Source organism: Rhodovulum visakhapatnamense (assembly GCF_004365965.1).
Lineage (GTDB): Bacteria > Pseudomonadota > Alphaproteobacteria > Rhodobacterales > Rhodobacteraceae > Rhodovulum > Rhodovulum visakhapatnamense.
Map to the genome: position 1 here is coordinate 112006 of NZ_SOEB01000001.1, position 54774 is coordinate 166779.

The 54774-nt window shown below is 66.9% G+C and carries 56 protein-coding genes and 1 pseudogene (1 of these 57 only partly in view); 39 read left to right on the top strand and 18 right to left on the bottom strand.

The genetic code is table 11. The features are described 5' to 3' along the window. Window positions 1–269, bottom strand: the beginning of a protein-coding gene (locus EV657_RS00520; protein ID WP_075786529.1) for a J domain-containing protein. The gene continues 358 nt to the left of window position 1, outside the view; 269 of the gene's 627 nt are visible here — the first part of the coding sequence; its start codon is at window positions 267–269; its stop codon lies beyond the left edge, outside the window. Window positions 270–342: 73 nt separating this feature from the next. Between EV657_RS00520 and EV657_RS00525 the strand changes: the two genes are divergently transcribed. Continuing rightward, a complete protein-coding gene (locus EV657_RS00525) occupies window positions 343–600 on the top strand; it encodes a BolA family protein (protein ID WP_113668328.1) in 258 nt (85 codons plus the stop codon). A 34-nt stretch (window positions 601–634) separates the two neighbouring features. Here EV657_RS00525 and EV657_RS00530 read toward each other — a convergent pair whose 3' ends face one another. Together EV657_RS00530 and gatB are read right to left on the bottom strand one after the other, a co-directional pair. Continuing rightward, the gene (locus EV657_RS00530; protein ID WP_113668329.1) at window positions 635–1066 is read right to left on the bottom strand and encodes a DUF4177 domain-containing protein; all 432 of its coding nucleotides are present in this window, start codon (window positions 1064–1066) and stop codon (window positions 635–637) included. Between the two features lie 3 nt (window positions 1067–1069). After that, the gene (gene gatB, locus EV657_RS00535; RefSeq protein WP_134076816.1) at window positions 1070–2578 is read right to left on the bottom strand and encodes an Asp-tRNA(Asn)/Glu-tRNA(Gln) amidotransferase subunit GatB; all 1509 of its coding nucleotides are present in this window, start codon (window positions 2576–2578) and stop codon (window positions 1070–1072) included. Window positions 2579–2811: 233 nt separating this feature from the next. Between gatB and EV657_RS00540 the strand changes: the two genes are divergently transcribed. From EV657_RS00540 to EV657_RS00550, 3 genes are all read left to right on the top strand, one after another. Next, window positions 2812–3453, top strand: a complete 642-nt coding sequence (locus EV657_RS00540; RefSeq protein WP_134076817.1) for a DJ-1/PfpI family protein — start codon at window positions 2812–2814, stop codon at window positions 3451–3453. 27 nt (window positions 3454–3480) lie between these two features. Next, on the top strand, window positions 3481–4059 hold the full coding sequence (locus tag EV657_RS00545; RefSeq protein ID WP_075786524.1) for a transglycosylase SLT domain-containing protein: 579 nt from the start codon (window positions 3481–3483) through the stop codon (window positions 4057–4059). Window positions 4060–4194: 135 nt separating this feature from the next. Beyond that, window positions 4195–5334 carry an ABC transporter ATP-binding protein gene (locus EV657_RS00550; RefSeq protein WP_243837453.1) on the top strand — a complete coding sequence of 380 codons (1140 nt, stop codon included), beginning with the start codon at window positions 4195–4197 and terminating at the stop codon, window positions 5332–5334. A gap of 45 nt (window positions 5335–5379) precedes the next feature. Here the strand turns inward: EV657_RS00550 and EV657_RS00555 are convergent, their stop codons facing one another. Next, a complete protein-coding gene (locus EV657_RS00555) occupies window positions 5380–5766 on the bottom strand; it encodes a rhodanese-like domain-containing protein (protein ID WP_075786523.1) in 387 nt (128 codons plus the stop codon). 234 nt (window positions 5767–6000) lie between these two features. Here EV657_RS00555 and tatA point away from each other — a divergent pair, with 234 nt between their 5' ends. From tatA to EV657_RS00575, 4 genes are read left to right on the top strand one after another with little or no spacing between them, the layout of a single operon-like run. After that, window positions 6001–6213, top strand: a complete 213-nt coding sequence (gene tatA, locus EV657_RS00560; protein WP_075786522.1) for a twin-arginine translocase TatA/TatE family subunit — start codon at window positions 6001–6003, stop codon at window positions 6211–6213. A 24-nt stretch (window positions 6214–6237) separates the two neighbouring features. Beyond that, window positions 6238–6699, top strand: coding sequence for a Sec-independent protein translocase protein TatB (tatB, locus tag EV657_RS00565; protein WP_134076818.1), 462 nt, complete (start codon window positions 6238–6240; stop codon window positions 6697–6699). Then, window positions 6696–7568, top strand: a complete 873-nt coding sequence (gene tatC, locus EV657_RS00570) for a twin-arginine translocase subunit TatC (RefSeq protein ID WP_134076819.1) — start codon at window positions 6696–6698, stop codon at window positions 7566–7568. Before tatB ends, tatC begins: the two co-directional genes overlap by 4 nt. After that, complete coding sequence (locus EV657_RS00575; protein ID WP_243627621.1) at window positions 7565–8425, top strand: ATP-binding protein; 861 nt, start codon at window positions 7565–7567, stop codon at window positions 8423–8425. Before tatC ends, EV657_RS00575 begins: the two co-directional genes overlap by 4 nt. 127 nt (window positions 8426–8552) lie before the next feature. Here EV657_RS00575 and EV657_RS00580 read toward each other — a convergent pair whose 3' ends face one another. From EV657_RS00580 to radA, 7 genes are all read right to left on the bottom strand, one after another. After that, window positions 8553–9755 carry a LysM peptidoglycan-binding domain-containing M23 family metallopeptidase gene (locus EV657_RS00580; RefSeq protein WP_134076820.1) on the bottom strand — a complete coding sequence of 401 codons (1203 nt, stop codon included), beginning with the start codon at window positions 9753–9755 and terminating at the stop codon, window positions 8553–8555. Between the two features lie 125 nt (window positions 9756–9880). After that, window positions 9881–10531: a protein-L-isoaspartate(D-aspartate) O-methyltransferase gene (locus EV657_RS00585; RefSeq protein WP_075786517.1), complete on the bottom strand. Its 651-nt coding sequence runs from the start codon at window positions 10529–10531 to the stop codon at window positions 9881–9883. Beyond that, window positions 10528–11313 carry a 5'/3'-nucleotidase SurE gene (surE, locus tag EV657_RS00590; RefSeq protein ID WP_075786516.1) on the bottom strand — a complete coding sequence of 262 codons (786 nt, stop codon included), beginning with the start codon at window positions 11311–11313 and terminating at the stop codon, window positions 10528–10530. Before surE ends, EV657_RS00585 begins: the two co-directional genes overlap by 4 nt. A 160-nt stretch (window positions 11314–11473) precedes the next feature. Then, complete coding sequence (locus EV657_RS00595) at window positions 11474–12136, bottom strand: SDR family NAD(P)-dependent oxidoreductase (protein WP_134076821.1); 663 nt, start codon at window positions 12134–12136, stop codon at window positions 11474–11476. A gap of 84 nt (window positions 12137–12220) precedes the next feature. Beyond that, a complete protein-coding gene (gene purF / locus EV657_RS00600; RefSeq protein ID WP_134076953.1) occupies window positions 12221–13678 on the bottom strand; it encodes an amidophosphoribosyltransferase in 1458 nt (485 codons plus the stop codon). Window positions 13679–13849: 171 nt separating this feature from the next. Then, window positions 13850–14410 carry a CvpA family protein gene (locus EV657_RS00605; protein WP_075786514.1) on the bottom strand — a complete coding sequence of 187 codons (561 nt, stop codon included), beginning with the start codon at window positions 14408–14410 and terminating at the stop codon, window positions 13850–13852. Window positions 14411–14430: 20 nt separating this feature from the next. After that, window positions 14431–15798, bottom strand: coding sequence for a DNA repair protein RadA (gene radA, locus EV657_RS00610; protein WP_112315770.1), 1368 nt, complete (start codon window positions 15796–15798; stop codon window positions 14431–14433). Window positions 15799–15913: 115 nt separating this feature from the next. Here radA and EV657_RS00615 point away from each other — a divergent pair, with 115 nt between their 5' ends. The 24 genes and pseudogenes from EV657_RS00615 to EV657_RS00725 all read left to right on the top strand — a co-directional run bounded on the left by EV657_RS00615 (window position 15914) and on the right by EV657_RS00725 (window position 37497). Then, window positions 15914–16708, top strand: a complete 795-nt coding sequence (locus tag EV657_RS00615; protein WP_113668334.1) for a crotonase/enoyl-CoA hydratase family protein — start codon at window positions 15914–15916, stop codon at window positions 16706–16708. 308 nt (window positions 16709–17016) lie between these two features. Next, window positions 17017–17334, top strand: coding sequence for an NADH-quinone oxidoreductase subunit A (locus EV657_RS00620; protein ID WP_237399721.1), 318 nt, complete (start codon window positions 17017–17019; stop codon window positions 17332–17334). Continuing rightward, entirely contained in the window at window positions 17325–17858 is a 534-nt protein-coding gene (locus tag EV657_RS00625) for a NuoB/complex I 20 kDa subunit family protein (protein ID WP_178390727.1), read from the top strand. Before EV657_RS00620 ends, EV657_RS00625 begins: the two co-directional genes overlap by 10 nt. 3 nt (window positions 17859–17861) lie before the next feature. Next, the gene (locus tag EV657_RS00630) at window positions 17862–18464 is read left to right on the top strand and encodes an NADH-quinone oxidoreductase subunit C (RefSeq protein ID WP_075786510.1); all 603 of its coding nucleotides are present in this window, start codon (window positions 17862–17864) and stop codon (window positions 18462–18464) included. Continuing rightward, window positions 18464–18589, top strand: a complete 126-nt coding sequence (locus EV657_RS22455) for a hypothetical protein (protein ID WP_279587375.1) — start codon at window positions 18464–18466, stop codon at window positions 18587–18589. The genes EV657_RS00630 and EV657_RS22455 overlap by 1 nt, the downstream gene beginning before the upstream one ends. A gap of 1 nt (window position 18590) precedes the next feature. Further along, a complete protein-coding gene (locus tag EV657_RS00635) occupies window positions 18591–19802 on the top strand; it encodes an NADH-quinone oxidoreductase subunit D (RefSeq protein ID WP_075786509.1) in 1212 nt (403 codons plus the stop codon). A 43-nt stretch (window positions 19803–19845) separates the two neighbouring features. Next, a pseudogene (nuoE, locus tag EV657_RS00640) lies at window positions 19846–20556 on the top strand (NADH-quinone oxidoreductase subunit NuoE); the annotation flags it as partial. 82 nt (window positions 20557–20638) lie between these two features. Continuing rightward, window positions 20639–21322, top strand: a complete 684-nt coding sequence (locus EV657_RS21825) for a hypothetical protein (RefSeq protein ID WP_208323197.1) — start codon at window positions 20639–20641, stop codon at window positions 21320–21322. Window positions 21323–21477: 155 nt separating this feature from the next. Next, window positions 21478–22773 carry an NADH-quinone oxidoreductase subunit NuoF gene (gene nuoF / locus EV657_RS00650; protein WP_075786507.1) on the top strand — a complete coding sequence of 432 codons (1296 nt, stop codon included), beginning with the start codon at window positions 21478–21480 and terminating at the stop codon, window positions 22771–22773. Window positions 22774–22778: 5 nt separating this feature from the next. Continuing rightward, on the top strand, window positions 22779–23159 hold the full coding sequence (locus EV657_RS00655) for a hypothetical protein (protein ID WP_134076822.1): 381 nt from the start codon (window positions 22779–22781) through the stop codon (window positions 23157–23159). Between the two features lie 113 nt (window positions 23160–23272). Continuing rightward, window positions 23273–23713, top strand: a complete 441-nt coding sequence (locus EV657_RS00660) for a DUF5333 domain-containing protein (protein ID WP_134076823.1) — start codon at window positions 23273–23275, stop codon at window positions 23711–23713. A 162-nt stretch (window positions 23714–23875) separates the two neighbouring features. Further along, the gene (gene nuoG, locus EV657_RS00665; RefSeq protein ID WP_113668337.1) at window positions 23876–25885 is read left to right on the top strand and encodes an NADH-quinone oxidoreductase subunit NuoG; all 2010 of its coding nucleotides are present in this window, start codon (window positions 23876–23878) and stop codon (window positions 25883–25885) included. A gap of 22 nt (window positions 25886–25907) precedes the next feature. After that, window positions 25908–26300 (top strand): hypothetical protein, encoded by a 393-nt coding sequence (locus EV657_RS00670; protein ID WP_134076824.1) that lies wholly within the window; start codon window positions 25908–25910, stop codon window positions 26298–26300. 16 nt (window positions 26301–26316) lie between these two features. Continuing rightward, entirely contained in the window at window positions 26317–27354 is a 1038-nt protein-coding gene (gene nuoH, locus EV657_RS00675) for an NADH-quinone oxidoreductase subunit NuoH (RefSeq protein ID WP_075786503.1), read from the top strand. Window position 27355: 1 nt separating this feature from the next. Next, complete coding sequence (gene nuoI, locus EV657_RS00680; RefSeq protein WP_075786502.1) at window positions 27356–27850, top strand: NADH-quinone oxidoreductase subunit NuoI; 495 nt, start codon at window positions 27356–27358, stop codon at window positions 27848–27850. Beyond that, window positions 27847–28257 (top strand): carboxymuconolactone decarboxylase family protein, encoded by a 411-nt coding sequence (locus tag EV657_RS00685; RefSeq protein WP_075786501.1) that lies wholly within the window; start codon window positions 27847–27849, stop codon window positions 28255–28257. Before nuoI ends, EV657_RS00685 begins: the two co-directional genes overlap by 4 nt. After that, window positions 28254–28868, top strand: coding sequence for an NADH-quinone oxidoreductase subunit J (locus EV657_RS00690; protein WP_075786500.1), 615 nt, complete (start codon window positions 28254–28256; stop codon window positions 28866–28868). Before EV657_RS00685 ends, EV657_RS00690 begins: the two co-directional genes overlap by 4 nt. 58 nt (window positions 28869–28926) lie before the next feature. After that, window positions 28927–29232: an NADH-quinone oxidoreductase subunit NuoK gene (gene nuoK / locus EV657_RS00695; RefSeq protein ID WP_042462923.1), complete on the top strand. Its 306-nt coding sequence runs from the start codon at window positions 28927–28929 to the stop codon at window positions 29230–29232. 6 nt (window positions 29233–29238) lie between these two features. After that, window positions 29239–31287 (top strand): NADH-quinone oxidoreductase subunit L, encoded by a 2049-nt coding sequence (nuoL, locus tag EV657_RS00700; RefSeq protein ID WP_134076825.1) that lies wholly within the window; start codon window positions 29239–29241, stop codon window positions 31285–31287. Then, window positions 31287–32828 carry an NADH-quinone oxidoreductase subunit M gene (locus EV657_RS00705; protein ID WP_075786498.1) on the top strand — a complete coding sequence of 514 codons (1542 nt, stop codon included), beginning with the start codon at window positions 31287–31289 and terminating at the stop codon, window positions 32826–32828. Before nuoL ends, EV657_RS00705 begins: the two co-directional genes overlap by 1 nt. A 10-nt stretch (window positions 32829–32838) precedes the next feature. Beyond that, window positions 32839–34281 carry an NADH-quinone oxidoreductase subunit NuoN gene (gene nuoN / locus EV657_RS00710; RefSeq protein ID WP_075786497.1) on the top strand — a complete coding sequence of 481 codons (1443 nt, stop codon included), beginning with the start codon at window positions 32839–32841 and terminating at the stop codon, window positions 34279–34281. Then, window positions 34271–35035 carry a biotin--[acetyl-CoA-carboxylase] ligase gene (locus tag EV657_RS00715; RefSeq protein WP_075786496.1) on the top strand — a complete coding sequence of 255 codons (765 nt, stop codon included), beginning with the start codon at window positions 34271–34273 and terminating at the stop codon, window positions 35033–35035. Before nuoN ends, EV657_RS00715 begins: the two co-directional genes overlap by 11 nt. A 15-nt stretch (window positions 35036–35050) precedes the next feature. Then, window positions 35051–35830 (top strand): type III pantothenate kinase, encoded by a 780-nt coding sequence (locus tag EV657_RS00720; RefSeq protein ID WP_113668342.1) that lies wholly within the window; start codon window positions 35051–35053, stop codon window positions 35828–35830. Further along, on the top strand, window positions 35827–37497 hold the full coding sequence (locus EV657_RS00725; protein WP_134076826.1) for a ribonuclease J: 1671 nt from the start codon (window positions 35827–35829) through the stop codon (window positions 37495–37497). The genes EV657_RS00720 and EV657_RS00725 overlap by 4 nt, the downstream gene beginning before the upstream one ends. Window positions 37498–37574: 77 nt before the next feature. Here the strand turns inward: EV657_RS00725 and EV657_RS00730 are convergent, their stop codons facing one another. Together EV657_RS00730 and EV657_RS00735 are read right to left on the bottom strand one after the other, a co-directional pair. Continuing rightward, window positions 37575–39122 carry a DEAD/DEAH box helicase gene (locus tag EV657_RS00730; RefSeq protein WP_134076827.1) on the bottom strand — a complete coding sequence of 516 codons (1548 nt, stop codon included), beginning with the start codon at window positions 39120–39122 and terminating at the stop codon, window positions 37575–37577. Window positions 39123–39280: 158 nt separating this feature from the next. After that, window positions 39281–39871, bottom strand: coding sequence for an exopolysaccharide biosynthesis protein (locus EV657_RS00735; protein WP_075786492.1), 591 nt, complete (start codon window positions 39869–39871; stop codon window positions 39281–39283). A gap of 209 nt (window positions 39872–40080) precedes the next feature. Between EV657_RS00735 and EV657_RS00740 the strand changes: the two genes are divergently transcribed. The 4 genes from EV657_RS00740 to EV657_RS00755 all read left to right on the top strand — a co-directional run bounded on the left by EV657_RS00740 (window position 40081) and on the right by EV657_RS00755 (window position 44110). Beyond that, entirely contained in the window at window positions 40081–41436 is a 1356-nt protein-coding gene (locus EV657_RS00740) for an esterase-like activity of phytase family protein (protein ID WP_134076828.1), read from the top strand. A gap of 144 nt (window positions 41437–41580) precedes the next feature. Then, entirely contained in the window at window positions 41581–42066 is a 486-nt protein-coding gene (locus EV657_RS00745; RefSeq protein ID WP_113668346.1) for a hypothetical protein, read from the top strand. A gap of 324 nt (window positions 42067–42390) precedes the next feature. After that, on the top strand, window positions 42391–43380 hold the full coding sequence (locus tag EV657_RS00750; RefSeq protein ID WP_134076829.1) for a lactate/malate family dehydrogenase: 990 nt from the start codon (window positions 42391–42393) through the stop codon (window positions 43378–43380). Window positions 43381–43774: 394 nt separating this feature from the next. Then, window positions 43775–44110 carry a type II toxin-antitoxin system death-on-curing family toxin gene (locus EV657_RS00755; RefSeq protein ID WP_166673613.1) on the top strand — a complete coding sequence of 112 codons (336 nt, stop codon included), beginning with the start codon at window positions 43775–43777 and terminating at the stop codon, window positions 44108–44110. Between the two features lie 31 nt (window positions 44111–44141). Here the strand turns inward: EV657_RS00755 and EV657_RS00760 are convergent, their stop codons facing one another. The 3 genes from EV657_RS00760 to EV657_RS00770 form a co-directional block, all read right to left on the bottom strand. After that, complete coding sequence (locus EV657_RS00760; RefSeq protein ID WP_134076831.1) at window positions 44142–45749, bottom strand: peptide chain release factor 3; 1608 nt, start codon at window positions 45747–45749, stop codon at window positions 44142–44144. 71 nt (window positions 45750–45820) lie between these two features. Continuing rightward, complete coding sequence (locus EV657_RS00765; RefSeq protein WP_134076832.1) at window positions 45821–47239, bottom strand: pentapeptide repeat-containing protein; 1419 nt, start codon at window positions 47237–47239, stop codon at window positions 45821–45823. Window positions 47240–47299: 60 nt separating this feature from the next. Further along, entirely contained in the window at window positions 47300–48130 is an 831-nt protein-coding gene (locus tag EV657_RS00770) for a universal stress protein (RefSeq protein WP_166673614.1), read from the bottom strand. 142 nt (window positions 48131–48272) lie between these two features. Between EV657_RS00770 and EV657_RS00775 the strand changes: the two genes are divergently transcribed. Together EV657_RS00775 and EV657_RS00780 are read left to right on the top strand one after the other, a co-directional pair. After that, window positions 48273–48899: a ParA family protein gene (locus tag EV657_RS00775; RefSeq protein ID WP_134076834.1), complete on the top strand. Its 627-nt coding sequence runs from the start codon at window positions 48273–48275 to the stop codon at window positions 48897–48899. Window positions 48900–49107: 208 nt separating this feature from the next. Beyond that, on the top strand, window positions 49108–49887 hold the full coding sequence (locus EV657_RS00780) for an SDR family oxidoreductase (protein WP_134076835.1): 780 nt from the start codon (window positions 49108–49110) through the stop codon (window positions 49885–49887). Here the strand turns inward: EV657_RS00780 and EV657_RS00785 are convergent. Next, window positions 49884–50759 carry a lysophospholipid acyltransferase family protein gene (locus EV657_RS00785; protein WP_113668354.1) on the bottom strand — a complete coding sequence of 292 codons (876 nt, stop codon included), beginning with the start codon at window positions 50757–50759 and terminating at the stop codon, window positions 49884–49886. The genes EV657_RS00780 and EV657_RS00785 overlap by 4 nt on opposite strands. A gap of 93 nt (window positions 50760–50852) precedes the next feature. Next, entirely contained in the window at window positions 50853–53420 is a 2568-nt protein-coding gene (gene pepN, locus EV657_RS00790; protein WP_134076836.1) for an aminopeptidase N, read from the bottom strand. A 97-nt stretch (window positions 53421–53517) separates the two neighbouring features. Here pepN and EV657_RS00795 point away from each other — a divergent pair, with 97 nt between their 5' ends. Next, a complete protein-coding gene (locus EV657_RS00795) occupies window positions 53518–54729 on the top strand; it encodes a deoxyribodipyrimidine photo-lyase (protein WP_134076837.1) in 1212 nt (403 codons plus the stop codon). Window positions 54730–54774: the final 45 nt, after the last annotated feature.

A 54774-nucleotide genomic window follows, 5' to 3' on the forward strand; every position in this document is an offset into this window, starting at 1 on the left:
TGGGCCTCGTATTCCTCTTCGGTGGCGCCGTTGAAGAAGTTCCACTTGAGGTTGTACTCGCGCACATGGTCCTTGCAGAACCAGAAATACTCGTCGAGCTGGTCGGGCGATTTCGGCGCGCGGTACTGGCCGTCCAGCTCGCAGCCGGGATGTTCGCACTTGCGCCGCGAGGTCTCGAAGGCGCCCGACATGCCCCGGCGGCCCCGGGTGCGCCGCTTCTTGTCGGCCGATACGGAAATGTCGAACCCGAAGGGATCGGTCTTGGTCATGGCAGCACCTTTTCGACTCGGACCCGAGAGTTTAGTCACTTGAAGATGAGAATGAAGGGGGCGATGGAGAAAAATGGGCCGAGCCGATCAAATCCGTGACAGCCTGGAACGCGCGTTCCAGCCGACGCAGCTTGAAGTTCTGGACGAAAGCGAACGCCACCGCCATCATGCCGGGTATCAGGAGGGCGGCGAAAGCCATTTCCGCGTGAAGATCGCGGCGCCCGCCTTCGCGCCGATGTCGCGCGTGGCCCGCGAACGCGCGGTCCACAAGGCGCTCGGGCCCGATCTGATGGGGCAGATCCACGCGCTGGCGCTGGAAATCGCCGTCTAGACGCGGCGTCCCGGTCTTTCCCGACACAAGGGGCTCAGTCCTCGTCGTTCCAGGGCCGGGCGCCGCCAAGCGGCCGGTCGGGCCGGGGCACCGGCGCGCGCGAAGGGGCGCCGAGCGGCGGGTAGGTGCGGTCGGGCAGGGCATGGATAGAGGCGGCGGCTGTCGCGATCTCTTCGGGGCTGCCATGGCGGAAGGCTGCGTCCTCTGCGTCCTGTCCCGCGCCCGTGTCGCGCGGGCGGCGGAAGACCAGCACGTTGCGCACCGTCCGGCTGCTGCCGCTGAAAAGCCCCTGGCGTTCCTCCGAGGGCAGGCTTTCGGCGCGGACATATTCCCAGCCCTCGGCTGCCATCTCGTTCATGGCCTGTTCCAGGGCATGGGCAAAGCGTTCGGCCGGGCCCTTGGCGCCCCGCACGCGGCGGCCGCGTTCGGGGGCCGGAAGGACCCGGTACTCATAAAGGACGGGCATGGATCACCCCAGTTTCCGGGCCACGATCTCGTTCACGGCCTGCGGGTTGGCCTTGCCCCCGGTGGCCTTCAGCACCTGACCGACGAACCAGCCGGCAAGCTTCGGGTTGGCCTTGGCCTTCTCGACCTGGGCCGGGTTCGCGGCAATGATCTCGTCCACGGCCTTCTCGATGGCGCCCAGATCGGTGACCTGCTTCATGCCCCGCTCTGCCACGATCTCGGCCGGGTCGCCGCCCTCGGTATAGACGATCTCGAACAGGTCCTTGGCGATCTTGCCCGAGATGTCGCCCGCGGCGATCAGATCGAGGATGCCGCCCAGCTGGGCCGGGCTGACCGGGCTGTCGGTGATGTCGCGGTCGTCCTTCTTCAGGCGGCCGAACAGCTCGTTGATGACCCAGTTCGCGGCGGCCTTGCCGTCGCGGCCCTGCGCCACCGCCTCGAAATAGGCGGCGGATTCGACCTCGGCGGTCAGCACGCTGGCATCGTATTCGGTCAGCCCGAATTCGGTGACGAAACGCGCCTTCTTCTCGTCGGGCAGCTCGGGCAGCGAGGCCGCGATCTCGTCGACCCAGGCCTGCTCGATTTCCAGCGGCAGCAGGTCGGGGCAGGGGAAGTAGCGGTAGTCATGCGCCTCTTCCTTCGAGCGCATCGACCGCGTCTCGCCCTTGTCGGGATCGTAAAGCCGGGTTTCCTGATCGACGGTGCCGCCATCCTCGACGATGGCGATCTGGCGCCGGGCCTCGTACTCGATCGCGGCCTGGATGAAGCGCATCGAGTTCATGTTCTTGATCTCGCAGCGCGTGCCCAGAACCGAATGATCGCCGGTCTCGCGGAATGTCTCGTAGGCGCCGGGCCGGCAGATCGACACGTTCACATCGGCCCGCAGGTTGCCGTTCTGCATGTTGCCGTCGCAGGTGCCCAGATAGCGCAGGATCTGGCGCAGCTTGCCGACATAGGCCGCCGCCTCCTCGGGGCCGCGCAGGTCGGGGCGCGAGACGATTTCCATCAGCGCCACGCCGGTGCGGTTCAGGTCGACGAAGGACATGTTCGGGTCCATGTCATGGATCGACTTGCCCGCGTCCTGTTCGAGGTGGGTGCGCTCGATCCGGACCCGGCGGGCGACGCCCGGGCCCATGTCGACGATCACCTCGCCCTCGCCCACGATGGGGTGGTAAAGCTGGCTGATCTGATAGCCCTGCGGCAGGTCGGGGTAGAAGTAGTTCTTGCGGTCGAAGGCCGAAAAGAGGTTGATCTCGGCCTTCAGGCCAAGCCCCGTGCGCACCGCCTGCGCCACGCAGAATTCGTTGATCACGGGCAGCATGCCCGGCATCGCCGCGTCGACGAAGGCGACATGCGAATTGGGCTCGGCACCGAAGCCGGTCGAGGCGCCCGAGAACAGCTTGGAGTTCGAGGCCACCTGAGCATGGACCTCAAGGCCGATCACCAGTTCCCATTCGGCCTTGGCGCCGGAAATCACCTTGGGTTTGGGGGGCTCGAAGGTCAGGTCAAGCATGGCGGCATCCTCATCTGCGGCAGGGCGCATGTTTAGGGCAGGGGGCGGGCGCGGGCAAGGGGATGATCCGGCCGCCCGGCCGCGGCAGGCGGACGATTTTAAGTGATAGGCTCTGGTCCGTAATGCGGGTTACGCTACGTTAACCTACGTGCTAGACTTGCGCATTGGTCGTTTTGGCCACCGGGTGTCGCGCTTGCCGCCGACCGGACCTCTTTAACCGACAGGAGAATACAATGAAATCGGCCGGAGTGCTCGTCCTCGCCACCGACGGGGTCGAGCACGAGGAACTGGAAGCGGCGGTGACCGGCTTGCGCGACATGGGCGCGCGGGTCGATATTGCGACCCCCGGAGGGGCCAGCATCACCAGCTGGAGAGACGGCAACTGGTTTGCCGAAATCGAGGCAACGATGCCGCTGACCCATGTCGACGCCGACGAGTACGACGGCCTCGTCCTGCCCGGCGGTCAGCTCAATTCCGGGGCGCTGCGGTCGACTTTCGCGGCGGTACGGCTGGTGAGCCAGTTCCTGTCCGGTGGCCGGATGGTCGCCGCGATCTGCCATGCGCCCTGGCTGCTGGTCGAGGTGGGGGCCATTTCGGGCGTCGCGGTGACCTCGCATCCCGCGATCCGGACCGATCTTGAAAATGCCGGTGCCAGATGGACCGGACGCCCGGTCATGCGTAGTGGCGGGATCATCACCGCGCGGTCCCTGCAGGATCTTGAGGGCTTCATCGACGAGATCGCGCGAGAGCTGGAGAGCCGGGGCAAATGGCTCCGACGGCGGGATCTCGCCACTGTTTCGGCGGGCATCCGCGCAGATTTTGCTCGCTTCGTTGCCCCGCAGGGCGATCCCGAGGATAAGGACACGCCGGACTGAAGGACCGGCGTATCCTCCGGAGTTCCGATGCGTCTGTTCCTGCTTGTGTGCCTTTTCGCGCTGACCGCCGCCTGTGACCAGTCCGATATCGCGGACCGGGGGCGCAGTCTCCCCTCGATGCGGTGGGACCACATGCCGGAAGCGACGGACTGGACACGGGCAAGCCTCGACGCGCTGACGCTTTATGGCAGCGGGCTCACCGAAACCGTTCCTGCCGATATCGACGCCTGGTGCCCGGCCTATGAAAAGGCGCGTCCGGCGCAGCGCCGCGCCTTCTGGGCGGGGCTCTTCTCGGCGCTGGCCAAGCATGAAAGCACCTGGAACGAGGCGGCGGTGGGCGGCGGCGGACGCTGGTTCGGCCTCTTGCAGATCTCGCCCGCGACCGCGCGCTATCATGGCTGCGCCGCGACCAGCGGGTCCGCCCTGACCGATGGCGAGGCCAATCTGCGCTGTGCCGTGCGGATCGCGGCCAGCGCGGTCGCCCGCGATGGCGTGGTCGCGGCCTCCGGCCGGGGCGTCGCCGCCGATTGGGGGCCGATGACGGTCTCGTCCAAGCGCGAGGAAATCGCCGCCTGGACCCGGTCGCAACCCTACTGCCGCGGCTGAGCGCGCGGCGCAATTCGGTCCTCCGACACCTTCGCCGACAGCGATCCGGCCTGCGCGCGCCCCTGTGATCAATCCGGGCATTGCCAGCGCAGGGGCAAATCCGATAGTTTCAATCGGAAATAGCGCGAGGCCCCTGTGACGCTGCAGACCGCCCGTCCGACCCCGGACCCGGACCCGACAGATATTATCCCGAGGCTCGATATCCGCCGCATCCATCGCGTCTTCGGCGGCCGCAAGGTCGTCGACGATGTCAGTCTGACGGTGCTGCCGGGGCAGGTGACCTGCCTGCTCGGGCCGTCGGGCTGCGGCAAGTCGACGACGCTTCGGATCATCGCGGGCGTCGACCGGCAGGACGCGGGCGAGATCCGGATCGACGGGCAACTGGTCTGCGACACCGTCTTTCGCCTGCCGCCCGAGCGCCGCTCGGTCGGGCTGATGTTTCAGGACTTCGCCCTCTTTCCGCATCTCAGCGTGGCCGAGAACGTGGCCTTCGGGCTGACCGGACCCAAGGCCGCGCGGCGGGCGCGGGTCGAGGATCTGCTGGACCGGGTCGCGCTTGGCCGGTTCATCGACGCCTATCCGCACGAATTGTCGGGCGGCGAACAGCAGCGCGTGGCGCTGGCCCGCGCGCTGGCACCCCGGCCCAAGATCATGCTGATGGACGAACCCTTTTCGGGGCTCGACAACCGGCTGCGCGACGAGATTCGCGACCAGACCCTGCAGGTGCTGACGGACGAGGGCGCGGCAGTGTTGCTGGTCACCCACGAGCCCGACGAGGCGATGCGGATGGCTGATGAAATCGCGCTGATGCGCGGCGGGCGGATCGTCCAGCAGGGCGCGCCCTACAATATCTATAACGCGCCCGTCGACCGGGCGGCGGCCGCCTTCTTCAGCGACATCAACGTGATCCGGGGGCGTGTGCACAACCTTCTGACCGAAACGCCCTTCGGCAAGTTCCTGACGCCGGGCATGGCCGATGGCGCCGAGGTCGACATCATCATCCGGCCGCAGCATCTGCGGATCGACTTCGACCGCAACGGGCGCGGGCCGAATCCCACCGCCGAAGAGGGCGTGGCGGCGCGCGCCTGCGTCGAACGCGCCCGTTTCATGGGCTCGGAAAGCCTGGTCGAGTTCCGCATGGACCATGACGGCTCGGCGCTGCGCGCCACGGTCCCGGCCGTCTTTTTGCCGCAGCCCGGCACACCGATGTGGCTGACGATCCGCCGCGACCGCTGTTTCGTCTTTCCCCGAGAGGGCGGGGGCCGGGCCGCCTGATGCCGGCCGGCCCCGGTCCTGGGGTGTCGGGTTCCGCGGCCCGGCTCAGCCGGCCTTCACATTCACCGGTACCGGCGCACCCGTGGCCATGTCGGTGCCGACATAGGGTTTGAGCGCGGCCTTCCAGGCGGCGAATCCGCCTTCCAGATGCGCGACCCGGTCATGCCCTGCGGCCAGCCAGGCCTCGGCCACCTTGCGCGAGCGCACGCCCGAGCCGCAATGGAACACCAGCCGCTTGTCGCCGCCCTCGGGCAGGAAGGCCGGATCGAAGCCCGACAGCGGCAAAAGCAGGGCGCCCTTGATATGTTCGAACATGTATTCCTGCGGCGTTCTCACATCGATCGTCACGACCTCGCCCGCGGCCATTGCCGCCTGCAGGTCGTCGCTGTTCCAGTGTTCCAGCACCTTGCCGTTCACGTCTTCGCTGTGCATCCGGTCGTCTCCATCCGCTTGCCGTGGACCCCTCTGCCACGCCCGCGAGAGTGGAAGGATTCCCCACTCGCCCGCAAGGGGGGCCGACGCGCGCAGGCCCCTCTGGCATCTGAGACGGCGGGGGCAAATAATCGCGCTCAGCCGGGCGAATGGGTCTTTGAACCGGCGGCAAGACTCAATAGATGTGTGACACCTGTGTCGCTGGAGGGGCGGTGCGCCCCGAGGGAGAAGACCATGCTGAATAATATCGGCCTTCCCGGCCTGCTGCTGATCGCTGTCGTCGTGCTGGTGCTGTTCGGGCGCGGCAAGATCTCGTCGCTGATGGGCGAGGTCGGCAAGGGCATCACCGCCTTCAAGAAGGGCGTCAAGGAAGAGACCGAAGAGGCCCAGAAAAGCCTCGATTCCGCCCGTGACGTTACCCCCGAGACCGAAAGGGACAAGGCGTAATCCGCCTGTCGCGAGCCTGACCCCATGTTCGATATCGGCTGGACCGAACTGCTGCTGATCGGCATCGTGGCCCTGATCGTCGTGGGGCCGAAGGACCTGCCCGCGATGTTCCGCACGCTGGGCCGGTTTACCGCCAAGGCCCGCAACATGGCGCGCGAATTTCAGCGCGCGATGGATGACGCGGCCGATCAGGCGGGTGTCAAGGACACGGTCAACGATCTCAAGGACATCGCCAATCCGCGCAAGCTGGGGCTCGACCGCCTGAACGAGGCGGCCGACCGGTTCGAGAAATGGGACCCGAAGCTGCCCAAGGCCGGTGAGACCAAGGCCGGTGAGGCGAGCGCGCAGATGACCGAAGAGCGCGCCGCCCAGGCCGAGAAGATCCGCAAGGCGATGGCCGAGAAGGGCGCGGCCAACCGCGCCGCCGACGCCCCGGCGTCTGACGGCACGCCCTCGCCGACCCCCGACAAGACGAGCGACGCATGAGCAGCGATGACATCGACGACACCTCGGCGCCGCTGATCGAGCATCTGGCCGAGCTTCGCACCCGGCTGATCTATGCGCTGGCGGCCTTCGTCGCGGCGATGGTGGCCTGCTTCACGGTCTGGAACCCGATCTTCAACGTCCTGACCCACCCGATCTGTTCGGCACTGGCCGAGCGCGGGCAGGAATGCGGGCTGTATCTGATCAAGCTGCAGGAAGGCTTCTTCGTCGCGATCCAGATCTCGCTGGTGGGCGGCTTCGCGCTGGCCTTTCCGTTCATTGCCTTCCAGCTTTGGCGGTTTGTCGCGCCGGGGCTTTACCGGTCCGAGAAACGGGCTTTCCTGCCCTTCCTGCTGGCCTCCCCCTTCATGTTCATCTTGGGCGGGGCCTTTGCCTATTTCATCATCACGCCGCTGGCCTTCGATTTCTTCCTGGGCTTCCAGCAGGTCGGCACGCTCGGGGCCGAGGGCGGGGGCGCGTCGGAAACCGCGGGCATAACCTTCCACGGATCGGTGCAGGAGTATCTCTCGCTGACGATCAAGTTCATCCTGGCCTTCGGGCTTTGTTTCCAGCTGCCGGTGCTGCTGACCCTGATGGGCAAGGCCGAACTGGTCTCGGCTGCGGGGCTTTCGTCGGTGCGCAAATACGCGGTGGTGGGCATTCTGGTGCTGGCCGCCATCGTGACGCCGCCCGACGTGATCACCCAGGTGATCCTCTTCACGGTGGTCTACGGGCTTTACGAGATCTCGATCCTCTTGGTGCGACGCGGCGAGAAGGTCCGCGAAAAGGAGCTGCGGACCCAGGGCCTCTGGTTCGACGATGACGAGGAAGAGGACGGAGCTGTGGGACAGGACAGCGAGGGCCGGGCGTGACCGGCGCGCTCGGGGCCGATGCCGCGCGGAGCCTGCAGCGGATCGCCGAGGCGCTGGAGCGGCGCTATCCCGCCCCGGCTGCGGTGCCCGATTTCGCGGCCGCCGAGGCGTTTCTGTGGCAGGTCTCGCCCGACCGGCTGATGCCGGTACCAGAGGTCAACCGGGTGGATCTGACGCTCTTGCAGGGGATCGACCGGTCGCGCGACACGTTGCTTGAGAATACCCGGCATTTCGCCCGCGGCCTGCCCGCCAACAATGCGCTTCTCTGGGGCGCGCGGGGGATGGGGAAGTCGAGCCTCGTCAAGGCGGTCCATGCCGCGGTCGCGGCCGAGGGGCATCCGCTGAAGCTGGTCGAGGTCCAGCGCGAGGACCTGCCCTCGGTGGGGCGGCTTCTGACGCTGTTGCGCGGGGCGTCCGAACGTTTCGTGCTGTTCTGCGACGACCTGTCCTTCAGCCATGACGACCAGCATTACAAGTCGCTGAAGGCGGTGCTCGACGGCGGGATCGAGGGGCGCCCGGCCAATGTGGTGTTCTACGCCACGTCGAACCGGCGTCATCTGATGCCACGGGACATGATCGAGAACGAACGTTCGACCGCGATCAGCCCGTCGGAGGCGACGGAAGAGAAGGTGTCGCTTTCGGACCGGTTCGGGCTCTGGCTCGGGTTCCACCCCTGCAGCCAGGACGAGTATCTGGGGATGATCCGGGCCTATTGCGCGGCCCATGGCATCGAGATCGAGCCCGAAACGCTGCGCGCGGAGGCGATCGAATGGCAGGCGACGCGCGGCGCGCGGTCGGGCCGGGTTGCCTGGCAATATTTCACCGACCTTGCGGCGCGGCGCGGCATCCGGATCTGACCGCGCCTTTCCGCTTTCTTTTTGGGGTCGAAGACCCGACACCGGCGCCGGAGGCGCCGGGCCAAAAATCTTCTGCGAAGATTTTATCGCCCGGAGGGCGCCCCCTGCGGGGACGCCTCGCGGGCTCTTACGGCGTCAGATAGGGCATCGGGTCGACGCTCTCGAAGCCCTTGCGCAGTTCGAAATGAAGGAAGGCCGGGTTGCCCGAACGGACCTGCGCCACGGTCTGGCCGCGCGTGACCTTTGCGCCCTTCTGAACCGCGATCCCGTCGATATTGGCATAGACCGACAGCATGTTGTCGGAATGGCGCACGACGAGGATCGGCACCTGGTCGGTATCCCGGGTGATCGCCGCGACCGTGCCGTCGGCTACTGCCTTGACCGCCGTGCCCGCCTTGGCCGAGATGTCGATCCCGTCGTTCTTGCCCTTCTGATAGCCGCGGATGATGCTGCCCGAGACCGGCATCGCGAAGCGGGCCGAAGCGGTGCTCTGGTCCTTGGCCATCTCGGGCGAGGCCGGAACCGCGGGCTTGGCTGCGGGTTCGGGCTTGGGCAGCGGGGTTGCCGCCGAGGGCGGTGTCGCCAGCGCCGAGCCCTGGCCCGGACGTTCGGTGGTGGTCGGCACCGCAGCGACAGCCGTGCCTGCGGCCGCCGCACCCGAGGGTCGGGCTTGCTGCGCTGCGACCGGGATCAGCAGATACTGCCCTTCGCGCACCGTCAGATCGGGTCCCAGCCCGTTCCAGTCCGCCAGCGACCGGGGTGTCACGTTATAGAGCCGGGCGATGGAATAGGCGGTCTCGCCGCGCACCACCTTGTGCCGGATCGGTTCCTGCCCGGCGGGCCGACCCGCGGCCGGGGCGGTGCCGCCCGCGCGGTCGAGCGCATTGCCGGCCAGTGTCGCGATATCGACCTGGCCCGGGGCCGCGCCCGCGGGCGTGATCGTGCCGTTGCCCAGCGGCGCGGCGGCGACACCCCCCGCATCCGCGACCCGGCGGGGCAGGGCGATCACCTCGCCATTGTTCAGCGTCGCATCGGCGGAGATGCCGTTATAGGAGGCGAGTTCCGCTGCGGGCAGGCCGACCCGCGCGGCCACATCCGAAAGGCGATCGCCGCGCCGCGCCACCGCGACCTGATAGGTCGGGTAGGAAATCACGCCCCGCTGATCCGGCTCGGGCCGGGGCGCGGCCTCGACCCTCGGGGGCTCGGGGTTGTTGCCGAGATTGCGGAAATCGTAGTCCCAGCCGCTCTCGCAGCCGGCGACCAGGGTCATCCCGAGGCCAAGGGCCAGAAGCCGGGCCGGAAACCGGCGGTCGGGGGAGGTGTGGGCCATCGCTCGATCCTCACTGCGTACGGGGCCCGTTCTGCCGGACCCTCGGGTCTCTCGTCTTGCGTCCGTCGGCTCCTGGAGTCGCCAACACGTGCCTCAGGCGTCTCAGGCCGCAGTCGTCTTCCGTCTCAGTCCTGACCGAGCCCCTCGAGAAGCGGCACGAACCGGACCTGCCGAAGCTCTTCATAGTCGAACCCGGTCTCGCCGCGGGTGACCTTGATCAGCCGCTGCACCGTGTCCGACTGTCCGACCGGCACGATCATGATACCGCCAACCCGCAACTGGGCCAATAGGGGGCCGGGCGGGTCTTCGGCGGCGGCGGTCACAAGAATGCGGTCGAAGGGCGCCTGATCGGGCAGGCCGCGCGATCCGTCGGCCGCCATCGCCGTGACATTGGTCAGCCCCAGCGCCTCGAACCGCTTCTGCGCCTCGGCCGCAAGCCTGCGGTGACGTTCCAGCGTGTAGACCCGGCGCGACAGCCGCGACAGCACCGCGGCCTGATAGCCCGAGCCGGTGCCGATCTCGAGCACCTTGTTGCGTGGCTGCAGGTTCAGCGCCTGGGTCATGATCGCCACCACCGAGGGCTGGCTGATGGTCTGGCCGCAGGCGATGGGCAGGGGCGTGTCGTCATAGGCATGGCGTGCGAAATGGCCGGTGACGAACTGGCCCCGGTCGATCTCTTCCATCGCGGTCAGCACGCGCCTGTCGGTCACGCCCCTGGAGCGGATCGCGAACAGGAACTGCATCTTGCGTTCGGCCGTCGCGTCGTCTCCGGTCATTCCAGTCGGGCCTTCACGTCGGCGATGCAGTCATGGGCGGTCAGATCGGCGCGCAACGGCGTCACCGCGATATAGCCGTCGAGGTTCAGCGCCGCGTCCGACCCGGGCGCGGTCGGCAGGTTCTGCGCCCCGCCCCGGATCCAGAGGAACCTGCGCCCCGAGGGCGACAGATGCGGCTCGACCCCGAAAGAGGCATCGCGGCGGTAGCCCTGCGGCCCGACCCTCAGCCCCTTGACCTGATCGGCCGGGACGGGCGGGAAATTCACGTTGTAGAACAGCCGGTAATCGGCGCCGTCCCAGGACCCCCGGTCCAGCAGCGCATTGACCGTTGCCGCACCATGGGCCGCAGCCGCCGCGAATTGCAGATCCTCGTCGTAATTCAGCGGCCCCAGATATTGTGACAGCGCGATCGCGGGCAGGCCCTGAAGCGCCGCCTCCATCGCGCCGCCGATGGTGCCCGAATAAAGCACGTTCTCGGCGGCGTTGTTGCCGCGATTGACACCCGACAGCACCAGATCGGGCCGGGCATCGGTCATCACATCGTAAAGCCCGGCCAGCACGCAATCGGCGGGCGAGCCTTCGGCGGCGAAGCGGCGCGGACCGAGCTCGGCGATCATCATCGGACGGGTGTAGGAAATCATGTGGCCGACGCCCGACTGCTCGAAGGCGGGCGCGACCACCCAGACCTCGCCGGTCGGGCCCGCGACCTCGGCCGCGATGGCCTCGAGCACCGCCAGCCCGGGGGCGTTGATCCCGTCGTCATTCGTGATGAGAATGCGCATCTGCTCAACCTTGCCTTATGGCCCTTCCATAGTGGAGCGGGCCCGAGGCGTAAAGGCGATGCCGGGGCCCGGGACCGGAAACCTTGCGGGAGGGGCGGCGACCGTCACCCCCGGAGAACGCGCGCGTGCCCCGGGGGCCGATCCCGCAGGCGGGCGGGCCTCAGGCCAGGCCGAGATCGGCGGCCAGACGGCGCGCCTCGTCGGCCGGGCGTGCCAGCGTGTCGGTCTTCTCGCCGGGATAAAGCCGGTTGCGGTGGTTCGTGGGCATCGGTGCGGGCACGAAGCGACGGACATGCACGTCCTGAAGCCGGGCCTGCTCGGCCTCCCAGGCCTGGAACAGCGCGCGCTGTGCGGCCTTGCAGGCGGCATAGGCGCCCAGGAAGGGGCCTTCGGCCGGATCGTCGATCAGGACCGCGCTGCCGCCGCCCGTGGCGGCGCGCAGAAGCGGCGCGACGAAGGATACAAGCACGCCCAGCGCCTCGACATCGGCCTTCACCGCCTTGGTCCAGAACGGCAGGTCGATCTGCTCGGCCGGGCTGAAGGGCGGCGACTGGATCGCGGCATGGACCCAGAGATCGACATGACCCCAGCGGTCATAGATCCCCCGGCACAGCGTGCGCATCGCGTCGGTTTCGGTGATGTCCATGGGCGCCAGCGTCGCGCTGCCGCCCAGGGCCTTGATCCGGTCGTCGAGTTCCTCGAGCGCACCGGTGGTGCGGCCGACCGCGACGACATGATAGCCGGCGCGCGCCAGCTCTTCGGCCACCGCCGCGCCGAATCCGCGCGAGGCGCCAGTCACAAGGGCAAGTTTCTGGTCTGTCATGGACGGTCCTTGGAATACCTGAGCGATGGCGTCAAGATCCCGGTCCCGGACGGGACCGGCCGGGCGACAATCCGGCGCAGGCGGCTATTCGGCCGCCTTGGTCTGGAAGCCCTTCTGGATCATGTCGCTGGGCGCCACCGGGTATTCGCCCGAGAAGCAGGCATCGCAATATTGCGGGCAGCGGTCGTTTCGGCCGGCGGCCTCGCCCGCGGCCCGGTACAGCCCGTCGAGCGAGATGAACCGGAGGCTGTCGACGCCCAGATAGTCGCACATCTCGTCCTCGGACATGCGGCTGGCCAGAAGCTTGTCGCGGTGGGGCGTGTCGACGCCGTAGAAGCAGGGCCAGGCGGTCGGCGGGCTCGCGATCCGGAAATGGACCTCGGCCGCGCCCGCATCGAGGATCATCTCGCGGATCTTGCGGCTGGTCGTGCCGCGCACCACGCTGTCATCGACGAGGACGATCCGCTTGCCAGCGATCAGGGCGCGATTGACGTTCAGCTTGAGCCGCACGCCCATGTTGCGGATCTGCTCGGTCGGTTCGATGAAGGTCCGGCCCATATACTGGTTGCGGATGATCCCCATCCCGTAGGGGATGCCGCTTTCATGGCTGAAGCCGATGGCGGCGGGGGTGCCGCTGTCGGGCACCGGGCACACGAGATCGGCCTCGACCGGCGCCTCGCGGGCCAGTTCGATCCCGATCTGGCGCCGGGTCTCGTAGACCGAGCGGCCGCCGAGGATCGAGTCGGGGCGCGAGAAATAGACATGCTCGAAGATGCAGAAGCGCGAGGAGCGGTGTTCGAACGGATGAAAGCTCTCGACCCCCTTTTCGGGCGAGATCAGCACCATTTCGCCCGGCTCGATCTCGCGCACGAATTCGGCGCCGATGATGTCGAGCGCGCAGGTCTCCGAGCTCAGCACCCAGCCATCGCCGATCCGGCCCAGCACCAGCGGCCGCACCCCCAGCGGGTCGCGCACGCCGATCAGCTTGGTCCGGGTCATCGCCACGACCGAGAAGGCACCCTCGACCCGGCGCAGCGCGTCCTTCATGCGTTCGGGGATGGTCTTCTGGAACGAGCGCGCCATCAGGTGGATGATGCATTCGCTGTCGGACGAGCTCTGGAAGATCGAGCCGTGCTGGATCAGTTCGCGGCGCAGCGCCTCGGCATTGGTGATGTTGCCGTTATGGGCAATGGCGGCGCCCCCCATGGCGAACTCGCCGAAGAAGGGCTGGACGTCGCGGATCGCGGTCTGGCCCTTCGATCCGGCGGTCGAATAGCGGACATGGCCGATGGCCAGCGACCCGGGCAGGGTCTCCATCAGGCTGGCCTTGGTGAAGTTGTCGCGGACATAGCCGAAGCGGCGGGCCGACTGGAATCCGGTCACCGGGTCGTAAGAGACGATCCCGCCCGCCTCCTGGCCGCGATGCTGAAGGGCGTGCAGGCCGAGGGCCACGAAATTGGCGGCATCCGCCAGGCCGATCACGCCGAAGACCCCGCATTCCTCCTTGAGCTTGTCGTCGTCGAAGGGATGCGCGGGGGGCATGGTGCGGAAGGATGGCTGGCGCATGGGCAGCGGGGCTCCGAATCCGTCTGAAGGAAGTTGGCCCTTCTCTAGTCCCTCCGGCGTCCGGTGTCACGAAAGGATCATTAAGAAAGGTTCACGCCCGCGCGACTCGGCTGTGCGCGGGGCAGAGAAGGGGCGGTTGGTGTGGGGTTATTGCGCCGTGCCGCAGGTGCCCACCAGCTGTTCGTACTGGACCGTCAGCCAGCCCAGCGCCTGATCGGGATTGGTTTCGGCGATCTTGGCGGTCAGCGAGGCGAAGACTGCGGACGAGCGCGAATTTTCAACCGCCGGGAAGCTGTGATCGGTGATGACCATGCCGTAGACGAAGAAGGCGACCGCCACCAGAAGCGCGCCGCGCACCGCGCCGAAGAGAAACCCGAGGCTCTGGTCGACGCCGCCCAGCACCGAGCCCTGGATCATCGAGGACAGAAGCGGCGTGAACAGCGACACCACGACCAGCGCCGCCGCGAAGACCGCCGCGAAGGAGGCCAGGATCGCGATTTCGCAGGAGCTGCCGATGAAATCGCCCAGGTACGGGATCTCGCGCACCAGCGGCTCGGCCTGCGGCGCGAAGGTGAAGGCGACGATTGCCGCGATGATCCAGCCGGCGATGGCCATGACCTCGCGCACCATTCCGCGCGAATAGGCAAGCACGGCCGAGACCAGGATCACGGCGGCAACGATGCCGTCAACGACGGTGAATGACTCCATGGATCAGGTCCCTCCTCGGGCTAGCCGGCGCCGAATATTTCCCCGACAAAGGCGGTCAGGTCGGGCATTTGCCGGACCTTCATGCCGCCGGGTGCGCCGAGCTTGCTGCGTTCGGGCGCGATCGCGCTGGAAAAACCAAGTTTCAGCGCCTCTTTCAACCGGTTTTCGGTCTGGGCGACGGGCCGCAGCGCCCCGGAGAGGGAAATTTCGCCGAAAAGGACACAGTCGGGGGGCAGGGCGACATCTTCGCGCGCCGACAGCAAGGCGGCTGCGACGGCCAGATCGGCGGCGGGCTCGGTCACCTTCAGCCCGCCCGCCACGTTCAGATAGACATCGAAGCCCGCAAAGGGGATGCCGCAGCGCGCCTCAAGCACCGCCAGCGTCGTCGAGAGCCGCCCGGCATCGAGCCCGACCGCACTTCGCCGCGGCGTGCCCAGCGGCGAGGGCGCGACCAGCGCCTGGATCTCGGTCAGCACCGGCCGGGTGCCCTCGATGCCCGCGAAGACGGCGGCGCCCGGGGCAGGAGTGCCGCGTTCGGACAGGAACAGCGCCGAGGGGTTCGCGACCTCGGCAAGCCCGCCGCCGGTCATCTCGAACACCCCGATCTCGTCGGCCGGGCCGAAGCGGTTCTTGACGCTGCGCAGGATGCGGAACTGATGCCCGCGCTCGCCCTCGAAATAAAGCACCGTGTCGACCATGTGCTCGACGACACGGGGGCCCGCGATCTGACCTTCCTTGGTGACATGGCCGACCAGCATCACCGCGGTGCCGTGGCGCTTGGCGAAGACGGTCAGCTCATGCGCCGAGGCGCGCACCTGCGCGACCGAGCCCGGCGCGCTGTCGACCATGTCGGCCCAGAGCGTCTGGATCGAGTCGATGATCGCCAGGTCGGGCTTTTCGGCCTCGAGCGTGGTCAGGATCGCGCGCAGGTCGGTTTCGGTGGCCAGCTTCACCGGCGCCTCGGCCAGCCCCAGCCGCCGCGCCCGCATTCGTACCTGCGCGCTGGCCTCCTCGCCCGAGATGTAAAGGCATTTGAGCCCCTGATTGGCGAAGGCGGCGGCGGCCTGCAGCAACAGTGTCGACTTGCCGATGCCCGGATCGCCGCCGACCAGAATCGCCGAGGCCGGGACCAGCCCGCCGCCCAGCACCCGGTCGAATTCGCCCAGGCCCGAGGCCGCGCGGGGCGGCTCGGGTTCCGACGTCGCCAGATCGCTGAGCGCCAGCCGCCGCCCGCGCGCGGGGCCCAACGACTTCTTAGCCGGGCCCGCGCTCAGCGGGACGTCCTCGACGATGGTGTTCCAGGCGCCACAGGCCTCGCAGCGCCCCGACCATTTGGTCTGGGTCGCGCCGCAGGCGGTGCAGGTGAAGACGGTGCTGGGTTTGGCCATGCCTCTAGCTGCCCGAGCCCGCGCGGCGTTGCAAGGCCGCTTCGGCGGGCCGGCTTGTCCCCGGGCCGGGGTCGCGGCTAGGCTTTGGCCCGAAACCGCCAACGGGAGGGGCAGGATGCAGGACGGGCTTGAGATCGGGATCGACGGACGCGGCGTCGCGCGGGTCACGCTGCGGCGCGAGGACAAGCATAATGCGTTATCCTCGGACCTGATCGCGGCGCTGACTGGCGCCGCCGAGGCTCTGGGCGCCGATCCGGCGGTCCGCGCGGTGGTGCTGACCGGGGCGGGCGAGAGCTTTTGCGCGGGCGGCGATCTGGGCTGGATGGCGGCGCAGATGCAGGCCGATGCCGCCACCCGCGCCGCCGAGGCGCGCAAGCTGGCCGGGATGCTGCGCGCCCTGAACGAGATGCCGAAGCCGCTGATCGGCCGGGTGCAGGGGCAGGCCTTCGGCGGCGGCATCGGACTGATTTCGGTCTGCGACGTGGCCGTGGGCGTCGAGACCGCCCGGTTCGCGCTGACCGAGACCCGGCTTGGGCTGATTCCGGCCACCATCGGCCCCTATGTCGTGGCGCGGCTGGGCGAGGCGCATGCGCGGCGGGTGTTCATGTCGGGGCGGCGCTTCGACGCGGCCGAGGCGGTGGCGCTTGGCCTGCTGGCCCGCGCGGTGCCCGCCGCCGGTCTGGACGACGCGGTCGAGGCAGAGATCGCGCCCTATCTGGCCTGCGCGCCGGAGGCGGTCGCGCGGGCCAAGGCGCAGGTGCTGAGCCTTGGGCCGCGGATCGACGATGCGGTCATCGAGGCCAGCATCGCCCGGCTGGTCGCGGCCTGGGAAACCCCCGAAGCGGCTGAGGGAATCGCGGCCTTCTTCGACCGCCGGAAACCCGGCTGGGCGCTGCCGTCCGACCGGTGACCCACTTGCGTTTCGGAACGTAAACCGGCCGAAACCATGGCGGAAAACACCTTTTAACATGGCTTTGAGGGCAAAAGCCGGATCGTCGCATTTTCAATGCGCACGACTGTATACATTTCTGCTGCGGCACTGTAACAGAAGGGCGCGGATCGCGGGGCGGGGCGGTTGACCCTCTGCCGCGGCGCCGACTAACGTCATGGTCGGAAAACCAGTGCGCACGGCACCGGCCCGCGCGCGGCACGCAAGACAGGGAGACCGAGGTGGACCAGCTCCTGAGCAACTACCTTCCCATCGCGATATTCTTCGGCATGGCCATCGGCCTGGGTTTGATCCTGATGCTGTCGGCTGTGATCGTTGCGGTCCGCCACCCGGACCCCGAGAAGCTGTCGGCCTATGAATGCGGGTTCAACGCCTTCGACGATGCGCGCATGACCTTCGACGTGCGGTTCTATCTGGTGGCGATCCTGTTCATCATCTTCGACCTCGAGATTGCATTTCTCTTTCCCTGGGCCGTCGCTTTCGGCACCATCGGGCTTGTCGGGTTCTGGTCGATGATGGTTTTCCTGGCCGTTCTGACGATCGGCTTTGCCTATGAATGGAAGAAGGGGGCGCTCGAATGGGCGTGATGACTGGCCCCAACACCGCCGGGGGCGATCCCGAAACGGCGACCCAGGCGCTGAATGCCGAGCTTCAGGACCGGGGCTTCCTGGTGACCTCGACGGCCGACATCATCAACTGGGCGCGGACCGGCAGCCTGCACTGGATGACCTTCGGGCTGGCCTGCTGCGCGGTCGAGATGATGCAGGTCTCGATGCCGCGTTATGATCTGGAACGCTTCGGCACCGCGCCGCGCGCCAGTCCGCGCCAGTCGGACCTGATGATCGTCGCGGGCACGCTGACCAACAAGATGGCGCCCGCGCTGCGCAAGGTCTACGACCAGATGCCCGAGCCGCGCTATGTGATCTCGATGGGCTCCTGCGCCAATGGCGGCGGCTATTACCACTATTCCTATTCGGTGGTGCGCGGCTGCGACCGCGTGGTGCCGGTCGATATCTATGTGCCGGGCTGTCCGCCCACGGCAGAGGCGCTGCTGTACGGCATCCTGCAGTTGCAGCGCAAGATCCGCCGCACCGGGACCATCGTGAGGTAAGCCATGGACGAGACGCTGAAAGAACTCGGTGCCCTGATCGCGGCCAAGCGCCCCGATTGCGTGATCGGCTGGGAGGTCGCGCATGGCGAGCTGAACATCGACGCCGCCCCGGCCGCGATCGTCGCCTTCACCGAATTCCTGCGCTCGGATGCGGGCTGCCGGTTCTCGTCGCTGGTCGACATCACCGCCGTCGACCGCCCCGAACGGGACGCCCGCTTTGTCGTCGTCTATCACTTCCTGTCGATGTACCAGAACCAGCGGATCCGCATTCGCTGTGCGGTGCGCGAGGACGAAATGATCCCGTCGATCGTGTCGGTCCACCCCTCGGCCAACTGGTTCGAGCGCGAGGTGTTCGACATGTTCGGCATCGTCTTCTCGGGCCATCCCGACCTCAGGCGCCTGCTGACCGATTACGGCTTCCGCGGCCATCCGCTGCGCAAGGACTTCCCGACCACGGGCTATACCGAGGTCCGCTATGACGAGGCGCAGAAACGCGTCGTCTACGAACCCGTCAAGCTGGTGCAGGAATTCCGCCAGTTCGACTTCATGTCGCCCTGGGAGGGTGCCGACTATATCCTGCCCGGCGACGAGAAGGCGAAGGCGTGATGGAACGGCTCTGCTGCATCCCCGTCATCGCCAATGGGGCTGGCTACGACTGTCGCGCGGCCGCTGTCCGGTCGACGCGGAAACAGGGCTTCGGGGTCGGCGCCGCCGCCCGGATGGAGGTCTGAGATGAAGGACAACGCCTTCCAGGACGTGCGGACCGACGAACAGAAGATCCGCAACTTCAACATCAACTTCGGCCCGCAACACCCTGCGGCGCATGGGGTTCTAAGGCTGGTGCTGGAGCTTGACGGCGAAATCGTCGAGCGCGCCGACCCGCATATCGGGCTGCTGCATCGCGGCACCGAGAAGCTGATGGAGAGCCGCACCTATCTGCAGAACCTGCCCTATCTCGACCGGCTCGACTATGTGGCCCCGATGAACCAGGAACATGCCTGGTGTCTGGCCATCGAGAAGCTGACCGGGATCGAGGTGCCGCGCCGCGCCCAGCTGATCCGGGTGCTGTTCTGCGAGATCGGGCGGGTGTTGAACCACCTGCTGAACGTTACGACCCAGGCGATGGACGTGGGCGCGCTGACGCCGCCGCTCTGGGGCTTCGAAGAACGCGAGAAGCTGATGATCTTCTACGAGCGCGCTTGCGGGGCCCGCCTTCATGCCGCCTATTTCCGCCCCGGCGGCGTGCATCAGGACCTGCCGCCCCAGCTGATCGAGGATATCGACGCCTGGGCCGTGGACTTCCCGCGGGTGCTCGACGATCTGAACGGGCTTCTGACCGAGAACCGGATCTTCAAGCAGCGCAACGTCGATATCGGCGTCGTCAGCGAACAGGAGATCCTCGACTGGGGGTTCTCGGGCGTGATGGTGCGCGGCTCGGGCCTGGCGTGGGATTTGCGCCGCTCGCAGCCCTACGAATGCTACAGCGAATTCGACTTCGAGATCCCCGTCGGCAAGAACGGCGACTGTTACGACCGCTATCTGGTCCGCATGGAAGAGATGCGCCAGTCGACTCACATCATCCGCCAGGCCTGTGCCAAGCTGCGCAAGGAACCCGGCGAGGTGCTGGCGCGCGGCAAGATCACGCCGCCGAAACGGTCCGACATGAAGACCTCGATGGAAGCGCTGATCCATCACTTCAAGCTTTACACCGAAGGCTTCCACGTGCCCGCGGGCGAGGTTTATGCCGCGGTCGAGGCGCCCAAGGGCGAATTCGGCGTCTACCTCGTTGCCGACGGCACCAACAAGCCCTATCGCGCCAAGCTGCGCGCGCCGGGCTTCCTGCACATGCAGGCGATGGACCATATCTCAAGAGGCCACATGCTGGCCGACGTGGCGGCGATCATCGGCACGCTCGACATCGTCTTCGGCGAGGTCGACAGATGAACCTTGCCGAGCAATTCCCCGAATACCAAGAGTTTTCCGACCGATGCTGAGACGCCTTCACCCTCACCAGCCCGACAGCTTCGCCTTCACGCCCGAGAATCGCAAATGGGCCGAGGCGCAGCTGACGAAATATCCCGAGGGCCGCCAGGCCTCGGCGATCATTCCGCTGCTGTGGCGCGCGCAGGAGCAGGAAGGCTGGCTGACCCGTCCGGCCATCGAATACGTGGCCGACATGCTGGGCATGCCCTATATCCGGGCGCTGGAGGTCGCGACCTTCTACTTCATGTTCCAGCTGGTGCCGACCGGCTCGGTCGCCCATGTCCAGATCTGCGGCACCACGTCTTGCCTGATCTGCGGCGCCGAGGACCTGATTGCGGTCTGCAAGGACAAGATCGCGCCGACCCCGCACACGCTTTCTGCGGATGGCAAGTTCAGCTGGGAAGAGGTCGAATGCCTCGGCGCCTGCTCGAACGCGCCGATGATGCAGGTCGGCAAGGACTATTACGAAGACCTCACCGCCGAGCGGCTGGCCGAGATCCTGGATGCGCTGGCGAAGGGCGACGTCCCGGTGCCGGGGCCGCAGAACGGCCGGTTCGCCTCGGAACCCAAGGGGGCTCTGTCCAGCCTGACCGGCGGCGAGAAGGTCAACGCGCACAATGCGTCCGCGGCGCGGGCGCTCGATATCGGCGATACGGTCAAACGGATCGATGGAACCGAAGTGCCGGTTCTGACCTCCTGGCGTCGGGCGGGGGCTGCGGCGGAAGACGTCAAGACAGGCGGAAGCTAAGGCGTTACAAATGGCTTCGGAAGAAAAACCGTCGTAGCGGAGAGAACGCATGAACATTTCTCGCACAGAAGCAAGACTCAAGTTTGCCATCTTCTGGTGGCTGGTCGCCGCGCTTTGCGGTCTGACCGTGGCCACCATCGGCTATGCCGTCGGCCTCTGGGCCCTCGGCGCCTTCATCGGCGGCGTCGGCACCTTCGTGGTGGCCGGGCTGATCCTCACCTGGGGTTTCTGCCACACCGATGCCGAGTTCTCGGCCATGGTCGCCAAGAAGCGCGAGGCGATGGCCGCGATGAAGCCCTATCGCGATGCCAATGCCGCAATCGTGATCCCGAACCGTCCGAAGCCCGGCGGTCCGAAAGTGGCCCCGACCGTGCCGAAATCGGCGCCGAAGGCCGCGCCTGCCCCCAAGGCGGCGCCCAAGGCTCCGGTGATGGAGACCTCGTCCCCAAAGCCTGAGGCGGCGCCCACAGCCGCTGAAAAAATGGTGGGGAGCCGTCCCGCCGCGCTGTCGGCTCCTCGGGCCGGCGGTGCTGACGACCTCAAGAAGATCAAGGGCGTCGGTCCGAAACTGGAAAAGCAGGTGAACGATCTGGGGATCTATCACTACGACCAGATCGCGTCCTGGACGGCCAAAGACGTGGCCTGGATGGACGAGAACCTGGAAGGCTTCAAAGGCCGTGTCAGTCGGGATGACTGGGTGGCACAGGCCAAGGCTCTGGCCAGCGAGGCCTGAGCGCGGCAGGGCAGGCGGGCCGTTTGCGAACGGCCGCGGCAGGTGCCCCTGCGAGATCATGAAAGCGCCCGGCGGGTGGCCATGCCAGCCCGCCGGACGCGCCAAGACCCAGCAGGCCGCGAGGCCGCGTCAGGACACCACAGCGGGGACGAACCATGCTGACCGATCAGGACCGGATCTTTACCAATCTCTACGGGATGTTCGACCGCAGCCTCTCTGGCGCGCGCGCCCGGGGACATTGGGACGGCACGGCTCAGGTCATCGCCAAGGGCCGGGACTGGATCATCGACGAGATGAAGAAATCCGGATTGCGCGGCCGAGGCGGGGCTGGTTTCCCTACCGGGCTTAAATGGTCCTTCATGCCGAAGGAAAGCGACGGAAGGCCGCACTACCTTGTAATCAACGCCGACGAGTCCGAGCCGGGCACCTGCAAGGACCGCGAAATCATGCGGCACGACCCCCATACGCTGATCGAGGGCGCGCTGATCGCCTCTTTCGCGATGGGCGCGCATGCCGCCTATATCTACATCCGGGGCGAATATATCCGCGAGCGCGAGGCGCTGCAGGCGGCCATCGACGAGGCCTATGATGCGGGCCTTCTGGGCGCCAATGCCGCCAAGTCGGGCTGGGATTTCGACCTGTACCTGCATCACGGCGCGGGCGCCTATATCTGCGGCGAGGAAACCGCCCTGCTGGAAAGCCTCGAGGGCAAGAAGGGCATGCCGCGGATGAAGCCGCCCTTCCCGGCGGGCTCGGGGCTTTACGGCTGTCCGACCACGGTCAACAACGTCGAATCCATCGCCGTGGTGCCGACCATCCTGCGTCGCGGCGGGGACTGGTTCGCCTCCTTCGGGCGGCCGAACAATGCCGGCACCAAGCTTTTCGCGGTCTCGGGCCATGTGAACCGGCCCTGCGTGGTCGAGGAAAGCATGTCGATCGGGCTGCGCGAGTTGCTGGACCGCCATTGCGGCGGCGTTCGCGGCGGATGGGACAATCTCAAGGCGGTGATCCCGGGCGGCTCTTCTGTGCCGCTTTTGCCCGCCAGCATCTGCGAGGATGCGATCATGGATTTCGACTGGCTGCGCGAACAGCGTTCGGGTCTTGGCACCGCGGCCGTGATCGTGATGGACCAGTCGACCGATGTCATCAAGGCGATCTGGCGGCTGGCCTCGTTCTACAAACATGAAAGCTGCGGCCAGTGCACGCCCTGCCGCGAGGGCACCGGCTGGATGATGCGGGTGATGGACCGTCTGGTGAAGGGCGAGGCCGAGATCGAAGAGATCGACATGCTGTTCGACGTCACCAGGCAGGTCGAAGGCCACACGATCTGCGCGCTCGGCGACGCGGCGGCCTGGCCGATCCAGGGGCTGATCCGGCATTTCCGCGACGAGATCGAGGACCGGATCAGGGCGCAAAAGGCCGGGCGCACTGGCGTCCTGGCAGCGGAGTGATTTTCATGCGGCTTGTCGGTTTTCAGGGTGCGGTCTTGGCGGTCCTGCTTGCGGGACCGGCTCTGGCAGAGCCCGCTTTGCTGAAGGTGGATTTCGGCTTCTTTCCCAAGGGCACGACCTGCCAGCCCTACGGCACCGGTGGCAAGGTCACGATGAAAGAGGGCCGCGAGATCCGCTTCAAGATCAAGGGCGATACGGGGCATGTCTCGTTCCGCTGCAAGCAGCCGGATGGCCGGTCCTTCGAGGTTCAGACCGGTCGGCTCCTGCCGACGGGCAACCCCAGCATGGTCGCGGTCCAGATCAACCAGGACGACCACGCGCATGTGCTTTGGGATGACGGCGGACTGCGCAAGACCGTCGTGGCCGACGTGCTGAAATGGAAATGACGGCGGCGGAGCAGGCGGATGAGCGAGATCAGGAAGATCGTCACCGACAGCCCCGAGATCGAGCCCCGGATCGAGGCGCGGACCATCGGACGCGCCAGCGCGGTGGCGGCGGCGTGATCGCGGGGGCGGTCATATCGCCCGGAGGACGGGCCGCGGCGCTTGCCGCGACGCTGGCCCTTGCCGCTGCGGCCACGGCCGAGGGGGCAGAGGCGCGTCCGGCACTTGGCGAGCAGACCGAGATCGTCGAGGGGCTGCAGGTGATCGCGACCGCGAACATGATCCGCAAGCAATGCCCGCGGATCGAGGCGCGGATGCTGACCGCCTATGGCTATATGCGCGGGCTGAATTCGCGGGCCTCGCGGCTTGGCTATTCCGATGCCGAGATCCGGGCCTTCGTCGAGGACAAGGCCGAAAAGGCGCGGGTCGAGGGCGCCGCGCGGGACTGGCTGGCGGCACGGGGCGTCCGGCGGGACCGGCCTGAGAGCTACTGCCCGGTCGGTCTGGCCGAAATCCGGGCCCGGACCGAAATCGGCCGACTGTTGAGGGCGCGCTAGGCATGGCGGTGCGGGCAGGGCCGATGGCGGCAGGAACAGGCCGGAGGGGCGCCGGACGGGCGGCCCTTGCGGCGGGCACGGGCGCCGGGCGCGCCCGCCCCGGGATCTAGGACGCAGCCCGCCGGACCGGGGGCGGGACGCAGCAAGCGACAAGGCAAGAGCATGGCACAGCTACGCAAGATCATCATCGACGGCACAGAGATCGAGGTCGACCCGGCCATGACGGTGCTTCAGGCCTGCGAGGTCGCCGGGATCGAGATCCCGCGCTTCTGCTACCATGAACGCCTGTCCATCGCCGGCAACTGCCGGATGTGTCTGGTCGAGATCGTCGGCGGCCCGCCCAAGCCCGCCGCCTCCTGCGCGATGCAGGTCAAGGACCTGCGCCCCGGCCCCGACGGCGCGCCGCCGGTCGTCAAGACCAACTCGCCCATGGTCAAGAAGGCCCGCGAGGGGGTGATGGAGTTCCTGCTGATCAACCACCCGCTCGACTGTCCGATCTGCGATCAGGGCGGCGAATGCGACCTGCAGGATCAGGCGATGGCCTATGGCGTCGATTTCAGCCGCTATCGCGAGCCCAAGCGCGCCTCGATTGACCCCGATCTGGGCCCGCTGGTCGGCACCTGCATGACCCGCTGCATCTCCTGCACCCGCTGCGTGCGCTTCACGACCGAGGTCGCGGGCATCACCCAGATGGGCCAGACCGGCCGCGGCGAGGATGCCGAGATCACCTCCTATCTGGGCCAGACGCTGGACAGCGAGCTGCAGGGCAACATCATCGACCTGTGCCCGGTCGGCGCGCTGACCTCGAAGCCCTATGCCTTCACCGCCCGTCCCTGGGAACTGACCAAGACCGAAACCATCGACGTGATGGATGCGCTGGGGTCGAATATCCGGGTCGACACAAAGGGCCGCGAAGTGATGCGGATCCTGCCGCGCAACCATGACGGCGTGAACGAGGAATGGATCTCGGACAAGACCCGCTTTGTCTGGGACGGTCTGAAGCGCCAGCGGCTCGACCGGCCCTATCTCCGCGAGAACGGCAAGCTGCGTCCCGCGAGCTGGCCCGAGGCGCTGCGTGCGGCCGCAGCCGCCATGACTGGCCGCAAGGTCTCCGGGCTGATCGGCGATCTGGCCCCGGCCGAGGCGATCTTCGCGCTGAAATCGCTGGTCGAGGGGCTGGGCGGCACCGTCGAATGCCGGACCGACGGGGCCAAGCTGCCTGCGGGCAACCGGTCGGCCTATGTCGGCACCGCGGCCATCGAGGATATCGACCATGCCCGGCAGATCTATCTGATCGGCAGCAATCCGCGCGCCGAGGCGCCGGTGCTGAACGCCCGCATCCGCAAGGCATGGATGCAGGGCGCGGCCGTGCACCGGGTCGGCCCGGCGGCCGATCTGACCTATGACGTGATCGAGGAAGGCACCGACCGCGCGGCGCTGGTGAAGTTGGCGAAAGCCGCGAAACCGGCAGAAGGCGCGCTGGTCATCGTCGGGCAGGGCGCGCTGATCGAGGCCGATGGCGCGGCCGTCCTCAGCCAGGCGATGGCGCTGGCGGGCGGGCTGGGCGCGGGGCTTCTGGTGCTGCACACCGCCGCTTCGCGGGTCGGCGCGCTGGATCTGGGCGCCGTCACCGAGGGCGGGATCGAGGCCGCGACGAAAGGCGCCGAGGTCATCTACAATCTGGGCGCCGACGAGGTCGAGATCGGCGAGGGTCCCTTCGTCATCTATCAGGGCAGCCATGGCGACCGCGGCGCGCATCGTGCCGACATCATCCTGCCCGGCGCGGCCTATACCGAAGAGGCGGGGCTGTTCGTCAATACCGAGGGGCGGCCGCAGATGGCGCTGCGCGCGGGCTTCCCGCCGGGCGAGGCCAAGGAGAACTGGGCGATCCTGCGGGCGCTGTCGGCCGAGCTTGGCGCGACGCTGCCCTTCGACGATCTGGTGCAGCTGCGCCGCAAGCTGGTCGCGGCGGCGCCGGATCTGGCGCTGGTCGACGAGGTGATCGTGAACCACTGGCAGCCGCTGCCGGTGACCGAGCCTGCCCGGGCCGAGTTCCGCTATGCGGTCAAGGATTTCTACCTGACCAACCCGATTGCCCGTGCCTCGGCGCTGATGGCCGAGCTGTCGGCCAATGCCAAGGCCCGGCGCGCCGCGCCGATGGCGGCGGAATAGGGTGGGTCTGGCGCCCCGACATATGGCCGGGCTGGCCGTCGCGGTGGCGACCGGAATCGCGGCGGGCTGTTCCCCGCTGCCGGGTCCCGCTCCCGAGGGCTCTGCGCCCGCCTATCTGGGTGCCGAGACCACGGCGCTGAAGGATGGGCTGGTCGAGGTGGCGCTGACGATGCGCGATCCCGGCGGGGTCGCGGCGCTGGACGAGTACGGGCGCTGCGCGGTCGCGCGGCATGCGCTCGACACCGGGTTCGGCTTCGCGCGCCATCTGCGCACGCGGATCGGCCGCGAGCAGGGCGGCGTCTGGACGGCAGACGCGGTCTACATGATGACAAGGACGTTTCCGCGGGGCGTCAGCCGGGTCGAGGCCCGGCAGGAAGTAAAAGACTGCGCCGCGCGGGGCGTACCGACGGTCTGAGGAATGACGAGGCGAGATGGCTGACTTCATGGATACCGGCATTGGGCTGGCGCTGACGATCATGGGACATGGCCTGCTGGTCATCGCCTTCGTGATGGTGTCGCTGCTGTTCCTGGTCTATGGCGACCGCAAGATCTGGGCGGCGGTGCAGATGCGGCGCGGGCCCAACGTGGTGGGGGTCTTCGGGATCCTGCAGACCGTGGCCGACGCGCTGAAATACGTGGTAAAGGAGGTGGTGATCCCCGCGGGGGTCGACCGCCCGGTCTTCTTCATCGCGCCGCTCATCGCCTTCGTGATGCCGCTGCTCTGCTGGGCGGTGATCCCGTTCTCGGACCGGCTGGTGATGGCCGATATCAACGTGGCCGTTCTCTACATCCTCGCGATCTCGTCGCTCGAGGTCTATGGCGTCATCATGGGCGGCTGGGCGTCGAACTCGAAATACGCGTTCCTCGGCTCGTTGCGGTCTGCGGCGCAGATGATCTCCTACGAGGTGTCGATCGGGCTGATCATCATCGGGGTGATCCTGTCGACGGGCTCGCTGAACTTCGGCGACATCGTCGCCGCCCAGGACGGCCGCTTCGGCTTCCTGTCCTGGTACTGGCTGCCGCATTTCCCGATGGTGTTCCTGTTCTTCATCTCGGCGCTGGCCGAAACCAACCGTCCGCCCTTCGACCTTCCCGAGGCCGAGTCGGAACTGGTCGCGGGCTATCAGGTGGAATACGGCTCGACGCCCTTCCTGCTGTTCATGGCCTGCGAATACATCGCGATCTTCCTGATGTGCGCGCTGATCAGCCTTCTGTTCTTCGGCGGCTGGCTGTCGCCCATCCCGGGTCTGCCCGACGGCGCGATCTGGATGGTGGCCAAGATGGCGGTGTTCTTCTTCCTCTTCTCGATGGTCAAGGCCATCGTCCCGCGCTACCGCTACGACCAGCTGATGCGGCTGGGCTGGAAGGTGTTCCTGCCGATGTCGCTGATCTGGGTCGTCGCGGTGGCCTTCTTCGCACAATTCGAACTGTTCGGCGGCGCCTATGCCCGCTGGGCGGTGGGAGGCTGACATGGCTGCAATCGACTGGCAACGGGCGGGCAAGTACTTCCTGCTTCTGGACTTCTTCGAAGGCTTCAAGCTCGGGATGAAGTATTTCTTCGCCCCCAAGGCGACGCTGAACTATCCGCATGAAAAAGGGCCGCTCAGCCCGCGGTTCCGGGGCGAGCATGCGCTCCGGCGCTATCCCTCGGGCGAGGAACGCTGCATTGCCTGCAAGCTCTGCGAGGCGATTTGCCCGGCCCAGGCCATCACCATCGATGCCGAACCGCGCGAGGACGGTTCGCGCCGGACCACGCGCTACGACATCGACATGACCAAGTGCATCTATTGCGGCTTCTGCCAGGAAGCCTGTCCGGTCGATGCCATCGTCGAGGGGCCGAATTTCGAATTCGCGACCGAAACCCGCGAAGAGCTGTTCTACGACAAGGCCAAGCTGCTTGAAAACGGCGACCGCTGGGAGGCCGAGATCGCCCGCAACCTCGAACTGGACGCGCCCTACAGATGAGCGGATACGCGAAACTCTTCGAACAGATGCTGGAGCAGAGCCACAAGATGGCCCGCGCCTTCAACCCGGCGCTGGAAAGCTTCCAGGTGCACGGGTTCGACAAGCTGATCCCGACCATGCCCAAGGACTTCATGGACATGATGTGGGGCAACACGTTCAACCCCGAGGGGCTGGACAGCAAGACCCGGCTGCTGGCGGTGATCGCGGGGCTCACGGTGCTGGGCGCGCAGGCCGACGCCCAGTTCAAGATCACGGTCCGCCACGCGCTTGAGGCCGGGGCGACGGAACGCGAGATCGCCGAGGTGATCTACCAGATGGCGATGCTGGGCGGGATCCCCGCCATGAGCCGGGCGCTGGAACTGGCGCAGACGGTATTCGACGAAAAGGACGAGGAGACGGGCAAATGACCCTGGGTGAATTCGCGTTCTATGCGTTTTCTGTGGTGACCGTGGTCTCGGGCCTGTTCGTGGTCCTGGCGCGCAACCCCGTGCATTCGGTCCTGTGGCTGATCCTGGCCTTTCTCAGCTCGGCCGGGCTTTTCGTGCTGCTGGGCGCGGAATTCGTGGCGATGCTGATGGTGATCGTCTATGTCGGCGCCGTCGCCGTGCTGTTCCTCTTCGTGGTGATGATGCTCGATGTGGATTTCACCGAGCTCAAGGCGAAGATGGCCTCGTATTTCCCCATCGCGGGACTGATCGGCGCGGTCTTCCTGGCGCAGCTGGTGCTGGTCTACGGCGTCTGGAAAAGCGCGGACGGCGCTGCGGCGCTGCGGGGCGCGCCGACGCCCGACCCGGCCGAGATCCACAACACGCTGGCGATCGGTCAGCTCATCTATGACGACTACATCCATCTCTTCCAGGCCGCGGGGCTGGTGCTGCTGGTCGCGATGATCGGCGCCATCGTGCTGACGCTTCGCCACCGGCCGAACGTCAAGCGCCAGAACGTGCTGGCGCAGATGTATCGCGATCCGGCGAAGGCGATGGAACTGAAAGACGTGAAACCGGGGCAGGGGCTGTGAGCGGCACCGCGACCACGGTTCGGAAGGGACTAGCGGGCGGACGGCCCGGAGGGACGGAATGATCGGACTGGAACATTACCTGACGGTGGCTGCGGCGTTGTTCGTCATCGCCATCTTCGGGATCTTCGTGAACCGCAAGAACGTGATCGTCATCCTGATGTCGATCGAGCTGATGCTCTTGTCGGTCAACATCAACCTGGTCGCCTTCTCGGCCTATCTGGGCGACCTGGTCGGCCAGATCTTCACCATGTTCGTGCTGACCGTCGCCGCGGCCGAAGCCGCCATCGGGCTTGCCATCCTGGTCTGCTTCTACCGCAACCGCGGGTCGATCGCGGTCGACGATGTCAACGTGATGAAAGGCTAGGGGCTCATGGAAAAGATCATCCTCTTCGCCCCGCTGATCGGCGCGCTTCTCTGCGGCTTCGGCTACCGGATGTTCGGCGAGAAGGCCGCGATGTGGATCACCACCGCGATGGTGTTCCTGTCGATGCTGTTCTCCTGGGTCGTGTTCATGGGCTTCGACGGCGAGATGCGCCAGGTCGAGATCTTCCGCTGGATCGACAGCGGCAGCTTCGTGGCCGACTGGGCGATCCGCATCGACCGGCTGACCGCGATCATGCTGATCGTGGTGACGACTGTCTCGGCCTTCGTCCATCTCTACAGCTTCGGCTACATGGCGCATGACCCCGAATGGCGCGAGGGCGAAAGCTACAAGCCGCGCTTCTTCGCCTATCTGTCCTTCTTCACCTTCACCATGCTGGCGCTGGTGACGGCCGACAACCTTGTCCAGCTGTTCTTCGGCTGGGAGGGCGTGGGCGTCGCCTCGTATCTGCTGATCGGGTTCTATTACCGCAAGCCCTCGGCCAATGCCGCGGCGATCAAGGCCTTCGTGGTCAACCGGGTCGGCGATTTCGGCTTCCTGCTGGCGATGTTCGCGCTGTTCTTCCTGCTCGACAGCGTCCGCTTCGACGACATCTTCGACAAGGCGCCCGAGCTGGCGACGATGCAGCTGAGCTTCCTGAACGGGACCTGGAGCGCGGCCAATGTGGTGGGCGTGCTGCTCTTCATCGGGGCGATGGGGAAATCGGCCCAGCTGTTCCTGCATACCTGGCTGCCCGACGCGATGGAGGGTCCGACGCCCGTTTCCGCGCTGATCCACGCCGCGACCATGGTCACGGCCGGGGTATTCCTGGTCTGCCGGATGTCGCCGGTGCTGGAATTCGCCCCCGACGCCAAGAACATGATCGTCTTCATCGGCGCGGTGACCGCCTTCTTCGCGGCGACCGTGGGTCTGGTGCAGAACGACATCAAGCGGGTGATCGCCTATTCGACCTGTTCGCAGCTGGGCTACATGTTCGTGGCGGCGGGCGTCGGCGTCTATTCGGCGGCGATGTTCCACCTGCTGACGCATGCCTTCTTCAAGGCGCTTCTGTTCCTCTGCGCGGGCTCGGTCATCCATGCCATGCATCACGAACAGGACATGCGGAACTATGGCGGGCTGAGGAAGAAGATCCCCTTCACCTTCTGGACGATGGTGATCGGCACGCTGGCCATCACCGGTGTCGGCATTCCGCTGACCCATATCGGTTTCGCGGGGTTCCTGTCGAAGGACGCCATCATCGAAAGCGCCTGGGGCGGGCATGCCTATTTCGCCTTCTGGATGCTCGTGATCGCCGCGGCCTTCACCAGCTTCTATTCCTGGCGGCTGATCTTCATGACCTTCTTCGGCGAGGCGCGGGGCGACCGGCGGGCTCATGACCATGCCCATGAAAGCCCGGTGACCATGCTGGTTCCTCTGGGCGTACTGAGCGTCGGCGCGGTGCTTGCGGGCATGCTGTGGTACGGCAACTTCTTCGGCGACCATGACAGCGTGAACCGCTTCTACGGGGTGCCCTCGCATGAGGTGGCCGCCGTCGCGGGGCATGGCGAGACCGCCGCCGAGGGCGAAGCCGCGGCCGCGCTGCCGGGGCAGGGCGCGATCTATACCGCGCCCGACAACCACGCGATGGAAAACGCCCATCACGCGCCCCAATGGGTCAAGGCCTCGCCCTTCCTGGCGATGCTTGCGGGCTTCGCCGTGGCGTGGCTCTTCTACATCAACAAGCCCGAGCTTCCGGGCCAGACCGCGCGCGCGGCCCGTCCGCTGTACCTGTTCCTGCTGAACAAGTGGTATTTCGACGAGCTTTATGACGCGATCATCGTCCAGCCCGCCCGCAATATCGGGCGCGCGCTCTGGAAGGGAGGCGATGGCGGCATCATCGATGGCGGCATCAACGGGGTGGCGATGGGCATCGTGCCCTTCTTCACCCGTGTCGCCGGGCGGCTGCAGTCGGGCTATCTGTTCCACTACGCCTTCGCCATGGTCATCGGCATCGCCGTACTCGTCACCTGGATGGCTCTGACCGGAGGGGCCGAGTAATGGACAACCTGCTTTCCATCATCACCTTCACGCCCCTGATCGCGGCGCTGATCCTGGGTGTCTTCCTCAAGGGCGACAGCCCCTCGGATCAGGCCAATGCGAAATGGGTGGCGCTGATCGCGACGACGGCGACCTTCCTGATCTCGCTCTTCGTGCTGTTCGAGTTCGATCCCTCGGATGCCGGCTTCCAGTTCGTCGAGGACCGGTCCTGGCTGCTGGGGCTGCGCTACAAGATGGGCGTCGACGGCATCTCGATCCTCTTCGTGATGCTGACCACCTTCCTGATGCCGATCACCATTGGCGCCTGCTGGACGGTGACGCACCGGGTCAAGGAATACATGATCGCCTTCCTGGTGCTGGAAACGCTGATGCTGGGCGTCTTCTGCGCGCTCGATCTGGTGCTGTTCTACCTCTTCTTCGAGGGCGGCCTGATCCCGATGTTCCTGATCATCGGCATCTGGGGCGGCAAGGACCGGATCTACGCCACCTTCAAGTTCTTCCTCTACACCTTCCTCGGGTCCGTCCTGATGCTGGTGGCGATGGTGGCCATGTACATGGATGCGGGCACCACCGACATTCCGACCCTGCTGGCGCATCAGTTCAGCGCGGGCGACATCGTCATCGGCGGCAAGACGATTGTCGGCGGCATGCAGACCTTCCTGTGGTTCGCTTTCCTCGCCTCCTTCGCGGTCAAGATGCCGATGTGGCCGGTCCATACCTGGCTGCCCGACGCCCACGTGCAGGCGCCGACGGCGGGGTCCGTGGTGCTGGCGGCGATCATGCTGAAGATGGGCGGCTACGGCTTCCTGCGCTTCAGCCTGCCGATGTTCCCGGTCGCTTCGGACATCTGGGCGCCGCTGATCTTCTGGATGTCGGCCATCGCCATCGTCTACACCTCGCTGGTGGCGCTGGCGCAGCAGGACATGAAGAAGCTGATCGCCTATTCGTCGGTCGCCCATATGGGCTATGTGACCATGGGCATCTTTGCCGCAAACCAGCAGGGCGTCGACGGCGCGATCTTCCAGATGCTGAGCCACGGCTTCGTCTCGGGCGCGCTGTTCCTTTGCGTGGGCGTGATCTACGACCGCATGCACACCCGAGAGATCGACGCCTATGGCGGGCTCGTGAACCGCATGCCCGCCTATGCGCTGGTCTTCATGCTGTTCACCATGGCCAATGTGGGGCTGCCGGGCACCTCGGGCTTCATCGGCGAGTTCCTGACGCTGGCGGGCATCTTCCAGGTCAATACCTGGGTGGCGGCGGTCGCCGCGACCGGGGTGATCCTGTCGGCGGCCTATGCGCTTTGGCTTTACCGTCGGGTGGTGTTCGGCGACCTGATCAAGGAATCGCTCCGGTCCATAACCGACATGAACCTGCGCGAGCGCGCGATCTTCGCGCCGCTGGTGGCGATGACGCTTCTGCTGGGCGTCTACCCGTCGCTGGTGACCGACATCATCGGGCCCTCGGTCGAGGCGCTTCTTTCGAACTACCAGATGGCACTGGCCGAGACGCCCGTCTCGACCCAGCTGGCCGGAAACTGAGGGGAACGAGATGATCTCTGACGATCTTTCCGTCGTCCTGCCGGAAATCATCCTTTCGGTCTACGCGATGCTGGCGCTGGTCGGGGCCGTCTATACCGGCAAGGACAGGGCGGCGCCGGTGCTGGTCTGGACCACCTCGGCGCTGATGCTGGCGCTGGCGGTCTGGATCGGGCTGACCGCGGGGCCCACCGAAACCGCCTTCGGCGGCGCGCTGATCGATGACGGCTTCGCCCGCTTCGCCAAGGTGGTGGTGCTGGCCTCGGCCGCGTTGGTGATGCTGATGAGCCAGGACTACATGCGCCGCCAGAAGACGCTGCTGTTCGAGTTCCCGGTGCTGATCACGCTGGCGGTCGTCGGCATGATGCTGATGGTCTCGGCGGGCGATCTGATGACGCTTTACATGGGGCTGGAACTGCAATCGCTGGCGCTTTACGTCGTCGCCGCGATCCGGCGCGACAACCTGAAATCGACCGAGGCCGGGCTGAAGTACTTCGTGCTGGGCGCGCTGTCTTCGGGGCTTCTGCTGTATGGCGCCTCGCTGACCTACGGCTATTCCGGCACCACGCTGTTCGCGGGCATCCTCGCCTCGATCGGTGACGGTCCGATCGGTGTGGGGCTGCTCTTCGGGCTGGTCTTCATGATCACCGGGCTGGCCTTCAAGGTCTCGGCCGTGCCCTTCCACATGTGGACGCCCGACGTCTACGAGGGTGCGCCGACGCCGGTCACCGCCTTCTTCGCGACCGCGCCCAAGATGGCCGCGATGGCGCTGTTCGCCCGGGTGCTGTTCGACGCCTTCGGGTCGGTGCCGGGCGACTGGGGGCAGGTGATCGCGGTGCTGTCACTGCTGTCGATGTTCCTCGGCGCCTTCGCCGGGATCGGCCAGCGCAACTTCAAGCGGCTGATGGCCTATTCCTCGATTGCCCATATGGGGTTTGCGCTGATGGGGCTGGTTGCGGGCACCGCGCTGGGGGTGCAGGCGATGCTGGTCTACATGGCGATCTATGTCACCATGAGCATCGGCACCTTCGCCTTCATCATGGGCATGCAGAAGGACGGCCAGCCGGTCGTCGATATCCGCAGCCTGAACATGTATGCTTCGGTCGAGCCGCTGAAGGCGCTGGCGCTGATGATGCTGCTGTTCAGCCTCGCGGGCGTGCCGCCCTTCGTGGGTTTCTTCGGGAAGTTCTACGTCATCAAGGCGGCGGTCGACGGCGGCTATGTGTGGCTGGCGGTGGCGGGCGTGATCGCCTCGGTGATCTCGGCCTTCTACTACCTGCGCATCGTCTTCTACATGTATTTCGGCGAGGAGGGCGACCGCCGCCTCGACGGAACCATGCCGCCGGTGATGTGGGGCATCATGATGGTCGCGTCCTTCGCGATGATCGTGGGGGTCATCAACCTCTTCGGTGTCGAGGGGCTGGCGCTGGCCGCGGCTCAGACCCTTGTCAACTGAGGGGCAGGGCTGGCACTGGCCGGCCGGGCATGACCTGATCCTGCTCGACGAGGTCGACAGCACCATGGCCGAGGCCCGTCGCCGCCGCGACCTGACGCGGCCGACATGGATCGTCGCCCGCCGCCAGACGGCGGGCGTCGGCCGCCGGGGCCGGGCCTGGGGCGCGCCCGAAGGAAACCTTGCCGCGACCCTGGTGCTGGCGCCGGGCTGCCCGCCCGCGACGGCCGCGCTTTATTCTTTCGTGACCTCGTTTTCGCTCTATGCGACCTGTCTGGCCTATGTCGAGGACCGCGAGGCGATCACGCTGAAATGGCCCAATGACGTGCTGCTGAACGGCGGCAAGCTGGCGGGCATCTTGCTTGAATCCGAAGGGACGATGACCGAGGTCGGGCGGCTGTCGATCGGGCTGGGGGTCAATCTCAACGCCTTGCCCGACGCCGCGGCGATCGCGCCCCGGGCCTTGATGCCGGTGACGCTGGCCGAAGAGATCGGCGATGCCGTCGACCCGCTGGAATTCCTGGCCTTCTTTGCCGAGCATTTCGCCCATCAGGACCGGTTCTTCCGCGAGGAGGGCTTCGGGCCGCTGCGGTCGGCCTGGCTGGAACGCGCCGCGCGGCTGGGCGACACGATCACCGCGCGGATGGGCGCCGAAGAGGTGTCGGGGCGGTTCCTGACCGTGGACGAGGACGGGCAGCTTGTCCTAGAGACGCCCGGCGGGCGGCGGTCTATCGCTGCTGCGGACGTGTTCTTCTGACGGGGGGGGGGCCCCATGCTTCTCTGCATCGACTGCGGCAACACCAACACGGTTTTCTCGCTCTGGGACGGTGAAAGGTTCCTCTGCACGCTCAGGACGGCGACCGAGCATACCCGCACGGCCGATCAGTACTATGTCTGGTTCTCGACCTTGCTGGCGCGCTACGGGATCGAGCCCGAGATCACCGACGCGATCATCTCGTCGACGGTGCCGCGTGTGGTGTTCAACCTGCGGGTCTTCACCGACCGGTTCTTCAACATCCGTCCCTGGGTCGTGGGCAAGCCCGAATGCCTGCTGCCGCATATGCCCCGGGTCGATCAGGGGACCAATGTCGGGCCCGACCGGCTGGTCAACACGGCGGGGGCCTTCGACCGGCACGGGGGCGATCTGATCGTGGTCGATTTCGGCACCGCCACCACCTTCGACGTGGTCGGGCGGGACGGGGCCTATCTGGGCGGCGTGATCGCGCCGGGGGTGAATCTCAGCCTCGAGGCGCTGCACATGGCGGCGGCGGCGCTGCCGCATGTGGATGTGACAAAGCCCGACCGGGTGATCGGCACGAATACGGTTGCCTGCATGCAGTCAGGTGTGTTCTGGGGCTATGTGGGGCTGGTGCGCGAGATCTGCGACAGGATCCGCACGGAATATGACCGGCCGATGCGCGTCATCGGCACCGGGGGGCTTGCGCCTCTGTTCGCGCAGGGCGATGTCCTGTTCGACCAGATCGAGGACGATCTCACCATGCACGGGCTGACCGTGATCCACGCCTATAACAAGGAAAACGGGGCGACATGAGCAAGAACAGACTGATCTACCTTCCCCTCGGCGGCGCCGGGGAAATCGGCATGAACGCCTATGTCTACGGCTACGGCGTCCCCGGGAAGGAGCGTCTGATCCTCGTGGACCTGGGCGTGACCTTTCCCAACATGGACACAAGCCCCGGCGTCGACCTGATCTTCGCCGACATCACCTGGCTCGAGGAACGTCGCGACCGGCTCGAGGCGATCTTCATCACCCATGCCCATGAGGACCATGTGGGCGCGCTGGGCCATCTCTGGCCGCGGCTCAAGGCCCCGGTCTATGCCCGGCCCTTCACCGGCACCATCGCCCGGCTGAAGATGGAGGATCAGGGTCAGGACCCCGAAACCGTGCGCTTCGTCGAGCCCTGGCCGAACCGGATCGCGGCGGGACCGTTCCAGGTGTCCTATCTGCCGGTGTCGCATTCGATCCCGGAAAGCTCGGGGCTGGTGATCGACACGCCGGTCGGCCGGATCGTCCATACCGGCGATTTCAAGCTCGACCGCACGCCCATCGTCGGCGACCCCTTCGACCCCGATCTCTGGGCCGAGGTCGCGGCGGACGGCGTCAAGGTGCTGACCTGCGATTCCACCAACGTCTTCTCGCCCAATCCGGGCCGGTCCGAAACCACGGTGGGGCCGGCGATCCGCCAGCTCGTCGAACGCGCCGAGGGCATGGTGGTTGCCACGACTTTCGCCTCGAACATCGCGCGGCTCAAGACCCTGGCCGAGGCCGGGCGCGATGCGGGGCGCTCGATCTGCATGCTGGGCCGGGCCATGCGCCGGATGATCGAGGCGGGCGTCGAAAGCGGGGTGCTGACCGATTTTCCCAAGGTCGTCAGCCCCGAAGAGGCCGCCGATCTGCCCCGCGACAAGGTGATGCTGATCGTGACCGGCAGCCAGGGCGAGAGGCGCGCCGCCTCGGCCCAGCTGTCGCGCGGCAAGTATATGGGGCTGAGCCTTGCCGCGGGCGATCTCTTCCTCTTTTCGTCCAAGACCATTCCGGGCAACGAGCGCGAGGTGATCCGCATCATCAACGCGCTGTCCGAGATGGGCGTCGATGTGGTGTCGGACGATGCCGATCTTTATCACGTCTCGGGCCATGCCAACCGGCCGGACCTGTCGCGCATCCATACGCTGATGAAACCCGAAATGGTCGTGCCGATGCATGGCGAACACCGCCACCTGCGCGAGCATGTGAAACTGGCCGCCGAGAACGGGCTGCCGGCGGTGGTGGCGGTCAACGGCACAATGCTCGATCTGGGCGGCGACCGGCCGCAGCCGGTCGAATTCATCGAGACCGGGCGGACCTATCTCGACGGGGCGGTGCAGATCGGCGCGATGGACGGGATCGTCCGCGACCGGATCCGGATGGCGCTGAACGGGCTGGTGGTCGTGACCGTGATCCTCGACGAGGAGGACGAACCGCTGGGCGAACCCTGGGTCGATCTGAACGGCCTGCCCGAGACCGGGCGGTCCCGCGCGGCGCTGTCCGAGGTGCTGGAAGAGGATCTGGATCAGTTCCTGCGCCGGGCCGACGACAGGACGCTGGCCGATGACGACAAGATCGAGGAGGCGATGCGCCGGATCGTGCGTCAGTCGGCGCAGACCGAGATCGGCAAGAAGCCCGAAGTCGTGGTGGTCATCAGCCGCCTCAGCGCCTGAGCCTCACGTCACAAGGCCGGAAAGGAAAAGGCGCCCATCGGGGCGCCTTTTTTGTCGTGTCGCCGGGGGAGGGGCGCTTATTCGGCGCTCTCTTCCACCTGATCCTCGGTCACCGGTTCGGGTTCGCTTTTCGGCTTGAAGGACCGCAGCAGGAAGGCTGGCATGTGATCGCCCATCCCCACCACGGGCTCGTCCCGATAGCCGCGGTCACGCCCGCCGCGCCGGTTGTTGTTGCCGCTCCGGCCCTGCCTGTTGCGGTCGGGGCTGTCCGGCCGCTCGTGGGTAGGAGCGTTGCGGTCCTCGCCATGCCGGTCGCCGGTCCTGTCGGACTGTCGCTCGGCGCCCCTGTCGCTGTTCCGCTCCCGGCGGTCGCCGCGCTGGGGCCGGGCGCTGCTGCGCTCTTCGGTCCGCTCCGGGTCCGAGGCGCCGGCCTCGTCGGTGTGCCGACCGCGCTTGCCGCGATCGTCGCTGCCGCCTTTCAGCGGGCTCTCGACGCGCGGGATCTGCTTTTCGACCAGCTCCTCGATGGCGGTCAGCCATTTCTCGTCATGGGGCACGCAGATGGTCAGCGCCTTGCCTTCGCGGCCCGCCCGGCCGGTGCGGCCGATCCGGTGCACGTAATCCTCGGCATGGGAAGGCACGTCGTAGTTGAACACATGGCTGACCGCGGGCACGTCCAGACCGCGCGCGGCCACGTCCGAGGCGATCAGGAACCGCAGTTTCCCTTCGCGGAAGGATTCCAGCGTCCGGGTCCGCTGCGACTGGTCGAGATCGCCATGGATCGGGGCCGCGTCATAGCCATGGGTCTTGAGCGACTTGGCGACGATGTCGACCTCGGTCTTGCGGTTGCAGAAGATGATGGCGTTCTTGCAGCCCTCGCCCTCGCGGTCGATCAGCGCGCGCAGCAGCTCGCGTTTCTCTTTGGCCTGCCGGTCCTTGCGCGAGGCGGTGTAGCAGATCACGGCCTGTTCGATGCTTTCGGCGGCGCTGGCCCGGCGGGCGACCTCGATCTTGGCCGGGGCCGACAGGAAGGTGTTGGTCACGCGCTCGATCTCGGGCGCCATCGTGGCCGAGAAGAACAGCGTCTGCCGGGTGAAGGGGGTCAGCTGGAAAATCCGCTCGATATCGGGGATGAAGCCCATGTCGAGCATCCGGTCCGCCTCGTCCACCACCATGATCTGGACGCCGGTCAGCAGCAGCTTGCCGCGTTCGAAATGGTCCAGCAGGCGGCCGGGGGTGGCGATCAGCACGTCGACGCCCTTGTCGATCAGCGCGTCCTGTTCCTTGAAGCTGACACCGCCGATCAGAAGCGCCTTCGACAGCTTGGTCTTCTTGGCATAGGTGTCGAAGTTTTCGGCGACCTGGGCCGCCAGTTCGCGGGTCGGCGCCAGCACGAGGCTGCGCGGCATCCGGGCCCGGGCCCGGCCGCGGCCGAGAAGGGTGATCATCGGCAGCACGAAGCTGGCCGTCTTGCCGGTGCCGGTCTGGGCGATGCCCAGAACGTCGCGACCTTCAAGCGCAGGCGGGATGGCCCCGGCCTGGATCGGGGTCGGCGCGGTGTAGCCCGCGTCGGAAACGGCGGAAAGAACCTTGGGGTCGAGCCCCAGTTCAGCAAAAGTCGTCATGTAAGTCCTTGGCTCAGTTGCAGCATCATGGCCGCACCTGTCGCACGCGGCCTAGACCGGCCGTATTGCCAGTCTGATCCTCATTCGCGGCTCGATAGAGGAAACTCGCGCTTTCGTCAAGTTGAACGCCCCTGTACGCCCGCCTGGGGTTTCACGGGTCAGGTGAAGACCCGCCAGATGAAGACGATTTCCGGCAAGAGCATGCAATAGGCCAGGAACGCGACCAGCCCGTCGCGGGTCGACATCGCCAGTCCCAGCATCAGCACATGCAGCGACAGAACGAAGGGCAGGCCGGGGATGAAGCCCAGAAGAAAGATCAGCCCCCCCGTCGCCATCAGGATCAGCGCGATCAGGCGCGTCGCCGGACCGCTTTCCACAAATGCCACAAGCCGCGGCGCCAGCAGCGGGCGCAGCCACAGCGCGGCCGGTTGCGCCCGCGCGACCGAGACCGCCAGCACATGGCCCGAGAGATGCACCCGGCGCAGCCGCCCGGGCAGCCAGAGCGTGGTCTGGCCGGTCATCATCCGCCCGCCGATCAGGATCATGAAGACCGCGACCACCCCGGGCAGGCCGGGCAACATCCCCACCGGCAGGATCAGGAAGGCCGAGAGCATCACCAGAAGCGGCCCGAAGCCGCGCGCGCCCAGCGTCTCGATCAGATCGGCCAGGCTGACGCGGTCGCTCGCCAGCGCCAGCGCCGCAAGGTCTTCGAGAAGGCTCGAGATGATCCAGTCGTCTGGGGCACTCATCGGCGGTCGGTCGGGTGAAGGGGGGACGGCCGGCGGGCGGCGCGGACGAAAACGGGTCTCGATGTCATGTCGCGGCGGGCGGGCGCGAATTCAAGGGGCCGGGACTGCGGCGGGGAACTTGTCATGGAATTGACACGGGGCGGAGTCGCGGCTGTTGCAGGGGCTTTGTAGGGCAACGGGCACACTCTCATCGAGATAGGGAATCAACGATGAAAAACAGTCTGTTCCTGCTTTCGGCCGCGGTCGTCGCCCTGGCCGGTCCGGCGCTGGCCGAAGAGACCTTCCCTGCGGTTCTTTCCGGCCATGCGGTGCTTCCCGCGATGACCATGGTCGCGCCGCCCGCCGATGCGCCGCGCGACGCCTGGATCTCGGGCAAGTTCACCGGGACCGGGCGGAACATGGTGCCGATGAGCGTCACGGGCGACACTGGCAAGCTGCACGGCAACCGCGCGACCGGCATCGCGCTGCCCTTCATCGGCCAGCCGCTGCAGGGCTTTTCGGGCTTCGCGATGGACCGCGCCGAGGACGGGTCGGTCTATGCGCTGACCGATAACGGCTTCGGGTCCAAGGCCAACAGCCCCGACGCGATGCTGTTCTTCCACCGCATCGCACCCGATTTCGCGACCGGCAAGGTGGACGTGAAGGAAACCGTCTTCCTGCGCGACCCCGATTTCAAGGTGCCCTTCCGCATTGCCTATGAAGGCACCGAGGGCCGCTATCTGACCGGCGCCGATTTCGACCTTGAAAGCCTTCAGCTGGTCGACGGCTCGCTCTGGATCGGCGAGGAGTTCGGCCCCTACCTGCTGAACGTCTCGCTCGACGGCGTGGTGCTGGGCGTCTACCCGACCGTGGCCGATGGCAAGGAACTGAAAGGCGCCGACAACCCCGCCGTGTCCGCGACCTCGGTGCCCGGCACGGACTGGAAATCGCAGCGCTCGGGCGGCTACGAGGGCATGGCGCTGCAGCCCGGCACGTCCAAGCTCTGGGCGATGCTGGAAAAACCGATCCTCGGCGATGACGGCAAGCCCGAGGGCGATTTCCTGCGGGTGATGGCTTTCGATACGGCATCGAAGGACTGGACCGGCGAGATGTTCAAGTTCGCCCTTGCCGAGGGCGCGACGGCCATCGGCGATTTCAACTTCATCGACGACACCCACGCGCTGGTGATCGAGCGCGACAACGGCGAGGGCGATCCCAGCCTGAAATGCGACGGCGCGCCCGCCGCCGACTGCTTCCCGGCACCCGCGCTGCACAAGTGGATCGTGCTGATCGACACGTCGGATGTGGATGCCGACGGGTTTGTCCGCCGGATCGGCCATATCGACCTGATGGACATCGCCGATCCCGACGGGGTGGCCCGGCTTGACACCGATGCGGCGCGCGATCTGACGGGCAAGTACACCTTCCCGTTCTTCACCATCGAGGACGTGATGCGGGTGGACGACACCCATATTCTGGTCGCCAACGACAACAACCTGCCGTTCTCGTCCGGCCGCAAGCTCGACGCTGCCGCCGATAACGAGGTGATGCTGCTGAGCGTGCCGGAACTGCTGTCGGCGAAGTGAGCGGCGAAAAACCTGAGGGGCGCGGCAAGCTCGCGCCCCTCGCATTCGAGGCCAGGCTCAGCCAGGACGTTGCGGAACGGCAATTGTGCGACCAGAGTCCGGCGGTAGGATCGTCATGTCCTGTGTTTGCCGGAGAAGACTGCGATGCGATTTCCGTTCCCCCCTGTCATGATCCTTTTTGTGCTCGCCGGTTGCGTCGATCACACGTCATCGGGGGCGGCGCGAGGCGACGCGAAATTTCTGTCCGGTGACGAGATCCTGACGAAGGTCATCGATCAGCCGCTCAGCACCAATGTCCCCTCTGTCTGGGTCTTCCGGTCGGATGGTGTCGAGTATTCCGTTGGCACGAAGGGGCACCACTGGGCTGCCAAGGGGCGGTGGTGGCTGGACGGCGATGTGTTGTGTTGGCAGGGCGTAAACAATCTGCTGAAGACAGGTCGAGAGTCCGGGCAAATTCTGGTCACGGAGATTACCCCCTACGGCCCACGCTGCAGCAGGGTCGTGGAAACGCCCGGGGGATTCGAAATGACGCGGACTGCAAAGGCCAGCTCCATGCAGAACTGGGGTCTGAGGAAGATCGACAGCATGCCGGCCGAACCCGCCGTCGTCGTCAGTCAGGCAGAGAACTAGGCATTTCAAAGACTTGCGGGGCCGCGCCAACAGGCGCACCGGCGGTGACCGGGCTTTGGTCGGCATCTTGTCAGTCACGACCGTTGGCAACTCTGTGCGCTTTTGCGCCATTTGCCATTTCGGCTGCCGCCGAAAGGTGATCTAGCTCGGCTCAGCTTTCGCGCGGGACTCCGGCGCCCGGCGCCGAAGCCGATGGCGGCCTGCGACCCAAGCGATGCCGGTGCAGCGGCCGCCCGGTGCGAAAGCGGCCCCCGGACGGACTGGCCCGCCACGGCGCGTGCCCGATCCGCCCGGCGGCCGTCTGGACGTTGCAAGGAGACGAAAATGCATACCAACAAGCTCGTTGTCATCGGGGCAGGGCATGTCGGGTCCTATGTCCTGGCCGATGCCATGAAGATCGGCCTCTTCGCCGAGATCGGCGTCATCGACATTCTCGAAAACGTGGCCTTCGGCGAGGCGCTCGACCAGGCGCAGGCGACGGCCTTGCCCTATATGAGCAATATCAAGGTCACCTCGGGCGGCTACGAGCAATGCGTCGATGCCGACGTGATCGTCGTGGCCGCGGGGCCAAGCGTCATTCCCGACCCCGACGATCCCAAGGCCGAACCCGACCGCACTCTTTTGACCACCACCAACTGCCAGGTGATCCGCGAGGTGATGGCGGGGATCGTCAGGCACACGACCGAGGCCATCGTCATCCTGATCACCAACCCGCTCGATACCATGGTCTACATCGCCGAGAACGAATTCGGCTATCCGCGCGGGCGGGTCTTCGGGACGGGGACGATGCTTGATTCAGCGCGGCTTCGGAAGGTCGTGGCCGACGCCTGCGGGATCGACCCGAAGTCGGTCACCGGCTTCATGATGGGCGAACATGGCAGCACCGCCTTCCCGGTCCTGAGCCATGTCAATGTCGCGGGCATCCCCTTCGCGGATCTCGGCCGCCATTTCGAGGCCTCCCACGACATCCACGACCCCGAGACGGTCAAGGCCCGGGTGATCAGCGCGGCCTATGACGTCTTTAACGGCAAGGGCTGGACCAATGCGGGCGTCGCCCAGTCGGCGGTGACCATGGCCCGCGCCGTGCTGCTGGACGAACGCAGCGTCTTTCCCGCCTGCACCACCCTGCGCGGCCAGTACGGCCATGACGGCGACGTGGCGCTCAGCATGCCCTGCGTTCTGGGGCGCGAGGGGATCGTGAAACAGCTTCCGGTCAGCCTGAATGCCTGGGAGACGGCAAAGCTTGCCGAAAGCATCGCCTTCATCCAGTCCGCGATGCGCGATGCCGGAACCGGCCCCGACAAGGCCGTCTGAGACAAGTGCAACGGGACGGGCGGTCGAAAAATCTCGGCCACTGTGTTGCGCTCGGGGCAGTCCTCTTGTCAGCGGCTCACCCCGGGCGCATATTCTACCCAGGCGCATACTATGGGCGCGAATTGGGGCGGTTCTTCAGGGGCCGCCGGATGGGTGTGGATGGCAAAGTCCTTTGAGCGGTATGTGGACAAGCAGCCCGAGAAGGGCGGTTGCGTTGTCCGGGAGGCAAGGACGGGGCGTTTTCTGTCTGTCGAGACGTCCAAAGGCAGCTCGAAGGTCAGGCCCGCTACCGAGGCCGTAATTCGCGATGCTTCCGCGCGGCGAAACGATGCGCTGAAGAGGTTGGCTGATCGGTAAGAGACATTACCGACTGAGTCTTGGCGATGCACTGACCGTGCATGACGAAGCTCTGCGGTATGGCGGGTGCGATGGCATTGTCAGTCTTGATAGGATCGAGTCCGCTATATCTCGGTCATATTCAGGGTATCATCGCAGCATATGGCGAAAGGCAGCGGCACTGACGCAAGCCATGGTCGGAAATCATCGCTTTGTCGACGGCAACAAGCGAACGGCCCTGCTGCTGGTAGAGACGCTGATCGAGCGTAGCGGCTCCTATCGCGTCCTGTCCGGACAAGACCGGTTCGACGCTCTCATCGTTGGGGTGGCGTCCGGCGAGATCGGTTTTGACGCCCTCGTCGTTTGGTTTGAGGAGCGCGTCGCGCGCCGGTGACCGTGCTTGACACCCGCGGCGACGCGTCCGTTCAAACCTGCATTTCCTTGGTTGCCGACAGGGTCAGCTCGGGATGGTCGCGCACCACGCGGTCGATGTCCCATTGCAGCCGGGTCATGTAGACCACGTCACCGTCATTGTCGGTCGCCATGTGCTGCTTGTTCTTCTGCACGAAGCTCTCGACCGCCGTCTTCTCGCCATGGACCCAGCGGGCCGAGGTGAATTGCGACGGCTCGAACCGCACCGGCAGGCCGTATTCCTGCTCGATCCGGCTGGCCAGAACCTCGAATTGCAGCGCGCCGACGACACCCACGATGAAGCCCGAGCCCACCATCGGCTTGAAGACCTTGGCCGCGCCCTCTTCGGCAAACTGCATCAGGGCCTTGTCCAGATGCTTGGCCTTCATCGGGTCGCCCGCCCGGCAGTTCTTCAGCAGCTCCGGCGCGAAGGACGGAATGCCGGTGACCTTCAGCGCCTCGCCCTCGGTCAGCGTGTCGCCGATGCGCAATTGCCCGTGGTTCGGGATGCCGATGATGTCGCCCGCCCAGGCCTCTTCGGCCAGCTCGCGGTCGGCGGCCAGGAACAGCACCGGGCTCGACACCGTGATCGGCTTCTTGGACCGCACATGGGTCAGCTTCATGCCGCGCTGGAAATGGCCCGAGGCCAGGCGCACGAAGGCCACCCGGTCGCGGTGCTTGGGGTCCATGTTGGCCTGCACCTTGAAGACGAAGCCCGACACGACCGGTTCCTCGGGCGCGATCTGGCGCGGTTCGGCCGCCTGGATCTGCGGCTCGGGGCCATAGGTGGCGATGCCGTCCATCAGCTCCTTCACCCCGAACGAGTTGATCGCCGAGCCGAACCAGATCGGCGTCATGTGCCCTTCCAGCACCGCCTGCGGGTCGAGCGGGGGCAGAAGCTCCTTCGCCATCTCGACTTCCTCGATCAGCTTCTCGCGCAGATCCTGGGGCACATGCTCGGCCAGCTTCGGATCGTCGAGCCCCTCGATCCTGATCGACTCGGCCACCTTGTTGCGGTCGGCCCGGTCCATCAGTTCCAGCCGGTTCCGCAGCATGTCGTAGCAGCCGAGGAAATCGCGCCCGACCCCGATCGGCCAGGAGGCGGGCGTGACATGGATCGCCAGCATCTCCTGGATCTCGTCGATGATCTCGAAGGTGTCGCGGCTTTCGCGGTCCATCTTGTTACAGAAGGTCAGGATCGGCAGATCGCGCAGCCGGCAGACCTCGAACAGCTTCCGGGTCTGGCTTTCCACCCCCTTGGCGCCGTCGATCACCATCACCGCGGCATCGACCGCGGTCAGGGTGCGGTAGGTGTCCTCGGAAAAGTCGCTGTGGCCGGGCGTGTCGACCAGATTGAAGCGGAACTCGCGATAGTCGAAGGACATCGCCGAGGCCGAGACGGAAATGCCCCGGTCCTGCTCCATCTTCATGAAGTCCGACCGTGTCCGCCGCGCCTCGCCCTTGGCGCGCACCTGTCCCGCCATTTGGATCGCGCCGCCGTACAGCAGGAACTTCTCGGTCAGCGTGGTCTTGCCCGCATCGGGGTGCGAGATGATGGCAAAGGTGCGCCTCCGGGCAATTTCCGGCGGCAGGGCGGGGCGGTTCGACGGGGCATCCAGCATGGCCGCGGATATAGGTCAGGCGCAGGTCCCGCGCAATCGCCATCGGTGCGGCGTTCAGGGGTAGAAGAGGGTCAGACCGGGGGCAGACCCGGCAGGATCGCCCCGAGCTTGTGCATCAGCGGTTGCAGGTAATGGACGATGATCTGAGCCATCTGCGGGGCCGACTTGCCGGTCAGGGTCGCGACGATGGCAAGGTCCCCCGCATGAAGCCGGGTTCGCGCAACAACCTGCTGTGCGCGCCAGTAAAGCCGCGCGCTCAGCGCGCCAAGCTCGACAGCCTCACGCTGAACGGCCCGCTCCAGTTTCTCGTTCTCCTCGGGCCCGAAGGCCTTGATCTTCAGCGCATTCAGTTTCTCATCGACGGCGCGGAATTCGCCAAGCGCTTCGGCGACGGACGCGGTCGTGGCATCTGCGGTGGCAATCGCGCCTTCAAGGCGGTCGAGGATCTCGGTCGCTTCTTCTTTCGTGAAGGTGCGGGCAAGGTCCGCGTTTTCCTTCGTCAGCGCGGCCTCATGCGTTTGGGGCAGGCAATGGCGCAGGAAATCGTCATGCTGGTCCAGAAACATGCCGAGCTGGGCTTTCAGCCGTTCCGAGAAGGCCGAGGCGACGATGGGATCGACAAGGTCCCCGCGCAGGCCTGCGGCAAGAAAGACCAGACGATGCGGATTGCCGTTGTCATTGGCCGCAAGATGTCTGGCATAGTCTCGCAGGTCGGCGCGCATGTCGTGGCCCAGCTTGTTCGAAAGGCTTGCGGCGAGGCTACGGGCATTTTCGATCAACGCTTCGGCACGCTGGACGCAGCCGGGACCGAATATGGCGCCGTCCAGTGCCTGACCGGGCGGCGTGATCGCCTCCACGCCGGTTTCCGTGATCTCGAAATCCAAGGCGCTGGCGCGGACCAGTGGAACGGTCAGGGCAAGGTCGATCTTGTCTTCTGTGTCTTCCGAGTCCGGCGGTTCCGGATCGGGCCAATGCGCCGGATGATGCAGCCCCTCGGGCAGGATCGTGCCGGTATCGCCGAGCATGGTATCGCACTGCGCTTGCGTCAGGGCAAGGGTCTGTGACAAATCCGTATACTCGGGTGTGCTGACATCGTTTGTGCGCACACCCGAGTATACGGTTCGAACATCCGCCCCCCCGAGGTCCGCCCCCCCGAGGTCCGCCCCCCCGAGGTCCGCCCCCTTGAGGTTCGCCCCCCTGAGGTTCGCCCCCCCGAGGTCCGCCCCCACTAGGTTCGCCCCCTCGAGGTTCGCCCCCCCGAGGTCCGCCCCCTTGAGGTTCGCCCCCCTGAGGTTCGCCCCCCCGAGGTCCGCCCCCACTAGGTTCGCTAGCCAAAGCGGAATACGGCTGAAAACCAGTTTGCCTGCGTTCTGGAACGCCCTCCGGAAATCCATCCCGGACAGATCAGGAACTAACTCCTCCCGCTTCTGCCGCGCGTTCCACGCCTCGACGCCTTCCAGCAGCCACTCCAGATGTTGGGGATTGCCCATCGCCCGTCTCCTCCGCCCAAGCAAAGCCTAGATCGGCCCCGCCCAGGCGTAAAGCGGGCGCTACCGCGCGACCAGCAGGTCGCAGGGCGGGGCGCGCATCAGGTCATTGGCCAGCGAGCCCAGGATCGAGGGCGCGGCGCCCGCGCGGCCATGGGCGCCAAGGACCAGAAGGTCGGGGCGACGGGCCTCGATCTCGGCGTTCAGCACCAGATGGGCGGCGCCCTCGACGAGGGCGACATCGGCCAGCCGGGCGGGCAGGTCGTTCTGCGCGCGCCACTCGGCCAGGCGCATCTCGGCGCTGCGGCGGAAGGGGGCGATGGCGATGGAACTGCCATGGGGCGCGATGAAGCCGCGATAGGGGATGTGCAGCGCGTGCACGCCGTGGATCGCGGCCCCGGGCGCCAGCCGCGCGGCGATCTGCAGTGCGGCGGTCGAGGCCGGGGCAAAGTCGAGCGCGGCCATCAGCGTGGCATAGTCGTGATCGACCGGGTCCCGCACCAGCAGAACCGGGCGCGAGATGTGGCGGACGATCCGCTCCATCGTGGTTTCGCGCAGCAGGTCGAGGAAGGGCCGGTCGCGATGCAGGCCCAGCACGACCAGCGCGGCGTCGGTCTCATCGGCCAGCCGGGGGATCGCGCTGCTGGGATCGCCGGTCACGATGCGGGTGGCGTGCCGGACCTCGGCCGCCTGCGGGATCGCGGCGGCAAAGCGGGTCAGCCGGGTGGCGGCGGCTTCGGCCATCGGGCGAGCCACGTCCTCGGGCAGCTCGCTGTCGATGACCGTCGCCAACAGGACGTCGGCGCCCATCGCGCGGGCCAGCCGGAAGGCGCGGTTCACGGCGCGGTCGGCGCGCGGGCTGAGATCGGTGGCAACCAGGATCGTGGCGGTCATCTTGTCCTCCCTTGGGTGTGTCCCGGTCAGGTCGGGGCGGCAGGCACGGCTTTCAAGGGCGACATGGTGTCGGTTACGTATATACATTGCCTAGCAGGGGCGAACGGGTATGGTAGGGCGGTCGAAGACAAGAGGGGTGGGGATGAAGACGGTGCTGATCGCCAATCGCAAGGGCGGCTGCGGCAAGACGACGATCGCGGTGACGCTGGCTGCGGCACTGGCCGATGGCGGCTGGAAAGTGGCCCTGGCCGATGCGGACCCGCAGAAATCTGCCCTGCGCTGGCTCAAGCGCCGCCCCGCGGGCGTGCCCGAGATCCGTTCGCTGGACTGGTCGGCCGAGATCGGCGCGGGCAAGGGCGGCAAGGGCACCGACTGGGTGATCGTCGATGCGCCCGGGGCGATCTATGACGATGCTGCTGCCGGTCTGGTGGCCGAGGCGCGCGCTGTGGTGGTGCCGGTGATGCCGTCCTTCTTCGACGAGGATTCGACGCGGCGGTTCCTGAAGGAGATCGCCGAGCTGAAACGGATCCGGAAGGGCAAGGTGGGCGTCGAACTGGTCGCGAACCGGGTCCGCCCGCGCGGCCGCGACGGGGACCGGATCCGGGCGTTGGCCGATCAGGTCGGGCAGGCGCCGGTGGCCGAAATCTCGGACCGGGTGGCCTATGGCGATCTGGCCGAGCAGGGCTTGACGGTCTTCGACAAGCCGCAGCGCGCCTATGCGGCACTCCGCGCGCAATGGACCCCGCTGCTGGCGGCCCTGACGGCGTGATCGGGGGCGGCACTCACCCTCCGGTCATCCCCCAATTCTTCGCAGAAGAATTGCGTATCGGAAGGCCCCGAAACGAAAATTCGCGAATTTTCGGGCGCTGACCTGTGCGTTCCGCGCCAGGGTGCAACGCTTTTTGGCCCCCGCTCCGGGCTTTTCCATAGCGCCATCGGCTGCTAATCCGGGGCGACGGGCGACAGGGAGCACCGCAATGGATCTGGGACTGAAAGGCAAACGGGCGCTGGTCTGCGCCGCGTCGAAAGGGCTTGGTCGGGGCTGCGCCGAGGCGCTGGCGGCCGCAGGGGCCGACCTTGTGATCAATGCCCGGGGCGCCGAGGCGCTTCTGGCTGCCGCCGAAGATATCCGGCAGCGGTACGGCGTGACGGTCACCCCGGTCGCGGCCGATATCGTTTCGGAAGACGGGCGCGCCACGGTGCTGGAGGCAGCCGGTCCGGTCGACATCCTTGTGACCAATGCCGGCGGCCCGCCGCCCGGGCTCTGGTCGGACTGGGAGCGCGCCGATTTCATCGCGGCGCTCGATGCCAACATGCTGACGCCCATCGCGCTGATGAAGGCGCTGCTGCCCGGGATGATCGACCGGGGCTGGGGCAGGGTCGTCAACATCACCAGCCAGTCGGTCAAGGCGCCGATCCCGGTGCTGGGACTGTCGAATTCGGCCCGGGCCGGGCTGACCGGCTATGTCGCGGGCACTGCACGGCAGGTGGCGCCCTTTGGGGTGACGATCAACAACCTGCTTCCGGGGATCCATGCCACCGACCGGGCTGATGCGCTCGACCGCGACGTGGCCGAGGCCGACGGCATCAGCCTCGAAGAGGCGCGGGCCCGGCGCGCGGCGACGATTCCGGCGCGTCGCTACGGCACGCCCGCCGAATTCGGTGCCGCCTGTGCGTTCCTGTGCTCGACCCAGGCGGGGTTCATCGTCGGCCAGAATATCCTGCTTGACGGCGGCGCCACCAATTCCGTGCTCTAGCCCAGCGCGGTCGATTTCACCCAGCTCGGCCGGCGCGAATTCTGCACCAGGCTCACCCGCGGCGCATAGCGCCCGCCGAGCGCAAGCGTCGCCGCGCGCAGCATCTCGATCCCGTCTTCCGACCGAACCGGCAGCGCGCCCGGCGCGATCGGTTCGCCCACCGTCATCCGATAGGGCTGACGCTCCTTGTTGAGGGTCTCGTGAAAGAGCGTGATATCCCTCAGCGTCGGGTGGATCAGATCGAACAGATAGAACAGCACCGAGTTCCGGGCGCGGATATTGATCGGGATCACCGGCAGGTCGAACTTGCGCGCGATCATCGCCGCCGAGGGCATCCAGGGCCGTTCGTGCAGCGACAGCCCGCGCCGCTTGGCCAGCCGTCCCGACGGAAAGATCACCGCCAGTCGCCCCTTCTCGATGGCCTTGCGGGTATAGGCCATGGTCTCGCGGGTCTTGGCATGGCTGCGCTTTTCCTCGCGCCACTCGACCGGCGCGATGATCTCTTCCATCTGCGGCAGCACCCGCAGGATGTCGCGGTTGGCGTAGAAAAAGAGATCGGGGCGGCGCTGGCGCAGAAGGCTCCACAGCATCACCCCGTCGGCGATGCCGGTCGGGTGGTTCGCCACGATCATCGCCGGGCCCGTGGCCGGGATGTTCTCGATCCCGGTGCCGCGCAGGTCGCGCGCCAGCAGCCGGGCCATTTCGTCCATGATCACATGCGAGGGATGGTCCTGCAGGACCTCGCCCAGGGCGACGGTCCGGTCATAGCCCAGCACCCCGTTCAGCAGCCGCCGGGACGGCGCGCTCCAGGGATGGTCGGCGAATAGCCAGGGGGCCCGTTCCTCGATAAGCGGATCTATTCTTTCTTGCATGCGCCTTGTCACCACACCCGAATGACGCTTCCGTGACACCAGAGCCGATTCCGGCGGCTCCGGTCAAAGCAATTCCCCGGCCTCGCGCGGGCCTCAGGCGGCGATCCGCCCGGCGGCCAGCAGCCGGCCCACCATCTCGCCCATGTCCCGGCTCAAACCCTCGCGGGCGGCGATCCGTTCCAGCGCGGCCTGCGCTTTTTCGCGGCGGCCCTCGTCATAGCGCGCCCAGGTCTCGAAGGCGGTCGACATCCGGGCCGCCGTCTGCGGGTTGACCGCATCGAGCCGGATCAGCCAGTCCGCGACCAGGTCGTAGCCCGCGCCCGAGGCGTCGTGAAAGCCCGCGGCATTGGCCGAAAAGCCGCCGATCACCGCGCGGAACCGGTTGGGGTTCTTCCAGGTGAAATCGGCGTGCTCGGTCAGAGCGCGGGTCACCGCCACCGCGCGCTCGGGCGCCGCCAGCGTCGCCTGCAGCCCGAACCATTTGTCCATCACCAGCCGGTCATGGCCCCAGCGCCGGGCGAAGCGATCAAGCGCCTCGTCCGCGCCGCCGGTTTCCAGAAGCACGCTCAGCGCGCCGATCTCGTCGGTCATGTTGTCGGCGGCCGAGAAATGCGCCTGCGCCCGGGCGCCGCCGTCAAGCCGCGCCATGTAGCCAAGTGCCGCGAGCCTCAGCGCGCGCCGCCCGGCATCGGCCGCCCCGGGGCTGTAGGGGCCGGGGCAGGCCATCTGCGCGTAAAGCCCGGCCCAGAGCGGGTCCAGATGGCGGGCGACCGCGGTCTTGGCGCGTTCGCGCGCGGCATGGATCGCCAGCGGGTCGGGCACGGCGCCGCGGTCTGCCAGCGCCTCGGCCAGTTCGTCCTCGCCCGGCAGCCTCAGCGCCAGCGCCCGGAAGGCCGGGTCGAGCGCCTCGTCGCGCACGACGGCGGCCAGCGCATCAAGCCAGGCCGGCGCAGGCGCCGCGTCCTCGGTCACCATCGCGATCAGCACTTCGCGCGCGAGCGACCGCCCGGCCTCCCATTTGTTGAACGGGTCGGTGTCATGCGCCAGCAGGAAGGCACGTTCCTCGGGCGTGCTGTCGCGTTCGAGGATCACCGGCGCCGAGAAGCCGCGCAAGAGCGAGGGCACGGGTTTCGCCGCAAGCCCCTCGAAGACGGCCTCCTGCCGCGCCTCGGTCAGTTCGATCACGGTCGTCGGCAATACCTCGTCGCCATTGGGCGACAGCAGCCCCAGAGCCAGCGGAATGACTTGCGGCAGCTTTTCATCCTGTCCCGGCGTGGGAGGCGTTTTCTGTTCCAGATGAAGGGTGTAGGTGCCGTCCTTGAAGTCCTCAGTGACCTTCACGCGGGGCGTTCCGGCCTGCGAATACCAGCGCTTGAACCGGGTCAGCTCGCGCCCCGTCGCCTCCTCGAAGACCTGCAGCCAGTCCTCGATTGTGCAGGCCTGCCCGTCATGGCGCGCAAAGTAGAGATCGAGCGCCTTGGCATAGCCCTCGGGCCCCACCAGACGGCGCAGCATGCCGATCACCTCGGCGCCCTTCTCATAGACGGTTGCGGTGTAGAAGTTATTGATCTCGGCATAGCTTTCGGGCCGCACCGGGTGTGCCAGCGGGCCGTTATCCTCGCGGAACTGGCGCGCGCGCAGCGTCATCACATCCTCGATCCGCTTGACCGCGGCCGACCGCATGTCGGCCGAGAACTGCGAGTCGCGGAAGACCGTCAGCCCCTCTTTCAGCGACAGCTGGAACCAGTCGCGGCAGGTGATCCGGTCGCCGGTCCAGTTGTGGAAATACTCATGCGCGATGATCCGCTCGATATTCTCGTAATCGCGGTCGGTCGCGGTCTCGGGGCTGGCCAGCACATAGCGCGAGTTGAAGACGTTCAGCCCCTTGTTCTCCATCGCGCCCATGTTGAAATCGTCGACCGCGACGATGTTGAAGACGTCCAGATCATAGGCCCGGCCATAGACCTCTTCGTCCCATTTCATCGACCGGATCAGGCTGTCGAGCGCATAATCGGCCTTGCCCTGATCGGCGGGACGCACCCAGACATTCAGCGCGACCTCGCGCCCTTCCGAGGTGGTGAAGCGGTCCGAGGTTGCCACCAGCTCGCCCGCGACCAGCGCGAACAGATAGCTGGGCTTGGGCCAGGGGTCGTTCCATTCGGCCCAGCCCGCGCCCTGGGCCACCGGGTTGCCGTTCGACAGCAGGACCGGCAGATCGCCGTCGATCCGTACCCGGAACGGTGCCATCACATCGGGGCGGTCGGGATAGAAGGTGATCTTGCGGAACCCTTCGGCCTCGCATTGCGTGCAATACATGCCGTTCGACATGTAAAGCCCTTCCAGTGCTGTATTTTCCGCCGGTGCGATCTCGACCTCGGCCTCCCAGGTGAAGGGCGCCTCGGGCACCGGACAGCTCAGCCCCTCGGGCGTGATCTCGGGGGTGACGGGGGTGCCGTCGATCGCGGCCGAGATCAGCGTCAGATCCTCGCCATGCAGGAAGAAGCGCCGGTCGCGGGCCGCCGGGTTGGGGCGGAAGGCGATCTTCGCGCGGACCCGCGTCGCGGTCGGATGCAGGTGGACGTTCAACTCGACCTGGTCCACCAGAAAACCGAAAGGGGTGTAGTCCTTCAGGAACACGGGCTGCGGCGCGGCGTCTGTCATCTGTCTCTCCAATTCGGACCTCCCAGACCTATACCCCTGAGGGCCAAGCGCAAGATGCCCGTGGCAGGGGTCCGGGTGTTCGATTTATGTTCCGGTCATGGAGGTGACGATTCTCTGGCTTCGGCGCGATCTGCGCCTCGAGGATCAGCCGGCGCTGGCGCGGGCCGCGGCGGGCGAGGGCGCCGTGCTGCCGCTTTACATCGTCGATCCGGCGGTCTGGGCCGCGCCCGAGGCCTCGGCCCGGCACTGGCGTTTCGTGGCCGAGGGGCTTGCCGCGCTGTCCGACGCACTGGCCGCCCGGGGCGCCGCCCTGCAAATCGAGGCCGGGCCGCCCGCCCGGGTGCTGGCGCGCTGCGCGGCGCGCTGGCCGGTGACGCGTGTGCTGACGCTGGATGACGGCACGGGCCGTGACGCCGCGCCTTGGGCGCGGGGGACCGGCATCGCCTTCGAGGACGTCCGTGCGTCGCGCGGGGCCGCGTCGCCGCCGCCCGGGGCGCTTCGCGGGCTCGACGGGCTGGTCCCCGCCGCGATCCCCGAGGCGCGCGATCTGGGGCTTGGTTTCGATCCCTGTCCGGGACGGCCGCGCGGCGGCCGGGCCGAGGCCGAGCGGGCTCTGGAGGCGGCCTTGGCCGATCCGGCCTCGGAGGGCACGCTGTCGGCGCATCTGGCCTGGGGCACGCTTTCGGCGGCCGAGGTGTCGCGCGCGGCACGGGCCGCGGGCGCGGGGCCGCTGACGGCCGGGCTTGCCCGGCGGGCACGTCTGATGCGCGCCTCGAGCGGACGCGCCGACACGCCCCGGCCGCCGGACCATGCCGCCCGCCTCGCTGCCTGGGAGAAGGGCGAGACCGGGCTGCCCGCGGTCGATGCGCCGATGCGGGCGCTTCGCCATTCCGGCCTGCTCGATCCGTCCTGGCTGGGCCTGCTGGCCTCGGCCGGGATCGGGCTCCTGGGCCTCGATCCGGAGGATTGCGGGCGGGTGCTGGCGCGGCTTTGCCTCGATTACCACCCCGTGCTCCATCGGGCGCGGATGCGGGCGGCGGCGGCCCGGCCCTGCGATCCGCTGCGGCAGGCGCGCGATCTCGATCCCGAGGGCGCGATGCTGGGCGCCTGGCTGCCCGAACTGGCCGACCTGCCCGCGCCCGCGCGCCATGCGCCCTGGACCTGGAGAGGACCGTTGCCGCGGCCCGGGCGGCGCTATCCGGCGCCGGTGATCGACATCGCGACCGACCCCGCGCGGCCCGTTCGTCCCGCGCCCGCACGGGCGCGGCGACGCCCGGCCGACCGGCGGCAACTGGCATTCGATCTCTAGGCCCGCGCCGGGGGCCGAGATGCACAGCGCCTGTGCAGATCCGGC

What these genes read in the sequence shown, in the direction of transcription:
- EV657_RS00525 (WP_113668328.1), top strand. Translation starts at nt 343, where the DNA reads ATGGGCCGAGCCGATCAAATCCGTGACAGCCTGGAACGCGCGTTCCAG.
- EV657_RS00530 (WP_113668329.1), bottom strand. Translation starts at nt 1,066, where the DNA reads ATGCCCGTCCTTTATGAGTACCGGGTCCTTCCGGCCCCCGAACGCGGC.
- gatB (WP_134076816.1), bottom strand. Translation starts at nt 2,578, where the DNA reads ATGCTTGACCTGACCTTCGAGCCCCCCAAACCCAAGGTGATTTCCGGC.
- EV657_RS00540 (WP_134076817.1), top strand. Translation starts at nt 2,812, where the DNA reads ATGAAATCGGCCGGAGTGCTCGTCCTCGCCACCGACGGGGTCGAGCAC.
- EV657_RS00545 (WP_075786524.1), top strand. Translation starts at nt 3,481, where the DNA reads ATGCGTCTGTTCCTGCTTGTGTGCCTTTTCGCGCTGACCGCCGCCTGT.
- EV657_RS00555 (WP_075786523.1), bottom strand. Translation starts at nt 5,766, where the DNA reads ATGCACAGCGAAGACGTGAACGGCAAGGTGCTGGAACACTGGAACAGC.
- tatA (WP_075786522.1), top strand. Translation starts at nt 6,001, where the DNA reads ATGCTGAATAATATCGGCCTTCCCGGCCTGCTGCTGATCGCTGTCGTC.
- tatB (WP_134076818.1), top strand. Translation starts at nt 6,238, where the DNA reads ATGTTCGATATCGGCTGGACCGAACTGCTGCTGATCGGCATCGTGGCC.
- tatC (WP_134076819.1), top strand. Translation starts at nt 6,696, where the DNA reads ATGAGCAGCGATGACATCGACGACACCTCGGCGCCGCTGATCGAGCAT.
- EV657_RS00580 (WP_134076820.1), bottom strand. Translation starts at nt 9,755, where the DNA reads ATGGCCCACACCTCCCCCGACCGCCGGTTTCCGGCCCGGCTTCTGGCC.
- EV657_RS00585 (WP_075786517.1), bottom strand. Translation starts at nt 10,531, where the DNA reads ATGACCGGAGACGACGCGACGGCCGAACGCAAGATGCAGTTCCTGTTC.
- surE (WP_075786516.1), bottom strand. Translation starts at nt 11,313, where the DNA reads ATGCGCATTCTCATCACGAATGACGACGGGATCAACGCCCCCGGGCTG.
- EV657_RS00595 (WP_134076821.1), bottom strand. Translation starts at nt 12,136, where the DNA reads ATGACAGACCAGAAACTTGCCCTTGTGACTGGCGCCTCGCGCGGATTC.
- purF (WP_134076953.1), bottom strand. Translation starts at nt 13,678, where the DNA reads ATGCCCCCCGCGCATCCCTTCGACGACGACAAGCTCAAGGAGGAATGC.
- EV657_RS00605 (WP_075786514.1), bottom strand. Translation starts at nt 14,410, where the DNA reads ATGGAGTCATTCACCGTCGTTGACGGCATCGTTGCCGCCGTGATCCTG.
- radA (WP_112315770.1), bottom strand. Translation starts at nt 15,798, where the DNA reads ATGGCCAAACCCAGCACCGTCTTCACCTGCACCGCCTGCGGCGCGACC.
- EV657_RS00615 (WP_113668334.1), top strand. Translation starts at nt 15,914, where the DNA reads ATGCAGGACGGGCTTGAGATCGGGATCGACGGACGCGGCGTCGCGCGG.
- EV657_RS00620 (WP_237399721.1), top strand. Translation starts at nt 17,017, where the DNA reads ATGGCCATCGGCCTGGGTTTGATCCTGATGCTGTCGGCTGTGATCGTT.
- EV657_RS00625 (WP_178390727.1), top strand. Translation starts at nt 17,325, where the DNA reads ATGGGCGTGATGACTGGCCCCAACACCGCCGGGGGCGATCCCGAAACG.
- EV657_RS00630 (WP_075786510.1), top strand. Translation starts at nt 17,862, where the DNA reads ATGGACGAGACGCTGAAAGAACTCGGTGCCCTGATCGCGGCCAAGCGC.
- EV657_RS22455 (WP_279587375.1), top strand. Translation starts at nt 18,464, where the DNA reads ATGGAACGGCTCTGCTGCATCCCCGTCATCGCCAATGGGGCTGGCTAC.
- EV657_RS00635 (WP_075786509.1), top strand. Translation starts at nt 18,591, where the DNA reads ATGAAGGACAACGCCTTCCAGGACGTGCGGACCGACGAACAGAAGATC.
- EV657_RS21825 (WP_208323197.1), top strand. Translation starts at nt 20,639, where the DNA reads ATGAACATTTCTCGCACAGAAGCAAGACTCAAGTTTGCCATCTTCTGG.
- nuoF (WP_075786507.1), top strand. Translation starts at nt 21,478, where the DNA reads ATGCTGACCGATCAGGACCGGATCTTTACCAATCTCTACGGGATGTTC.
- EV657_RS00655 (WP_134076822.1), top strand. Translation starts at nt 22,779, where the DNA reads ATGCGGCTTGTCGGTTTTCAGGGTGCGGTCTTGGCGGTCCTGCTTGCG.
- nuoG (WP_113668337.1), top strand. Translation starts at nt 23,876, where the DNA reads ATGGCACAGCTACGCAAGATCATCATCGACGGCACAGAGATCGAGGTC.
- EV657_RS00670 (WP_134076824.1), top strand. Translation starts at nt 25,908, where the DNA reads ATGGCCGGGCTGGCCGTCGCGGTGGCGACCGGAATCGCGGCGGGCTGT.
- nuoH (WP_075786503.1), top strand. Translation starts at nt 26,317, where the DNA reads ATGGCTGACTTCATGGATACCGGCATTGGGCTGGCGCTGACGATCATG.
- nuoI (WP_075786502.1), top strand. Translation starts at nt 27,356, where the DNA reads ATGGCTGCAATCGACTGGCAACGGGCGGGCAAGTACTTCCTGCTTCTG.
- EV657_RS00685 (WP_075786501.1), top strand. Translation starts at nt 27,847, where the DNA reads ATGAGCGGATACGCGAAACTCTTCGAACAGATGCTGGAGCAGAGCCAC.
- EV657_RS00690 (WP_075786500.1), top strand. Translation starts at nt 28,254, where the DNA reads ATGACCCTGGGTGAATTCGCGTTCTATGCGTTTTCTGTGGTGACCGTG.
- nuoK (WP_042462923.1), top strand. Translation starts at nt 28,927, where the DNA reads ATGATCGGACTGGAACATTACCTGACGGTGGCTGCGGCGTTGTTCGTC.
- nuoL (WP_134076825.1), top strand. Translation starts at nt 29,239, where the DNA reads ATGGAAAAGATCATCCTCTTCGCCCCGCTGATCGGCGCGCTTCTCTGC.
- EV657_RS00705 (WP_075786498.1), top strand. Translation starts at nt 31,287, where the DNA reads ATGGACAACCTGCTTTCCATCATCACCTTCACGCCCCTGATCGCGGCG.
- nuoN (WP_075786497.1), top strand. Translation starts at nt 32,839, where the DNA reads ATGATCTCTGACGATCTTTCCGTCGTCCTGCCGGAAATCATCCTTTCG.
- EV657_RS00720 (WP_113668342.1), top strand. Translation starts at nt 35,051, where the DNA reads ATGCTTCTCTGCATCGACTGCGGCAACACCAACACGGTTTTCTCGCTC.
- EV657_RS00725 (WP_134076826.1), top strand. Translation starts at nt 35,827, where the DNA reads ATGAGCAAGAACAGACTGATCTACCTTCCCCTCGGCGGCGCCGGGGAA.
- EV657_RS00730 (WP_134076827.1), bottom strand. Translation starts at nt 39,122, where the DNA reads ATGACGACTTTTGCTGAACTGGGGCTCGACCCCAAGGTTCTTTCCGCC.
- EV657_RS00735 (WP_075786492.1), bottom strand. Translation starts at nt 39,871, where the DNA reads ATGAGTGCCCCAGACGACTGGATCATCTCGAGCCTTCTCGAAGACCTT.
- EV657_RS00740 (WP_134076828.1), top strand. Translation starts at nt 40,081, where the DNA reads ATGAAAAACAGTCTGTTCCTGCTTTCGGCCGCGGTCGTCGCCCTGGCC.
- EV657_RS00745 (WP_113668346.1), top strand. Translation starts at nt 41,581, where the DNA reads ATGCGATTTCCGTTCCCCCCTGTCATGATCCTTTTTGTGCTCGCCGGT.
- EV657_RS00750 (WP_134076829.1), top strand. Translation starts at nt 42,391, where the DNA reads ATGCATACCAACAAGCTCGTTGTCATCGGGGCAGGGCATGTCGGGTCC.
- EV657_RS00760 (WP_134076831.1), bottom strand. Translation starts at nt 45,749, where the DNA reads ATGCTGGATGCCCCGTCGAACCGCCCCGCCCTGCCGCCGGAAATTGCC.
- EV657_RS00765 (WP_134076832.1), bottom strand. Translation starts at nt 47,239, where the DNA reads ATGGGCAATCCCCAACATCTGGAGTGGCTGCTGGAAGGCGTCGAGGCG.
- EV657_RS00770 (WP_166673614.1), bottom strand. Translation starts at nt 48,130, where the DNA reads ATGACCGCCACGATCCTGGTTGCCACCGATCTCAGCCCGCGCGCCGAC.
- EV657_RS00775 (WP_134076834.1), top strand. Translation starts at nt 48,273, where the DNA reads ATGAAGACGGTGCTGATCGCCAATCGCAAGGGCGGCTGCGGCAAGACG.
- EV657_RS00780 (WP_134076835.1), top strand. Translation starts at nt 49,108, where the DNA reads ATGGATCTGGGACTGAAAGGCAAACGGGCGCTGGTCTGCGCCGCGTCG.
- EV657_RS00785 (WP_113668354.1), bottom strand. Translation starts at nt 50,759, where the DNA reads ATGCAAGAAAGAATAGATCCGCTTATCGAGGAACGGGCCCCCTGGCTA.
- pepN (WP_134076836.1), bottom strand. Translation starts at nt 53,420, where the DNA reads ATGACAGACGCCGCGCCGCAGCCCGTGTTCCTGAAGGACTACACCCCT.
- EV657_RS00795 (WP_134076837.1), top strand. Translation starts at nt 53,518, where the DNA reads ATGGAGGTGACGATTCTCTGGCTTCGGCGCGATCTGCGCCTCGAGGAT.